The following is a 54,813-nucleotide window of genomic DNA, read 5'->3' as shown; positions in this document are numbered from 1 at the left end:
CTGATCGAGATCGACGAGCTGCGGAAGCGCTCGATCTCGCGGCTGACGGCCTGGCGGTCGGCCTCGGCATCACCATCTGTGTCGCTGTGAAGGGCTGTCGGCGTGCCCGCGGTCACGATCGCCCGGGCCGGTGCGGCGAGGACGAGCGCGCACAGGGCGGTCGCAAGCAATCGCGAGATATGTCGTTTGGCTGTCGTCATGCTCGAAACCCTCGGGCAGCGAGTGTGCCGGATGATCGTAAAGAATTCGCGGCCGGCCTTGGGCGTCGGCCGGCCGCGGAACGTCGTGGGCGGGCTGTACCCGGCACGGCGATCTAGCTGTACGGGCCACCTTTGGGGCTGGTGAAAAAAGCGGTCCGTATCGCTTATAACTAAACCATACCGTATCGTTTTATTTTGGTCAACGGCGCAGGCGGTTTCCCGTGGGGAAAGCGCGCAATCTCACGGAATTGTCAGCGCGTGGGGCGTCGCCGCGACGAGGCTTTGGTGGTGCTTTGGACGCGGTCGGCAGGTCCTAGCGCACCGGCGAGGAACAGCTTGATGGCGGTGCGCATCCGCTTTTCGGCGGCCTTCAATTCGAGCGCGGTCCCGAACGTCGCCATGCGGTGGGTGTGACCGACGACCACGTCGAGAAACACCTCGGCGGCAATTGTGGTGTCCTCGATGTCGAGCGCGCCTTGCGCCACCAGACGGTCGAAGAAACGTGCCGTGGTGGCGACGGCTTTCATCCAGCCTTCCTCCTTGCCGAGCTTGGCAACGTCGGGGAAGTTGATGGCCTGTGACGTCATCATGCGGCTGAAGGCGACAGCGTCGGGTCCGCAGGTGAATGTCAGCATCTCGCGCCCGATCTCGACCAGCCGCTGCTCGACCGAGATGTCGGAGGCGCTAGAGAGCTGCGTCTCGGCGGCGGCCGATAGTGGCGCAAGCCAGCGCGCGATCTCGCGCCTCAGCACGGCGGCAAACAGGCCGCGCTTGTCGCCGTAGCGGGAATAGACGGTGGGCTTGCTGACCCGGGCCGCTTCCGCGACCGCGTCCAGCGAGGTGGCGTCGAAGCCGCGGTCCAGGAACAGGCGGGTGGCGACTTCGATCAGCCGCAGGTCGCGCTCGATGGCGGCGGTTTTCGTCGGCCGGCCGCCGCGGGATTTCGGCACTTCGCGCCGCGGCGCTGCCGGTCTCGTCCTGGTCGCAGTCAATCCCATGCCCAGTGATTCCTGCGCGTTTCTGACAGTCGTCATTCGCTCTATATCGCGCAGGAGCGGAGGCGTCATCGCGAATCTGGCCGGATTGGCCGCATCGTCAACGGTTTCGGCAGGGCCTCGTTCCGTCTCACGGCACCGTCGAGCCCCAGGCCTGACCGGCAGCGGCCTTGTCATAACCGTATTGATAGAGCGCCCGCATATAGCCGGTGTCGAAGCCTTCCGACGGCGGCGCCGGATACTCGCGCGCGATGTAGGAGAGGTGGAAGCCGAGACGGTTGCGTTTGGCGAAATCATAGGTCGAGAAGATGATCGAGCGCGTCTGCGACTGGGTGATCGCCGACAGGCTGCGCGAGGCGACATCGATGGTGCCGTTGGAGACCAGCTCGAAATTGCGTTCGATCTTCTTGTTGACGAGGATGTAGATGTCCATCTTCGCATTGCCGGGCAGGCGGCTGCCCTGGAACAGCAGGGCTTCCGGCAGCGTCAACACCGGGGCGGTCACGCCGCCGTCGACATGCATCTCCTGAAACTTGCGGCCCTGGCCCTCGGCGTCGATCATGATCGGCGGAAACACCAGGGGAATGCTGGCGGAGGCCGCCATCACGTCGCGAAACAGTTTCAGCGCCTCGGGTGTGCCGACCGCGGCGATCTTGCCCATGTCCCAGATCGCAGTGCGCTGGGTGTCGAGATCGGTCGTCACCACCAGGAGCTTCCGACCCTTGGCATTCTCGCGCGCGACTTGCGCCATGATCTCCGGCCCGACATAGCGGGCGACGAGCTCGCGCAGCCTGGTGTTGCCGAACAGGCCGGATCCGAACAGCACGCGCATGATGCTGGGATCGTTCAACAGGCTCTCGGCGATGCCGCTGGTGTAGACCTCCTTCAAAGTGTCGTCATATTGCGAGCCGAGGAAGGCAAAGGGCGCGATCAGGCCGCCGGTGCTGACGCCGGAGACGACGGAGAAGGTGGGGCGGGTTCTGGCCGCGGTCCAGCCGTTGAGAACGCCAACGCCATAGGCGCCATCGGCGCCGCCGCCGGAGAGCGCCAGATAGGACTTCGTCGCGGTGCTGGTGTCCTTCTCGAAGCTGAATTTCGTGACGGGGTCGTCGGCGTAGCGCCTGAGGCCGTCGATATCCAGCACGCGCGATGTGCTGGCTTCTGCGGCTGTATAGGGCGTGCGGGGCAGCGAGGTGCAGGCGCCGAGCATCAGGCTGCAGGCCAGGACCAGAAATGCGGTCAGGCGGCCGCCTGTCTGCCTGATCCAGTCATGCGGGCGGCCGGCGACGTCAGTCGAACACGAAGGGAAGGGCATAGTCGGTGGCTGGCGATCACGCATTTACCGCCGCCGGCAGATTCGCCGCGGCATTCTCGTCCAGTCCCCAGGATAAAACTACACTGTATCGTTTTGTTTAACAAGGGCGGTGGCGCCAAAATCCGCCGTGTCCCAGTCTGAAGCACCCGCCGGCTGCCGCGTGGCGGGTTGATCGGCCTTCTCCGACACGCAATAAGCACGGCCATGAATCCCGACAACGATCTTCCCAATCACTTTGAATTGCTCGGCACTGATGGCGCCGCGCGGACCGGGCGCCTGACCACCCCTCACGGCGTGGTGCGTACGCCCGCCTTCATGCCGGTCGGTACCGCCGGTGCCATGAAGGGCATGCACTGGCGCGAGGTGCGCGATGCCGGCGCCGACATCGTGCTCGGCAACACCTATCACCTGATGCTGCGTCCGAGCGCCGAGCGGATCGCCGGCCTCGGCGGCCTGCAGCGGTTCACCGGCTGGAACGGGCCGATGCTGACGGATTCCGGTGGCTTCCAGGTGATGTCGCTGTCGGACCTGCGGAAGGTTACCGAGAACGCCGTCACCTTCCGCTCGCATATTGACGGCGCCAAGGTCGAGCTGTCGCCGGAGCGCTCGATCGAGGTGCAGCGCTTGCTCGGCTCCGATATCGCCATGCAGATGGACGAGTGCGTGCGGCTGCCGGCCGAGCGCGCCGACATCGAGCGTGCGATGCAATTGTCGCTGCGCTGGGCCGAGCGAAGCAAGCGCGCCTTCGAGAGCGCGCCCGACGGCTACATGCTGTTCGGAATCGTGCAGGGCGGCGACATACCCCAGCTTCGCCATGAGAGCGCGCAAGGTCTCGTTGCGATCGGCTTCCATGGTTATGCAATCGGCGGCCTTGCCGTCGGCGAGCCGCAGGCGGTGATGCTGGCGATGATCGACGAGACCGCGCCGCTGCTGCCGACACAGCGGCCGCGCTATCTGATGGGCGTCGGCACGCCCGACGACATCCTCGAAGCCGTCAAGCGCGGCATCGACATGTTCGATTGCGTGATGCCGACGCGCAACGGCCGTCACGGCGTCGCCTTCACGCGCTTCGGCCAGGTGAATTTGCGCAACGCGCGCCACGCCGACGATCCGCGTCCGCTTGATGAGGAGAGCTCATGGCCGTCGGCACGCAACTGCGCGCGCGCCTATCTGCACCATCTCGTCAAGGCGGGCGAGACGCTGGGGGCGATGCTGCTGTCCGAAATCAATATCGCTTACTACCAGTTCCTGATGCAGGGCATCAGGGACGCGATCGCACAGGGAAGGTTCGACGAATTCTATCAGCGTACGCGCGCGGACTGGGCGAGGGGCGATATCGCCCCGCGCTAGGGGAGCTGCGCTAGTTGCATACGAACCGGTGCTTCACGGCGTGCTTGGTGACGAAGCCGTAGCCGCAATTGTCGCAAGTCCAGAGATAGCTGATGACGTGGTCGGAGACATAGGCGGATGCTTCGGCGGCGACCATGGAGTCGGCGCAAACAGGACAGGTCGGCAACTCGCTGCAACGCGGATCACGCCTTAGCGCTACGGTCGACATCACTTCAGCGACTGCTGACATCGTGGTGACCTCCCTGCTTTGAGACCTAAGTCTAACATAAGCAGAATCAGTTGACGAGGTCGCAACACAAATGCGTTGGTTTTCTGCTAATTAAAGCTCACGCGATTTTGCGATGCAGCGTATTTAACATGTGCCGCATTGTCGCTTGCGTGTCGTCGCAGGCTATCCGTAACTGCGCATGAGCTGCGTAGAAGCGCAAGTTTTCGCCACAGGGAGTTCATCATGGACGCATCGTCCACCACGGGTGCAGCGCACCAACCCGGCCGCGGCCGGATCTACGACTCGATCGTCGACGCCTTCGGCAATACACCGACTGTGCGCTTGCGCCGGCTGCCCGGCATGCACGGCGTGAACGCGACCATTTTGGCAAAACTTGAATATTTCAATCCGGCCGCAAGCGTGAAGGACCGCATCGGCGCGGCGATGATCATCGCGATGGAGAAGGCGGGCATCGTCAAGCCCGACACCGTGCTGATCGAGCCGACCTCCGGCAATACCGGCATCGCGCTCGCCTTCGTGGCGGCTTCGCGCGGCTACCGCCTCAAGCTGGTTATGCCGGAATCGATGTCGATCGAGCGGCGCAAGATGCTGGCCTTTCTCGGTGCCGAACTGGTGCTGACGCCGGCGGCGCAGGGCATGAAAGGCGCGATCGCCGCCGCCGAGGAGCTGTTGAAGACGACGCCGAACTCGGTGATGCCGCAGCAGTTCAAGAACCTCGCCAATCCCGAGGTGCACCGCCGCACCACCGCGGAGGAGATCTGGAACGACACAGGCGGCAACATCGATTTCTTCGTGGCCGGCGTTGGCACCGGCGGCACGATCACCGGCGTCGGCCAGGTGCTCAAGCCGCGCAAGGCCTCACTGCGCGTGGTCGCGGTCGAGCCGGAGGAAAGCCCGGTGCTGTCGGGCGGACAGCATACGCCGCACAAGATCCAGGGCATCGGCGCCGGCTTCGTCCCTGACATCCTCGATCGCGCGGTGATCGACGAGATCGTGAAGATCAACTCGACGACGGCGATCGAGACCTCGCGCGCGCTGGCGCGGCACGAGGGGATTCCGGGCGGCATCTCCTCGGGCGCGGCGATTGCTGCGGCGCTTGAGATCGGCAAGCGGCCGGAAGCGGCGGGAAAGACCATCCTGGCCATCGTGCCGTCCTTCTCCGAGCGGTATCTTTCGACAGCACTGTTTGAGGGAATCTAGGACATGGCGGATCAACCCCCGAGGCGGCCGCGCACACTCGGCGATGCCAGGACCGAGGCCGAGGCGGCGTTCAAGAAGGTGACGGCCAAGGTCGCCGCGGCGCCGCCGAAGCCGAACGTGGCGCCGGGGATCAAGGAGCAGGTCACGCTACGTATCGACCAGGACGTGCTCGAGTTCTTCCAGGAAGGCGGCCCCGGCTGGCAGGACCGCATCAACGAGGCGCTGCGCAAGGCCGCGGGGAAGTAGGCTCCGGCTGGACACGTCGGAGCAGCGGCGTCTCTCCGCGGGCTGTGACATCCGCCTGGCGCACATCTCTATCCTCGTCATTGCGAGGAGCTCTTGCGACGAAGCAATCCAGGCTGCTCCTGCGGAGAGACTCTGGATTGCTTCGCTGCGCTCGCAATGAGGGAGTCCGCGGCGGCATCGTCGCAAAAAAGAAAAAGCCCGGCGTGAGCCGGGCTTTGGTGTTTTCAATCCCGCTCGTCTCAGCGGCGGAACATGCCGCCCATCATGCCGCCGACGACGCCACCCACGAAGGCCGCGCCGGCTGCATCGCCGGGATTGCTGCGCTGGGGAGCCGGAGCCGGTGCCGGTGCGCTGCTGCCGGCGGGCGCGGCGGCACGGCGGGCCGCCTTCTGGCTGTTGTCGCTCGCGGTCGGCGGAGCGGCCTGGACCTCCGAGATCAGGGCCTTGTGCTGGTGCTTGTTGAGGTAACCCGATGAGGGATAACCGCGCGCGGCCTGCCAGCGTTTGAGCACCGTCCGGGTCTCATCGCTGAACACGCCGGTCTGCTTGGTATCGAAGCCGAGCCCGGTGAGGCGACGCTGCACGTCGCGGCGCTGGGTCTTGTCGAGGCCGATCTGATCCTCGGTGACCTGGGTGGCCTCGTCGGTGAAGGTCGCGGGATCGACACCGGCGTTGAGGGTGCGCGTCGCGGTCGAGGGGCCGCTCTTGATGGCCGCAAGGCGTGCCAGCGCCAGCGCCTTGAACTGGCCGTTCGGATAGGCGGCGAGATAGGCGTTGAGCTCTTCCGGCTTGTTGGACTCTTTCACCGAGCGCCAGTATTCGAGCTCGACGCCGTCCGAGTTGCCGCCGGCCGCCATCGGCACGCTGCCAGCCGCCGTCGGTGCCGCGTTGGCGACCTGGGTTGTCGGAGCCTGGTTGAGATAGACCGAGCCGGTGAGGTTGGTGTGGCCCCAGGGCAGCTGACCCTTGCGGGTCTCTTCATTGACCTGCGCGCGCACCGACGTCATCGCCTGCTGGATCTCGATGCCGGGCTTGGTGATGTTGTCGATCAGCGCACGGGTGAACGGGCTGTTGTTGCCCTCCTGACCGTCGAGCGCGGTCTGGCCGGGGCCGGTGGCGAACGCGATGAGAGTGCCTTCACCGGATTTCATCTCGGCGAGACCGCTCTGCACGTTGACGCTGCGCGTCGCGGAGTTCGACTTGATCTTGGCGGCGAACGGATTGTCGCGGCAGGCATCGAGGAAGACGAGCTTGACCTTGGCGTCGCCCATGGTCTGCTCGAGCGTCAGGTCGATGTTGATGGCGGCGCCCAGCTTGACGTCCATCTCGGACTTGATGTCGGCGTCGACGGGCAGCAGGTAATTGGTGCCGCTGACGGCGATGCCGTGGCCGGCATAATAAAACAGCGCGATGTCGGAGCCCTGCGCCTTGCGCCCGAAGTCGAGCAGCTTCTCGGTCATCTGGTCGCGGCTGAGATTGGATCCTTCGATCACCTCGAAGCCGACATTGCGCAGCGTCGCCGCCATCGCCTTGGCGTCGATCGGCGGGTTCGGCAATTGCGCGACGTTCTTGTAGGTACCGTTGCCGACGACGAAGGCGACACGACGGTCGGCCTTCGCGGCACTGACCGACAGCGCCATGCACATCAGCGAAGCGAGGAGGGTGAGATAGCGCATTCTGAAATCCCCAGAATCGAATTGCAGGCAGCAACGAATTGGCAACGAACCTACACGAAGTGCCCGACTTCGCGCCACCAAAACGGCGGTCCGTTGCGTGCAACCCGCTGCTGTGTGGCCGAATGTGCACGATGGGAAAGCTTCCCAACGTGATCCAAATCACACGGCCACTTTGTTTTGTCGCGCGGGGCAGCACGAGGTTCACCGCGCGCGGGCGGGAATCGCTGAGACCGGCTTCAAATTCAGGAGATTGCCGCACAGGATCAGCACAGCGCCGAGCACGGTCCAGGCGTCGAGCCGCTCGGAATACAGCAGCCAGCCGGCCGTCGCAGTCAGTGGAACCCTGAGGAAGTCCATGGGAACCACGATCGTTGCGTCGGCATATCGGAGCGCGCTGGCAAGGCAATAGTGCGAGAAAGTGCCGCAGACACCGATGACGAAGAGCCATCCCCATAGATGGGATGTCGGCCAGGTCCACACATAGAGCGTTGGCAGCAGGCCCACGACCATCTGCACGATGATCATCCAGAACAGGATCGATAATGCGCTCTCGGTTCGGGTCAGCGATTTCGCCAGTATCATGGATACGCTGAAGCCGATTGCGGCTCCGAGCGCGATCAGCTGGCCGGGATTGATCTCCCCGGTGGCGGGCCGCACGATCATGACGACGCCGACGATGCCGAGCACGACGGCGGCGATCTTCCAGACCGTCATGCGTTCAGACAGGAACGTTGCGGCCAGCACCGCAGTCCAGATCGGCATGGTGAACTCGATCGCCACGACCTGGCCGATTCCGATCAGCGTCAATGCGTAGAACCAGCCGAGCTGCGCGAAATAATGGACCCCGTTGCGTGCAAGGTGCTGCGGCAGGCGTTTGGTCGCGACCGCCTTGAAGCCGCCGGCGCTGTAGATGAGCGGCAGGAGCAGCGTGAGACCGATCACCGAACGCACTTCCATGATCTGGAAGACGTTGAGCTCACGCGTGGTCTCGCGCCCGGCAACCGCCATGACCAGCATCAGCGACAGCCAGCCGGCCATCCACAAGGCAGCCATCGTTTTGGACGGTGTCGCGCTCATTGGGCAGTGGGTTTGGGGGCAGGGGGCCGGAGGTTGGAACGTGAAAGGACGGCCGGTATCGACGACATCGCCGCCGTTTGCAACGGCCAAATCTGCGGATGCAGCGATGCAGGGCGACGTGCTAAGGCATCAACGAACAACGACAAAAAATGGGAGAACTCCGCTCATGCAGATCTTGCAGCCGGCCGAATGGAAAAAACCGCGCGGCTTCTCTCACGGCGTTGTGGCGGAAGGCCCTGGCCGCTGGGTGGTTCTGGCCGGCCAGACCGGCGGCGACGAGACGGGTAGCTACGCGCCCGACATGGCGGCGCAGGTCGGAGCCGCACTGAAGCGGATCATCAAGCTTCTGGGCGAGGCGGGCGCCGGCCCCGAGCACATCGTCCGCCTGACCTGGTATCTGACCAGCCGCAGCGAATATGAAGCGGCCGTTGCCGGTATCGGCGCCGCCTGGAAGGAAACGCTGGGACGCAATTTCCCGCCTTCGACGCTGCTCTACATCGGCGGCCTCGTGGACGAGCGGGCCAAGGTCGAGATCGAGGTCACGGCGTTCGTGCCGAACGCATAAAAAAATCGATCCGGCGCGGGCGCCGGATCGATTTTATGTGGCTGTATCGGCTTAGCGCGACATGGAGATGTTGGCGCCGCGGAACTGGCTGTCCGCGCGCATGGTGACGGTCTGCTTGTTGCCGCTCGTCTTCAGCGCGATGTTGGCATTGAAGCCGGCCGCGGAGGCGACCACTTCGAAGTTCCCGCCGCCGCCGCGGCCCTGGAGCGAGCCGGAGATGTTGCGGCTGGCCTCGGACCAGCTGCCGGTGATGGCGCTGCCCTCGGCCCTGACATTGGCTCCGAGGTTGAACTTGTAGGCATCGCTGGCACAGGTCAGCGACATTTCCATGGTCGGGCCGATCGGGGCGTATTTGGCACGGCAGCGGATCCGCTCGGTCGAACCGTCGTCCAGCGTGACGACGCCGCCGCCGCTCCAGCTTCCTGCCATCGGGGCAAACGGACCGGACTGGGCCTTGCTTTCAGAGTTGGCGATCCCTGCCGCAAACAAAACGGCGGCCGCAATCAGCAGCCGCCGGTTCCGGGCGCGAGCCACACTTGGTTTACTGGCGCGATGCTTCCCACCGCCCGCTGCACGGTATGCCTGCAGATGCTCCATTCCACTTCCCCGATCCGGCGTTGCCGTTGAGTTGACCGTTGGCATATGCACCATTGATCGAAACTTTCACAAGTCCCCCGCTGCCGATGGTGCCGGAAACGTTAGCGCCGGGCGCGGTGATCCTGCCGTCGGCAACTGTCAGCATGGAGCTTGCGGTCGGCTCGCAGGTGCCGCTCTTGGTGACGATGATGACCTGCCAGTTGCCGTCATAGGGGCTCTGGGCGAGGGCGGGAGCGGCGAGGGTGCCAGTCAAAACTGAAGCGGCACAGAACGCCGCGATGCGACCAAAACGCATGAATTCCGTCCTTGAATTTGTCTGATATGCTGACGCTTATTCGGACGAAATGTGACGGAAATTTGTTGCAATGCCAAACTGAAAATTGTTCCTGTGGAAACAATGGTTTATTTGCGTTCCCAACTCCAATTTTCGAAGCGGAATCAAGGCCCCTTCACGTTAAGGGTAAACGTCAGGAGAGACTCGGTGCAGAGGTCGCGAACTGCTCGTCCTGAGTCTTGGACGGCAGCGCCTTGTGGACCTTGGCATAATCGATCACGTCGGCCAGTAATTTGAGGCCGAGCGGAGCGAGCGCGCGCTCCCAGAGCTCGCGGGCGGTCTCGCCCTTCTTGACGAAGCACCAGTCCTGGGCGGCGATGGCGCCGGCGTCCATGCGGTCGGCGAGATGATAGATCGTGCCGCCGGCGATCGGATCGCCTTCCTTGATGGTCCATTCCACGGCGGCCTTGCCGCGGTGACGCGGCAGCAGCGAGGGGTGATAGCCGATCCCGCCGAACTTGGCGGCGGCGAGCGCGTCCTTGCCGATCCGGGCGTGGCTGTGCGCCGTGATGATCAGATCGGTATCGGGGGCAATCTCGGAGGCCACCACCAGCTTCGGATTGGCCTGGACCGCGACCTCGATGCCGGCCGCCTTGGCGGTCGTGGCGAGCCGATCCTCGGCATCAGCGACGACGACCCGGACAATCGAGACGCCATGCTCCCGGAGCATGTTCAGGGTGGTCACGCCGAAATGGCGGGAGCCGACGAGGGTAATGCGCATGGGTGTCCGATCCGGTCTCGCAACTGCGTCATCCCCCGATAACACGTCCGGACGCCCTGTCACCCCCCGCAGCGCGTTTGCGCCGGTTATCAACAATGTGCCGGCGCGGGGCGCGATGATTCCGCGATTGCGCGGGCGGCCGTTCCGGTGCTCCATAGGCGCGTTGCACGGCTCGGGAGCGAGTGCATGCGAGACGCCTGGCTTTTCCTTTTCGCGACACTGGTTGTGGCCCCTGCGGCCCATGCCGGCGGGCCATACCCCGCTGTGCCGCCCGAGACCGGGGTCGCGCCGTTCGTGGGGCCGACCTGGGACGCCTATCGCTGCGCCGAAGGGCCGGTCACCAATTTCTATCACGGGGCCTATTACGGTGAGGAGCCGCCGGCGCTCTATCGCGGCTACGCGTACCGGCCCTACTATCGCTACAGCGCCTATCGCAGATATCCGCGCACCTATTTCTGCGTCACCGACTAGCGTTGCCGCGGCCAATATGGGCCGGCAAGCAGGCGATAAAGCCGGTTCCTGTGTTTGGTTTTTAACAGAGGAATGTCCGGCCGGCTGCTAACGTGCGCCCACCGGGGCTGGCGACATTTCAACCCGCATCCGTTTTCGAACCCGGCTTTGGCCGCTGGCGTCATCGCCAGCGGCCTTTTCGTGCCACGCATCACAAAATCATCGCATGGTAACACGATCTCAACCAGCCCAGCGTATCGACGAATCCGTCGCGGATTTGTATTGCGTACCGCGACACCGAAATTGTCCCGCCGGCCCTTGTGCGCCGCGCGGGCCTTTTTCGCCGGGACAAATTTCATGCCGAGCGCAATTGAGCAGATCGTCGACACCTATGTGCGGCTGAAGAACCGGCGCGGGCTCGACGAGCTGATGATGCACAGGCAGCGCCTTGCGGTCGATCTGAAGAGCAGGTCCGGCTATGATTTCAACCTGCCGATCGGCCAGATCGACGAGGAGATCGCGATCATCGAGGCTGGCCTCAGCCGGCTCAAGGCGGAGAATTCCAAAACGGTCTAGCGGGGGAGGCGGGCGCTCGCGAGGATTGGGGACGACGCATCGTCGCAGTCCGAGACCGGTTCATGCATGGTTCAGGCCGGCCATGTCTTAATCCCCGGGTCGTTTCGTGGGACACGAATCCTGCTAGGCTTGTCCCCGTGATTTTGGAGGAGACGTCATGATCGAGCTTGCGCTGGCTGGCCTGCTGGCATTTGCAACCGTGCCTGCGGCATCGCCTGAGCCCATGGTGGAGCAAGTTCAGTTCAGGGCTGCTCCGGGCGGACGATGCCCGGACGGCTATGATTACAACCACTCGAACGGCCGCTGCTACCCCAACGACTATCATGCGCCGGGTGTCTACACGCGGAATCCCGGGCCGCACGAATACTACGGACGCCAACGCGGCGGCGGCCTCTGTCCGCACGGTTACGACTACAATTACTCGAACGGCAGCTGCTATCCGAACGGGGCGCACGGGCCCGGCGCTTACGGGCGTCCCGAAGCCTATGGACGACGCGGCGGGCTCTGTCCGGACGGCTACGATTACAACTATTCGCGCGGGCAGTGCTATCCGAACGGCGCACGCGTGCCCGGCATGTACGGGCGATAATCGATCGTCGTGGTAAGGCGGGCGCGCTCAGTCGCGCCGGCCGCCGTCGATGACCGTGAACAGCGGCCGCGCCGGGGTCGGCTCGACCAGGAGTTCCTCCACCAGCGCGGTGGCTGCATCGACATATTTGCGCGTCGGCTTGTCGAGGGGGCGTTTCGCCTCGTCGTCGAGCGCGATCTTTGCGGCTTCGACCAGCTTGCGCATGCGCGCCGCATGGTCGTCGCCTGCCGTCAGCGTCGCGCGTGCCAGCGAGCGCAGCACGAACAGCTCGCCCTCGAGGCGGAGCAGGCGGTCGTTGAGCCTGGTAAGGACGGCGTTGAGGTCGGCCATGTCTGCTGTTCGGCGCGGAGGATCCGTCCTGATCTAGCGGCGATCGGTGAACGGAGTCCAAACGGCACCGGTGCAATTCGGCCGATCCTCCGGTCCGTCCCGGATGACCGGCGCGGCGCAATCGGGGAGCCGTTGACAGCCTACCACTCGACGCCGGCCCAGCGCTTGCCGAACACGGGCGGCCTCGTCTTGACGGCTTGCCAGCCGAAGAAATGATGCTTGCCGGACCAGGCGTGCACCACGCCGCTACAGATGCTGCATTTGAAGCTGCCGGTGTGGGCTTCGCTGTGCTCCTCCCTGGTCGCGGTGTAGTTCATACCGCAACCCGCACAGGTGAATTCTTCGATCGTCCAGATGCTGTTGGCCATTTGCACGGAATGCTTCTTGTTGACCTCGACCCACGGTAGTCACGGGCGTTTGCAGTGGCGTAAACCGGGGCGGGGAAATCCGGTTAACGGGCGTTAGCCAAGCCCGGCCGCCGCCATCGCGGGCCATGCGAGATCCGCGGCTTCGCAGCCGGATCAGAAGCTGCCGCTTCGCATGTCCCGGTCGATGCGCATCTGCACCCGCCTGACCGCGAGCAGCCACAGCCTGGCTTGCACCCGTCCGGAGCGGACCCTGCCGCCAATCGCATAGGCATATTGCCAATAGCCCGGCGCGGCGTTCGGCCTCAGGGAATAGTGGATACCGCGGTGCATTCCTGCGCGTGCATCGGATTCTCCGGGAGGGTCTGTCATCGTCTTTCGAATGCGGAATGGCCCGATGTGTTCCTAATCGTGGGCCCGGGCAGTTCCAGTCGCCTTGACGCCGGATGCGTTGCTGGCAATAACGGCTAGGCCTCGCAAGCAACGGAAGTTGCGTTCATGCCGCAAGGAAAGCAGTGCCCGTGAAAAGTCTCCGTCAGCTCCTGACGGGAGAGGATGTCATCCAGCTCGTGATCCGGCTCGGCCTGCTCGCCCTGCTGATCATCTGGACCTTCCTGATCATCCGCCCGTTCGTGCCGATCCTGGCCTGGAGCGGTGTGCTCGCGGTCGCGTTCTATCCGGCCTTCAGCTGGGTCGCAAAAATCCTCGGCGGCCGGCCCAAGACCGCAGCAGTGATCCTGACCCTGATCACGCTCGGCATCGTCATTGGCCCGGCAACCTGGCTCGGCATCAGCGCGGTGGACGGCGTGCGCGAGCTGGCGCGTCAGCTCGGCACCGGCGATCTGGCGCTTCAGGCCGCGCCCGAGCAGCTCAAATCATGGCCGCTCGTCGGTCCCTGGCTGTTTGAGCTCTGGGACCAGGCCTACACCAACGTCCGCGCGGTGGTGCGCGAGGTGGCGCCGTATCTGCAGCCGCTGGCGGGCCCGCTGCTCTCGCTCGCAGGCGATGCCGGCGTCGGCACGCTGCAATTTCTGGTCTCGGTGTTCGTGGCCGGCTTTTTGTTTCCGCACGGGCCGAGGCTGGTTGCGGCCGGCCGCGGTTTCCTGTTTCGCATCGTGCCCGAGCAGAGCGAGCATTTCCTGTCGCTCGCGGGCGCGACCATCCGCGCGGTGGCGCAGGGCGTGATCGGCGTCGCGATCGTGCAGGCGCTGCTCGCCGGCATCGGCTTCAAGCTCGCCGCCGTGCCGAGTGCCGGCCTTCTCGCCTTCATCGTGCTGCTGCTCTCGATCGTGCAGATCGGCGCCTTCCTCGTGCTGCTGCCGGTGATCATCTGGATCTGGACCGCCAAAGACGTCACCACGGCGCTGCTGCTCACCGTGTTTCTCGTCGTCGTCGGCTTCCTCGACACCATGTTGAAGCCGCTCGTGATGGGGCGTGGCCTGACCACGCCGACCATCGTGATCTTCGTCGGCGTGATCGGCGGCACGTTGGCCCACGGCATCGTCGGCCTGTTCATCGGCCCGATCATCCTGTCGGTGGCCTGGGAGATGATGATGGCCTGGATCAGGACTGAGGATCGGACGGGGGCGGGGGCGGGCGAAGGCTGATCGCGCCTCGAACCGCGCGATCTTTCCGCCGTGTCGCGCCAGGACCCGAGGGATCGCGCCCTGTGATCAAAACGTGCCGGGAACTTGTCTGTTCGACTAGACAAGTTACGATTGGGACGATTCTGGTTTCAATGACGGCAGCAATGGCGAAGTCTTCCAAACTGGTTGCCGCGCGGCGCGGCAAGGTCTTGTTGGTCAGACGCCGGTCGGACGGCCTGTGGATGTTCCCGGGCGGCCGCAAGCGCGCGCGCGAGTCCGACAAGGACTGCCTGCGACGTGAGATCAGGGAGGAGCTGCCCAAGCTGAAACTCGGCAGGATCAGCCTCTGGAAGGAAGTGACGGCGAGGAACAAGCGCTCCGGCCGCAAGATGAGCGACGCGATCTTCATCGCCAAGACTGCCAAAGGCAGGCTGGCGATCGGCGACAAGAAGGAGATCGACCGCGCCGCCTGGCAGAAGCCGCGCGGCATCCGCCTGACGCCGACCTCGCGCTATATCCGCGACCGCCTGTTTCCGAGGAAGCAGAGGCGGAAGGCGAGCTAGTCCTCGCGTCCCGCCGATCGCGTCCGTCCGGCGAACCTCCTCGACTGCGCCCCCTGCGGTTCGGGCGCAGCAAGCTTCGCGGCCTCGGCCTCGCGCATCTCCTTGCGAACCTTGCGGGCATCGCGCATCGCGCGCTTGACGAAGGGATGTTGGGAATCCTCGGCGAAGAACAGCACCACTTCGCAGCTCGGACATTGCCTGGAATAGCCGTCCTGCAACCGCCCGGCGCGATCGCGAAACACGTTCTTGCACCGCGTGCACTGAATCTGGATTGAACTCATGCGCGCGCAACAATGGCTTTGGGAAATGGATCGTCAGCTCATCCCAAATGTCTGAAGAAAGCCTGAATGACTTCGTGGTCGGATGCTCGCAGACCGCGCGGGCACGCGCCACCGGCCGGCGGTGGAAGAGGCCGGTTGGAACAGCCGGTCAGTCGCTATTGCTTGGCCGCCATCGTGTCCAGGCACTGGTTGAGAAAGGCGGTGCGATCCCTGGGCAGCACCTTCTCGAGATCCGCCTTCAGCGCGCATTCGCGCTGGCGCAACTGCTCGGCCCGGCGCTTCTCGGCCGCCTCGCGGAATTCGGGAGCAACCTTGTTGGGATCGACCAGCGGCTGTGAGCGGGCGGGAGCCGTCGCAAGCAGTGCAATGGCGGCGATGAAAAAGATTGGTTTCAAATGAGCCTCCGTAAAAGAAAGCATCCTAGCGCGCGACGGATGCGCGCTCAAACCGGGGAACGCGGTACCCCGTTCCGGCGTGATGGGCCTCGCGGGCGAACCTCCGCCGGCGGCTTAGGAACGATTGGGCACGGCAAGCGTCGAATCCAGGCTCCCGGCCCATCCCCAAGCCCCAAAGCCCCCGGCCGTGAGAAAACCCTCCCCACGAAGGTTGGCGACCTCGGTGTCACCGAGGTCGTTTGTTTGGCGTGTGAACCAGTTCACAAGCGCGCGGTGAAATCGCTGCTATGAAGACATCATTGCTTGACCAGTTCATTTTGCTCGAAACGCCCCAGCGTGGCTCCAAGCGCTGGGGTTTTTCGTTTCTCCCCGTGCGCAGAATGTTTACAATCGCGCCAAGCGTCGCATCGACAGACGCAGATTCCGCGCCGCGCTAGTTCCGGCCCGAGATCGATCAACAGCCAAATTGTCGGGATCGCGGCGCCGCGCCGAACGTTGCCACCAGGCGTGCGTTCACCGGTCAAATCCCATATGCATGGCGAGAAGTCGCCGAATCGGAATGAGGGCGGCTAGCGTTCAGTTGACGACGGCTTACGACCAGAAACGGATTCAAGTGAGGCTTACCAAAAAGGCGCGGGTGGCCAAGACGCCGCCGAAGAAGACGTCACCGATCAAGACGTCATCGAAGAAGGCGTCGGCGAACAAGTCATCGCCACGCAAGGCGCTGCCAAACAAGACGTCGTCAAGGAAGAGCAAGGAGGCACCGCGCGCCGCGATCTCGTCCTCGTCGCCCCTCGGCGTGCTGGCTCTCCATCTGCTTGCCCAATGGAAGCAGTCCGGACCCAGCGGCATCGTTTTTCTCGCCGAGAGCGAGAACAGGGCGGAACGGCTCGGCAGTGTCATTCACGCGCTCGACCCCTCCTGCGAGGTCCTGGTATTTCCGCGATTGAACACCTTGCCGTTCGATCAGCTCGAGCCGTCGCACGAGCTGGCGGGGCGCAGAGCCTCCGTCCTGAGGCGCATCGCGAAATCCAAGAAACCGCTCTTTCTCGTCTCGACCGCAGAAGCCGTGATGGAGCGACTGCCGCCGCCGGCGAACCTGTCGCGCCTGAGCGTCAGCCTGAAGGTGGGCGGCGCGTTCTCCGAGCGGGAGCTCGAGACGCGCCTTGAAGCCCTTGGATACGATCTCGACGACGAGCCCGACTATCCGGGCGGGGCGCTGTTCCACGGACAGACCTTCGAGATATTTCCAGCGGGCGCGCTGGGCCCGTTCCGGATCGAACATTCGGATCGCACGATCAGGCGGATCGTGGCGTTCGATCCGAACGAGCACAGGATCATCTTCGAGACCAAGGAGCTTGTCGTCGATCCCATGTCGGAGCGGCTTGGCCTTGCCGGCAAACGCAGCAAGCGCGCGAGCCTGTTCGACTATTGCGGGCGCGCCAAATGGATCGCCGATGCGGGCGTGCCCGTGCACGCCGACGGTTGGTTCGACACGATCGAGGAGGCCGCGCCTCGTGCGGAGCGTGAGCGCGAATATCTCGGACGGCGGGACTGGAAGCAGCTCTCCCGCGGCATGAAGGTGTTGCCGCGCGCGTCGTCCTTCCAGACCATCCCGGAGTTTTCGAAGCTGACATCCTCCAGGAAGGCGCTGCGTGCCTTCGTCGAGGAGACGCGCCGGGCCGGATCTCGACTGATCCTCGCCGCAGCGCATGAGGACGATCTGCGCGTGATGGAGCGGATGAGCGGCCTCAAGGCGCAGCGGTGCGAAGACTGGGACGAGGCGGTGCGCGGGCGCAGCGGGGAGGCGGCGCTGCTGGCCGACCTCGATGCCGGTTTCGTCATGCCGGGGAAGAAGCCTCTCGTCGTCGTGACCGCCTCCGACGTGCTCGGCAGCCGCGCGCATCATCCGCAGCCGATGGCGCGTGCCTGGAGCGCGGCCTTCGATCATGCCGATGTGCCCGAGCAGGGCACGGTGGTCATCCATCTCCAGCGCGGCCTCGGCGTGCTCGACGGCCTGCAGACCGTGAACACGGGCGGCGGCGCAATGCGGGAGATGATCCGCCTGAAGTTCGCCGGCGACAATGCGGTTCTGGTGCCGCCGCCTGATCTTGCCTTGATGTGGCCTTACGCAGCCGAGCTCGGCAAGCTCGCGCTCGACAAGGCGGACGGCAGCACCTGGTGGGCGCGCCGCGGTGAGGCCGAGCGCGAGATCCAGATCGCCGGCAAGGCGCTGGCCAAGCATATCAGCCAGCGCCGCAAGCGGCGCGGCGACAAGCTGGTTCCGCCGGGATCGGCCTATGAGAAGTTCGTCGCGCGCTTCCCTTACTTCACGACCATCGACCAGGCCAAGGCGATCGCCGACGTGCTGGACGATCTTGCCTCCGGCCACCCGATGGACCGGGTGATCTGCGGCGACGTCGGCTTTGGCAAGACCGAGGTGGCGCTGCGTGCGGCGGCCGCGGTGGTGCTGTCGGGCAAGCAGGTCGCGATCGCGGTGCCGACGACGGTGCTGGCACGGCAGCATGTCGCAACGTTCCAGAAGCGCTTTGCGCCGTTCGGCATCGAGGTGGGAAACCTGTCGCGGGCCACCTCGGGCGCGGAGCTGCGCGAGACCAAGGAGGGACTGCGCAGCGGCCGGATCAAGGTCGTGATCGGCACGCAGGCGCTCGGTGGCAAGGACGTCAGGTTCGACGATCTCGGTCTCGTCATCATCGACGAGGAGCAGCATTTTGGCGCGGCCGAGAAGGCCAAGCTCTCCGGCCTCGCCAAGAACGTCCATGTGCTGATGATGAGCGCGACGCCGATCCCGCGCACGCTCGCCGCGGGCCTTGCCGGCTTCCGCGACCTCAGCGTGATCGCTTCGCCCCCGGTGCACCGGCTGCCGGTCGCGACCCGGATCGCGCCGTTGTCGGATGCGGCGATCGCCTCCGCGCTGCTGCGCGAGCAGCGCCGCCACGGCCAGAGTTTCCTGATCTGCCCGCGCATCCAGGATCTCGATCCCATGCTGGCACGGGTGCAGGCGGTGGCGCCGGACCTTCGCATCGTCTGCCTGCACGGCCGATTGGCGGCCGACGAGATCGACGATCGCATGATGAGCTTCGTCGAGGGCCGGGCCGACGTCCTGCTCGCGACCAACATCGTCGAGAGCGGCCTCGACATTCCCCGTGCCAACACCATCGTGGTCTGCTGGCCGGAGAAGTTCGGCCTTGCCCAGCTGCATCAGCTGCGGGGGCGGGTCGGGCGCGGCGGCATTCGCGCCTTCGCTCATCTGTTGACCGAGACGCAGTCCGGACAATCCGAGAAGCGGCTGGCCGTGCTCGAGGAGTTCAGCCGGCCCGGCGCCGGCTTTGCCATCAGCGAGCGCGACCTCGATCTGCGAGGCGCGGGCGACCTGTTCTCGGAGCTGCAATCCGGCCACGTCCATGTGTTCGGCCCCGTGCTCTACAGCCATCTTCTGAAGATGGCCTCGGAGAAGCTCGACGAGGGGCAGGCGGTGTGGGTGCCGGACCTGAACCTTCCGGTCGCGGACATGCTGCCCGAGACCTATGTGCAGTCCGAGCCGGTGCGCCTCGAACTCTATGCGCGCGCCGCAAGATGCACGGATGAGGACGACCTCGAAGACCTCGAGGAGGAAACCTCCCGCCGCTTCGGCCCGCTGCCGAAGGTCGCGCGCGACTTCTTCGCAGCAGCAAGGCTCAGGCTCGAATGCAAGCGCCGAGGCATCATCCGCCTCGACGTCGGCCCTGAAGCTGCGGCCGCAACGTTCCTGCCGGGACGCCTTCGGAAATCGAGGGGACGGTCGCTGCAACGCGACGGCGACCGCGTGGTCCATCACGCCAAGATGCAGGACGCGCCGTTCGAGCGGGTGGAGGAGTTGTTCGAGGTGCTGGACGAGGGGTAGGGCTCGCGCGTTCGTCAGCGCGAACAACTGCCAATTCGTAGCGGGATCCCTGTTCCACCCTTATAGTTAATTGGGGCGTGGCGAAGGAGATTGTCCGATGTCACATGCCATTCCTCCGAACATTGTCGCGATTGTCGCAAGCTCCTGTCTGTTGGCCCTGGTGCAAGCAGGCGGCGCGAATGCCGGGTCGGCAGGAGCGGGCATGGGAACGGGGCCGGGGAGCGCTGGCGGCTCGGCGCCTTCTGGAATGGGGACGGGGGCGGGCAATGCAGGTGCTTCCGCACCCGCGGGGATGGGGACAAAGGACAGCGCCGCCGGCGGAGATCTGAGCACCAACAGCCAACCGACCAATCCGAACGTTCAGCCCGCCACGCCCGCGAGGTCGCGGGCGGCAGCTCAGGCCGCGAGAAATGCCGGGGCTGGTCACGCTCAAAATGGCCTGCCGATCGGCGCGATCGGGAGCGGCACGAGCAATGAGGATCAAACGGCCACCGGTTCGGCGTCCTCCCAAAACAGACCCCGGCCGGCAACACAGGCTCAGGGAAACAGCGGCGTTGGTTCGGTTGGTCTGTCAGGGAGAGGCTCGAGCCTTTCGGACCAGCGAGCCGCACGAGTCGGAGACAAGGTGCTGGACGCCAAGGCCCAGGTCGAGCGGCGAACGACCGTGTCGCGCAAACGCGCTACGAGCCCGATAGGACCAGGTTTGTAATCTGCGAGCGAAGGGCGAACAGGTAGACTTGGTGCATCGCGCTCTACCACTGCCCGATGCGGGACGCGCCGTTCGAGCAGGTGGAGGGGTTCGAGCTGCTGGACGAGGGATAGGGCGCCATTGGAAAAATGCGAAAACAACCCCATGCGCAGTAGCTAAGTGCTGCTGGCACAAGGTGTTTTGAATCCGGCGGCAACGCTCGTTTGCTGCGTCGGGCAAAACAGGGGTATTGTGCCATCTTCGGAAAACCCGCTGGTCAGGATGCTGACTTAGGAACGGCTGCCGTAGGGTGAGCAAAGGCGCAAAGTGCAGTGCCCACCATGCATCCAAGCCCGGCGATCGAAGTGGTGGGCAGGCTTTCGCTTTCCCCCCTACGGCAATGTCAGCGTAGCGCCTCTGCTCTTCGCGCGGTCCCCCGTAGTCGGCCGGGGTCGGCGTGCTCGGCCGCTAACGTGGAATTAATCAGAAATGCTCACAATTTGAGGCAGTTGTGTAAGGGTGCTGCGTACAAGGGTTCGTCGCGAGGACGGTCCAGGGGCGGTTTCCTGTTGCTCGCTCACTGGGGTCAATGCAGATGACCACGACCTTCGAAATGCAAAGCTTCGCCGAAGAACTCGACGCTGCAGCCCTTGCAGCCGCCGCAGCGGAGCAGGAAACCCCGGTTCCGATCAAGCAGTCCAGCCGGAAATCGGTCCTGACCCTTGCGGTGTGCGCCCTGGCCATCAACGGCGCGGCGGCCATCTACACCTCGCCGACCGATTTTCGGTCGCTGAGCGTCGACAGCCTGGCGGAACTGCTTCCACGTCTGCAAACGTCCGTGCCGAAACCGGATCCCGTGGTCGCGGCCTTGAAGGACATTCAGGCGGCCCAGCAGCAACACACCGCGTTGCTGCAACAGAACAATCAGGCATCCGATCAGAACTCGGTTTTGCTGCAGCAGGATTCAATGGTGCTGCTGTCGCTGCGGCAGAGCATCACGGAGGAGCGGGTCGACGTGAGGAAGATCTCGTCGCAGTTGTCCACGCTGATGGCGAAGATCGATACGCTGCAAAACACGGTGACGTCGGACGTCACCTCGTCCGTCCGGCGCGCGCATGCGCGCTACGGACTGCCCGCCGCGATGCGCAAGCGGATGGTAAGGGACGTTCGGGAAGTAAAGCCCCTGGGTCCCGTTTCGGTCGGAGGCGCGCCGCTGACGGTGCCGGCTGCGACGGCGGCTCCGGAAAGCTGACGACCGCAACTTCCGGGATGGGCCGAGGCCCCGGATTGGCCGTCAGGTCTGTCAGTCCGTCACTTCGGGGCGTGGTCGATCTTGTGCTGCAGATGCCCGGTGTCGTGATCGCGACGCAACTGGCTCAGCGACGTCTCGTTCAGCTGAAGCAGGACCTCGCTAAGCTGCGTCGTATCGGGATAGCCGGCCGCAAAACCCTTCCCGTAAATCTTGCGCAACGTGCCGACCAGCGTGTTGCCGTGCTTCTTGCCGATCGCGCCATCCTTGTCGCGGTGGCGGCTATCCAGGCCATGTTCCTTCATGTGGCTCTCCCTGTGCGGCGTCTTGAGCGCCTGGACAGAGCGTGCTCCCAAACGAGTTGACTGGCAATGGCATCGCGCGCGGCAGTTGAGGGCCCGCTTGCACCACCGCAATGGCTCGCGCTTCTCTCCTGCTTGTGAAGCCGCAATCGGTTGTGGCGAGCCGATCGGCGCATCAGATGACAACGGGCGATTGCTCGGTTGGAGTTGCTGCGATGCGTGCGCTTGTTGCCATGGGTCTGTTGCTGGTGCTGTGCACCTCTGCAAACGCCGCAAATGTGCATCACGCCCGCGCACGCCAGCCTGCGGTGGACCGGCCCGGCGCGAATGCTGGTCCACCGGCGGCCGCGGCGGATAGCCGGGGAAAGGGGGCGATGGTCTTGTTCAGTTGAGCCCGCAGCACTTCTTGTATTTCTTGCCGGAGCCGCACGGGCATGGGTCGTTGCGGCCGACCTTTTTGCCGGGAGCTGCGTCGGCCCTTGGGTCGATGCCTTGAACCGGCTGGTAGTTGGCAAGACGCCATTCGTTGAGGATGACGACGAAGTCGCCGATCATGTCAGGTGCAGCGGTCAGGATGGGATCGTCGAGCTTGGCGTCCTTGTCGCCCCGGGCGATCTCGGCGAGCAGTAGCATACCGCTCATCGCCGCCGCCGTATCGGCATCGGCGTCGAGCAGCTCTTTCCAGGCCGCCGGGCGCAGCGCGACGGCCTTCTCGAAGCCCGACATCCAGATTTCCCAGATCACGTCGTCATTGCCGGTGTCGACCGTGAACAGCGGACCGTAGCGCTCCGGGCGTTCCATCAGGGTGCGCGCGACGTCGTTGTAGTGCGCCATGACGAGACCGAGAACTCGATTGGCATGATCGAGATTCTCGAAGACGGGAGTCTGGTCCGCGCTGTTCTCGTGCCAGACGACGGGAAGCCAGTCGTTGGGCCTGATCAGCTCCGGGCAGGTCAGCAACCCCGCGATGAAGCCATCAAGCTCGTCGAGCAGCATGGCGTCCTCGCCGAGGGCGAGCAGTTCTTTCTCAAGCTGCTTGCCGCGGCGCGATGGTCCGGACATGGCGTCTTTAAGATCGTGCCGAAGGCAGGGAAGCTAAGCTGCTTGCTCCTCGAACGAGGTGTACACCCGGCCGGCGGGATCAACGACCTGAACGTCCCAGCACCCGTCCTCGATAAGCTCTTTGGCTTTCTTGAGGGCGGCGGCGAGTGACAGCCGCTTGAGACTGACGACGCCTGCCGTGTCGAAACCGTTGATTTCAAACATGCCGTTCCTCCGGTTTTGATGAATCCTACACGTTTCCGGCGGGTTGTCAGCGGGTTTTTGGGGGGCTGGGGCGAAGGACAAGCTCAGAACACCTCGCCGTATCGGCAGGCCGCGGCCTCCCGCGGGTGCGTTGCCAATGGAGCTAACCGGCCGCCGCGCGTCGCAGGTGTGGAGGGACGGGGATGGGACGATGCTCTTCCTCGGCGGCCTCGATCCAACACGCGATTGCATCCTGTACGTTCCGCACGGCCTCGAATTCGGTAGCGCCGTCGGACATGCAGCCGGGAAGGTCGGGCACGGTCGCAACAAATCCGCCGCCGTCTTCCTCCGTCAGCGGCTCGATAATGATCTTGTAGTGCGGACGCTCGCCCATGTGGTCTCAATCTCGCAGGAAGGCTACCAGCTTCTTGATATATATTGGTTTAATCGGCCGTTTGAAAGGCACGGTCAGGATTTCAACCTTTCCGGGCTTGGAAATCTTGTAGTGCGAGCCCCCGCCCCGTGGCGGGACGCACCTTGCGCCGTGAAGAGCGCAAATTGTCTCCACATTCTGGATGCGCCACCCAGACGGATTGCGCTCCATGTCGTCCAAGGTCGTGCGGGCCATCACTGCTCACCTCAAATCTCGAAGCGAGGCGGGCGTGATTGCCCCTCCACGGGTGGAGGATGATTGTTCAAGTTTCTCGGGATGGCAAGAGGAATACCAGCCTTCTCAACCCATCTAACGAGCTAGCGTGCGGCAGTTCGGTGCACAATCATCGCAATCGTAGAATGCGCTATCACGGCAAGTCTGGCCTCACTCCAACGGGATGGTGTCCACCCGCAGACAGGGACGGCACTGGTAGGCGTGCACTGCGGGAAGCGTGAAGATTGCCGGCAGCGTGGCCAAAAACGTCATCGGCCGTCCGCACTTGGTGCAGATCAGAACGGGCGGGCTGTCTTTCGCTGTAGAGATCATCGCCAAGATGCCCAGAGAGGTAGGGCACAGTAGGCGCATGCTGCGAGCGGTTCATCTCGGGGCGACTACTGGACTCTATCGGAATCTGGCGCGCTCTGGGGACGAAGGGGCTGGTGCGAGCCGCGTCATCTGCGCTTGTTTAGTGCACTGTCACCGCAATTTTAAGTGACGACGCGTGCCATGTCGAAATCGTTGATTTCAAACATGCCGCTCCCCCAGCTTTGGTAAGGCGCACACGTTTCCGGCGGGTTGTCAGCGGGTTTTTGGGAAGAGTTCCTGAAGCATTGGACACTTAAGAGCAATTGCGGAAAGTGTGACTGAGTTGAATGCACCGTCCCCGCAGTCCCGTATAGGATAAGAGAATCCTAAAGACCGCGAGGCGTGCTGCAAGTCAGAGGGGGGGCTATGGCCGAGCCGATCAAGGTAACGAAGACCGAGCATTACGTGGGAAACGATTTTTTCGAAATGATGAAGCGACGTTTCAAGGAAGAGTTGGAAGATCGAAGCGAAATGCACCTTCAGGTCGGGCGAACGATCGTTGCCCTTTCCGATATCGAGCAACGTCTAGAGATGGTTTTCGCGCTATTCAGTCTACCTATCTCCGAAGAGCGCTCGGTTCGAACATTTCACGGTACGCAGAATTTCAATCGCAAACTGGAGTTGGTCGATTATGCTGTATTGCGATCTGGTGAAAGAGAGCTGCACGCCCCTTGGAACGAGTTAAGCGAGAGGATTAAGCAGCAAAAGGTGGTGCGAAATTTAGCGGCTCACGCGAGTATCTATTTTCGACAGGAGAAGGGAGCGAGGCGCTCGCGTGCGGTAATTAGTGCATCGTCTTACGGTGAGCGGGGAAAGTCGAAAGAGTTGGGAATTCCCGACGTTAAGCGCGCTGCCGATGAGCTTGAGGCCATCGCACGAGACATTATCAGGTTCTTCAGCCCTACGCTGCGAGCGATCACAAAAGCCAGAAACATTACTGTCGATCCTTGGTAAGCCAGTGTTTGGGCGGCTCCTCACGATTAGAACACGGCGCAGAAGATGGCTTTTAAGTCGAAAGATCAGTTAACCAGCGCCGCAGATGTATTCCATTGATTAGTTCAAGACGATAGGGCAGCACATCCTTCATCCCGGGCGCTTCTTCGATACGCGGCGCAAAATCCGACGTGGTCGCAATGATCCCTTTGCTCACGTTCGCCTCAGTTGCGAGCACACCAAGCATCTCGTGCACGTGTGCGCGATCAACAAGTCGATTTGGCGCGTACGCCTTCATCGAGCCCAGTATGCGAATACAACCCACTCCATGTTTAACTGCGATTACATCTCTGCCATGATCGCCTGACCTTGGCGTTAGTATAACCTCATATCCGTCCGCACTCATTGCGCCCGCCAGCATTTCTTCCCACTGTCGGTCATTGAGCTGAAATGCGAGATTCCAGTCCTCTCCCAACCGCTGGGCAATCTCGACCCAAACACCGGCATAGGACTTAATCAAAAGCCCTTCCGATGTTTGCCTTTCCGGCACGATCAGGCCGCCTACCGTTATCGATGCAATGTTTGTGGCGTTGCTGAGCAGTTCGGCTGCGCGCTTTCGAGGACTGCTTGCTCCAAGACGGCCGAGGCCAGCTCCCATGCGCCCAAACCCGCCGATCATTGGCCAGCTATCCTATTTGAGCTCGTATGCTGTTTGCGTACCTAGGAGCATTTTGCGCCTATTGGATTTGCGGAACAAGCCATTGATCTGACTGTGGTGAGCGCGCTGGGGCTCGAACCCAGGACCCCGTGATTAAAAGTCACGTGCTCTACCGGCTGAGCTACGCGCTCCCATGGCCGCTGATGGCTTCAAGAAGATTGCCATCGTGTTCGGACATTCGAGAAGCATGTCTTGCCGCTGCGCTAAGCTCGCGTCGCGGGGAAAAACCGGCTGTTTCCGGATCATGCTTTCGGCCCCGCTGTGTAGGGGGATGGAGCGCTGAGGTCAATAGCGGGGGTGGCTGCCGAAACTCGCGGCAGGAGCGGGGATTCGCTCGCGGTTTCCGCCGCTTAAGGCGGAAAGCTCAACCCGATTGGCGGGCCGTCACCCACGCCGAAGACCACGTGGCTTTTAATCACGAGGTCCAAAGGCTAGCGCGGAGCCTCAATCACTGGGTTTCCCGCCGCACCTCGTTCGGCACCGGCTGCGGCGTGCCGGGAGCCGGCAGCGCGACCGGGCGCAGGCCGATCAGCTCGGCGGTGCGGATCGCGCTGTCGCGCCAGAACTGGAACGAGTTGATGCGGCTGAGCTCGAGGATGGCGATCGCCACCGCCGCCAGGAACGGCAGGCTCTGCAGCACCAGCACGCCGGCGAAGATGTAGATCTCGGTGATCTGGCGGTAGCTGTTGGAGGCGATCAGCACGCCGGCGCCGACGATGAGCAGGGTGCCGATCACGGCCTCCCAGAACGCCTGGAACTCGATCGACATCCTGGACAGGCCGCCCTTGGAGGTGCGGGCGAAGGCGATGTGCTCGGTGATGAGGCCCTGCGCCACCGCGCGCGACACCGTCCATTGCACGCTCATCGCCGCGATCATGGCGCCCAGCATCTGGCCGGGCTTGATGGCGACGCGGGCGCGGTACATCGACAGGAAGTGCGCCAGCGAGACGATGAAGGCGCCGATGATCGGCAGCGTCAGGATCTTGTCGGGGATGGCGATGTCGGCGAAGGCGACGATCGGCACCCAGATGAGGTTGAGCAGCGCCACGACCACGCCGAGGCTTTCCGCGCCCAGCCAGTTCAGCCAGCCCAGGCCATATTCGCGCTTCTGGTCGGGCGTCAGCCGGCTCTTGCCGGGCAGGAAGTAGCGCCAGTGCTTCTTGACGATCTGCAGGCCGCCATAGGCCCAGCGGTGACGCTGCTTCTTGAAGGCCTCGTAGGTGTCGGGCAGGAGGCCCTGGCCGTAGCGGTGGTTGGTGTAGTGGGTGGTCCAGCCGAGCTCCTGGATCGCAAGGCCGAGATCTGAATCCTCGCAGATCGTGTCGCTCGACCAGCCGCCGGCCATGTCCATCGCCGCGCGGCGGATCAGGCACATCGTGCCGTGCACGATGATGGCATTGGCCTCGTTGCGCTGGACCATGCCGATGTCGAAGAAGCCGGCATATTCGCCGTTCATGATGTAGTGCATGATCGACAGATCGCCGTCGCGATGCTCCTGCGGCGCCTGCACGAGGCCGACACGCGCGTCGGCGAAAGCAGGCACGAGGTCCTTCAGCCAGTCGGGATCGACGGCATAGTCGGCGTCGAGAATGCCGATGATCTCGGCATCCGCCGCGGTGCGGTCCATCGCAATCCGAAGAGCGCCGGCCTTGAAACCCTGCACCTTCTCGGCGTTGATGAACTTGAAGCGTTCACCGAGCGCGCGGCAATGGTCCTGGATCGGCTGCCAGAACGCGGGATCCGGCGTGTTGTTGATGATGACCACGCATTCGTAGTTCGGATAGTTCAGCCGCGACAGCGCATCCAGCGTCTGCTTGAGCATCTCGACCGGCTCGAAGTAAGCGGGGATGTGGATCGAGACCTTCGGGCAGTAATTCTCGGGAACGTTCTCGACCGGCTTGCTCTTGCTGAGCAGCCGCTGCGGCGGCCGGCCGAAGGCGACCGCTGCGATCTCGTCGATGCGCGCCATCGCAATGAGAACGAGCGGCACAAGCAGGATCATGCCGAGCGTCAGCGCGAAGGCCGAGCCGAACAGGAAGTAGTGGCTGTTCCAGAAGGCGAACACTGTGGCGACCCAGGCGCCGACGCCGTTGGCCGTCGCCGACAGCAGGAAGGCCTGCTTCGCGGTTGGCTTTTCGATCCGCAGGATCGGCAGCGAGAGCAGGATGCCGACCAAGAGGGCGATCGCCATCAGCTTCCAATAATCGGGATTCTCGACCGGACCGGTCCAGGCGAATTTCGGCTCGCGGCTGGCGTTGAGGATGCCCCAGTACGGACCGACGCCGCCCTCGTTGAACTTCCAAGGCTGATCGATGGCTTCGACGATGTTGTAGTCCATGCCCATCGCTTCGGCGCGGCTGACGAAGCTGCGCAAGGTCAGGGCTTGCTTGAATGGACCGGGGTCGGCGCTACGCAGGTTGTAGCCCGCGCTCGGCCAGCCGAACTCGGCGATCACGATGCGCTTGCCGGGAAACAACTTGCGCAAGAGTTCGTAACGATCAACCGCTTGATCCACCGCCTGGTCGGAGCGGAAGTTTTCCCAATAAGGCAGCACGTGCGCGGCGATGAAATCGACGCTGGAGGCAAGGTCCGGAAAATCGCGCCAGATGTTCCAGATCTCGCCCGTCGTGACGGGAACGCGGACCGCGCCCTTGACCTTCTTGATCTTGTCGATGAGGTCCTCGACCTTCTGCTCGCCGCGGAAGATCACCTCATTGCCGACCACGATGCCGATCACGTTGCTGTTCTTGCGGGCGAGCTCGATGGCGGCCTTGATCTCCCGCCCGTTGCGATCCTCGTCCTTGTCGATCCAGGCGCCGACCGTGACCTTGAGGCCGAACTCGGCGGCGATCGGCGGCACTAGTTCGTTGCCTTCCGTCGCGGAGTAGGACCGGATCGCTCGCGTGAGAGTCGAGAGCTTCTTCATGTCCGCGCGAATCTTGTCGGGGTCGACGTTGATGTCGACGACATGCCCCGGTTCGAACGGCGTATAGGACAGGCTCGGGATCAGCCCCTTGAAATCCGGCGCGGGTTCCTTGTCGCGTAGGACTCCCCAGATGCCGGCGTGAAGCACGGACACGAGCAACAGAACGGCGGCGACAACGCGCATCGCGGCTAAACCAAAAGGGGCTGAGGGGGCAGGGAAGCGGATCCGACCCCGAGATCCGACCAAGTCCGCGGCAAAGGGAGCATACCTCTGCCGCGCGGTTTCTCAACTGTCATGGCCTCATGTCCTTATCAGGGCATGGCCTTCTTCGAAAAATGCGTGGCAGTGCCAACCGCTTCTGTGGCCGATCGTTCCTGAACGGCGGCTGAAGCGACCCGCTGCTATTTCGGGGGCGCCGGGGACGGGCTTGCCGCAGGCGAGGGGCTCGCGGCCGGCTGCGGGGCCGGCGCATTGCCGGCTGCCGGTGCCGCCGGCTGGGAGGCGCTCGCCGCCGCCTGCTGCGGCTGGGCGGCCGGGTTGATCCAGCAGGCGTGCACACGGCTGTCCAGGGTCTCCGCGACCTTGGGATCGATCTGGCCGCCGAACCGGGTCAGGCAGCGGAAGGCGGCCTGGATGTGGCCGCCGGGGCAGCCGAAGCGGTCGTAGAGGTCGAGATGGCGGAACGCGGTATCGAGGTCATCCCGCCACATCAGCCGCACCACGCGCCGGCCGAGCCAGACGCATTCGGGATTGCCGGCCGGGCCGCTGATGACCTGGGCCGCTTCGGCGAATTCGTCGGTGCGGCGCTGGTTCTGGGCCGCATCCTTGGCGGCGTCGGCGGGCTGGGCGGCGGCCTTGCCCTGGTCCGGCGCGGGCGTGCCGCTCTGGGCGGAAGCGCCACCGAGACCGGCGAGAACGAGAAGGCAGGAGACGGCCAGGATGGCGGCGAACTGCCGCAGGACCGCATTTCGTGACTCGAACACCCGTTGCCGCATGAATTCCCCAATGTATCCGCTGGCCGTCCGCGTCAGGATCCCGCGGACGCGCCGGTGATGGCGTCCAAATGGGTCTCCAATGCGGCGGAAAAGTCTTTCGGAGTCCATGACCTGTATTTGGAATTTTGTCCAGCAAAGTCACGATGCTAGGCCCCGGTCGAACGGCCGCAGCCGGGACAGCAGCGGATCCGCAGAGTGGATCGGCATTTGGGCACCCGCTTGGACACCCCCTTGAACACCCCCTTGGCAGATGGCGTGCAAGCAGGTAATCGACGGACCCTTCGCGGAGGACGGAACCGATTTCACTTCGTACGCCACTGGCGCTTTTGCTCGTTTCACTGGGTGCGATTGCTGCCGTGTGGTGGTGGTTGGCGACGCCGATCACGCTCGCGCGCGCCCCGATCGATCCCGCCGAGAAGGTCCAATGCGTCTCCTACGCGCCGTTCCGCGGCGAGCAGACGCCGCTGAACGCGTGGACCCATATCGAGGCCGAGCAGATCGAGCAGGATTTGCGCCAGCTCAAGGAGATCACCGACTGCGTCCGCACCTATTCGTTGGAGAACGGGCTCGACCAGGTGCCGGCGATCGCCGCCAAGGTCGGCGGGCTGAAAGTGCTGCAGGGCATCTGGCTCTCCAGCAACCGAGCCAAGAATTTTGAGCAGGCCGCGCTCGCCATTCGTCTCACCAAGGAATTCCCCGCGATCATCACCGCCGTCATCGTCGGCAACGAGGTGCTGCTGCGCGGCGAGATGACGACGGCGGACCTCGTCTCGATCATCCGCCTGGTGAAGACGCAGGTCAGCGTGCCCGTCACCTATGCCGACGTCTGGGAGTTCTGGCTGAAGAACCGCGAGGTCTATGACGCCGTCGACTTCGTCACCATCCACATCCTGCCCTATTGGGAGGATATGCCGGTGAAGGCGAAGTTCGCCTCCGCCCATGTCGAGGCGATCCGCGAGCGCATGGCGGTGGCGTTTCCCGGCAAGGAAATCCTGATCGGCGAGACCGGCTGGCCGAGCGAGGGGCGCATGCGCGACGGCGCGCTGCCGTCCCGTACCAACCAGGCGCGGGTGGTCTCGGAAATCCTGGCTCTGGCGAAGGCGAACAAGTTTCGCGTCAATTTGATCGAGTCCTACGACCAGCCCTGGAAGCGCAAGCTCGAGGGCACCGTCGGCGGCTATTGGGGCCTGTACGACTCGGTGCGCCGGAGCCTGAAATATCCGCCGGGCCAGCCGATCAGCAATTTCCCGTACTGGAAATGGTACATGGGTGCGGGCATGGGTCTGTGCGTTCTGGTGTTCGCGGTGGCGATGATCACGCTGCGCCGGCGGCCGTGGACGCCGCGCTTCTCGGCCTGGCTCGGCGTCGCCATCTCGGCGACGACGGCGGGGAGCCTGCTCGGGATCGGCGCCGACAAGCTCTATTATGAGAGCTACGGCATCGGCGGCTGGCTGCTCTGGGGCGCGCTGCTCGCGGCCGGCATCCTGTCGCCGATCTTCTGCGCGCAGGCGATGGTGATCGGCCGCAGCCTTCCGACCTTCCTCGATCTGCTCGGTCCGCGCGAGGGCCGCAAATGGTCGAAGCTCACGGCCGTGCTCGGCCTGACGCTGGCGGTGACGGCGGTGATCGCGGCCGCGACCGCGCTCGGTTTCGTGTTCGACCCGCGCTACAAGGATTTCCCCTACGCCGCGCTGACGATGGCCGTGGTGCCGTTTGCGCTGTTGATGCTGAACCGGCCGCAGATCGGCCAGCGTCCGATCGCGGAATCGGTGTTCGCGGGCGTGCTGGCGCTGTCGGCCGTGTTCGTGCTGTTCAACGAAGGCCGCGACAATTGGCAGTCGCTGTGGACCTGCACGATCTATCTGTTGTTCGCGCTCACGCTGTGGCGGGCGCGGGCCGAGCAAACCCAAGAATGAACAGGCCGATCGCCAGGCCCGACAGCACGACGTTGTAGAGCACGATGCCGAGGCCGGCGGCGATGATGCCGACGGTGAGCAGCACGATCGACGGCCGCATCAGGTTCAGCGTCGCAACCACCAGCGCGACGATGCCGAACACCGAATTCTTGAACAGCACCGTCGAGACCGACCGCGCCTTGCAGATCATGGTCTGCAGCCCGGCGTCGCAGGCGAGAGCGACCTGCGACAGCTCGATCGCAAGATAGCGCAGATAGAGCGCATAGCCGACGGAAGCGAAGCCGACGACGATCAGGAACTGCACCTGGTAGGGCGAGAGGCGGAAGGGCTTTTTTGTCATGGCGGCAATATGGTCGGGATGGCGCGGGCAGGCAACAGGGCAGGCGATGTTTCTGTTGATCCGGCTCGCCCAGGGCGAGCGCGAAGCATCAAAATTGACCTGGCGTCTTCCGGCTGTGTTCCGCCAGCCGGCGCTCATATCGTTCAGCCAATGCGAGGAGCCGTTTCCTGATGTAGGGATCCGCCTGCTCGGCCAGCTCGCGGATCAACGCGAGTTGCTCCTGCAGAAACTTCGCGTCCGTCATCTCCGCTCCGAATCAAATCCGTCGCGGATACTGCCGTCTTACGCGGACCTCTTCCGTATCTTTTGGTACGTCCGCTATTTCAATCCCAACCGGCGCTCGACCCAGCCGAGAACGAACAGCACGAGCAGCGTGACGGCGATCGCTGCGGCGACCAGCAGCCAGGCTCCGAGCGCGCAGGCAATTCCAAGGCCGGCCGCAATCCAGACGGTCGCCGCGGTCGTGAGGCCGTGAACGGTCTTCGCCTTGGCGTCGTGCAGGATGACGCCCGCGCCGATGAAGCCGACGCCGGTCAGCACACCGGCAACGACGCCCTGAATGACCCGGGAGATCGCATCGGGGTGGTCGCGTAGATTCTGGAACTCGATCACGGAGATCGAGACCAGCGCGGAGCCGAGAGCGACCAGCGCCAGGGTGCGCATTCCCACCGGCTTGTCGTTCATGTCGCGGTCGATGCCGATCAGCAGCCCTGTTCCCGCCGCGACGAGAAGCCTCAGCACATCATCCAGTTCGTTCATCGAAGCTCGTGCGTTTCAGGAGTCGGACGGCGCCTGGCGTGCGCCTGCAGATCGGGACTAAACGTCAGCCTGGTGCGAAAGAGCCGCTGAGATCCAAGCGTCCGATGGTCGCATGCCCGCGCAACTCCGAATGATCATCGGCGATCAGGCAGCGCGAGCCGCCGTTCGACAAGGCGATGGCGCCGACCAGTCCGGCCGGCGCCATCTGCCAGAGTCGAACGCGACCGCGCACCATCACTTCTTGCGGGTGTTCGAGCCCGTGGTGTTCTGCATCTTCTGTCCCGGCGCGCTTTCCGAGTGGCCCGGTCCCTTGGTGGTGTTGGTCTGGTGACCAGGGGCGTATTCGGACGCGCCGGGTCCCGTCGAAGGCTTCTTTGTGTTGTGCATTTGCTGACCCGGCGCGTTGCTCGAAGCGCCCGGTGATTTCGTCGTTTGCGCAAGCGCCGGAGATGCCGCCAGAAGCGCGGCCGTTGCGATGATCAATGTCTTCACGTGGGTTTCTCCCGAGGTCATGGAGGCGGGCGCGCGTGATTTTTTACATCGGCCGCTCCGGTTCATGACCGGGATAACTTGGCAATCGGTGGGTGGTTTCTCTTCTCGGACCGAAATTTAGGTTCATCGCCGCGGGCGAAAACACGCGGCATTCACCGCGCGTTCAGGCGCGATGCTTATCGCCGGAAGAACGACGACAGCGTCGATCCCGCGGACGCAGACGCGGTCTCCGGCTTCGCGGGCGCCGGCTGTGCCGCAGGCGCCGGCGCGGGCTCCTCGCGCTTCGACGAGCGCTTGGAGGAGTAGCTGCGGCGGCGCTGCGGCTTCTCGGGCTTTGCGCTGGGCGCGGGCGCGGTTTCGGCTTGCGGGACCGCGTCCTGGTTCTTCTCGGAGTTCTTCTCCAAAACCCTGTCCTGGGACTTCTCTTGTCCCTTCTCCGAACCGCCGCGCATCGACAGGCGCTGGCCGTCGAACACGGCGGTCTCGCAGTGACGATCGTTCTCGGCGAGGCTTGCGCAGAATTTTGCGGCGGCGGCGGCATTGACCAGAGGACCGGCACCGAGGCGAAGCTGCATGCCGAGCCCGGTGGTGCCTTCCTTGATCATGATGATGGGTCGCAGCGCTGCGATCTCCGGATTGGATTTGCTCAGACTGCGCCAGAGCGCGCGCAGGCCATCGATCGAATTGGCGCCGCCGAGGTCGATCGCGAAACGGGTCTGCTGGACCGCGATGGCGGGGGATTCATTCTCGGCTGCCTCAGGCGCCTTCGCGGCTGTCGCGACGGCTTCGGTCGGGGCGGGCGCCGGCTCGATTTTCTTCTCGGCGGCCTTCTCGTTTGTTTCGGGCTGAATCAATTTCGACGCGGCCGGATCGGGCGGCGCCATGATCGATTTGGACGGCACCAGCGGGATGGTCGGCAGCGCCGAAGTCGATGCCAGCGGCTGCTGCACCAGCGAGGCGGCGGCCGCGGTCTGCGGCGGCAGGCTCAACGGCTCCTTTGCAGTTTCTTTGAGCGTATCCTTGGCTGTTTCCTTGGTCGTTTCCTTGGGCGTGTCCTTGGCGGCCTCGGTGCGGGGCTTGTCGCCGGCGGGGGTCGAGGCGACCGGCGCGACGCTCGGGGCCGCGGCATCCTGCGGCTTGCCGGCTTGCGGCGGTGTGGTGGGCTGCTTGGCGATGGCGCCGGTGACGGACTCGAGCCCTTGCTCGACCACGGTGACACGCGAATAGAGCCGGTCACGATCCGTATTCAGCGTCTCGATGGCGGACGCGAGCCGGCGGGCCTCGTTCTGGCTCTCCTTGGTCAGCGCCTGGAGCCGCTCAGCCTGGCGCGCGAGATCGGCGGACGCAACCTGGTCGCGCCGCCAGCCGAGCTGGGCCTGGTTGGCTATCACCGCGATGACGACGGCGCCTACGGCCGCCACACCCCAAGAGCCCAGCCGCCACATCATGCGGCGGTCGAACGCGCCTTCCTCGGCCACAAGTCCGGAGAACAGCCCGCCGGTCTCCTTGGTGCCGAAGGCATCCGCCAGTGGGTCGGAATCCTTTGCCATGAACGTTAAGTGCCCAGCCCTGTCCGGCTTCCCCGAATCAATCAGGAAACATTAACAGGAAAAGCGTGTCGCACTTGAATTCCGGGCGTTTGCGGGGGTAGCAAGGCAGGAGCTTTTGAGGGTGGCTGCCCGCCCGTCGCGCCAATTGATTCGGCCGTATCTGACAGGATTTCGATGACCGCCCGTTCCAGCCTCACGATCGTGCTCGCCGCCGGCGAAGGCACGCGCATGCGATCGAGCTTGCCGAAAGTGCTGCATCCGGTCGCCCACCAGAGCTTGCTCGCCCACGTGCTCGCCGCGGCACCCCAGGGAACCGGCACCTCGCTCGCAGTCGTGATCGGCCCCGATCACCAGGTGGTCGCGGACGAGGCAAAGCGCATCCGGCCCGACGCGCTCACCTTCGTGCAGGACGAGCGGCTCGGCACCGCGCATGCGGTGCTGGCGGCGCGCGAGGCCATCGCGCGCGGCGTCGACGATCTCCTGATTGCCTTCGGCGATACGCCGCTGATCTCGGCCGAGACCTTTGCGCGGCTGCGCGCGCCGCTCGCCAGGGGCGCCGCGATTGCCGCGCTCGGCTTTCGCGCCGCCGATCCCACCGGCTATGGCCGCTTCATCGTCGAGGGCGAACGGCTTGTCGCGATCCGCGAGCAGGCCGATGCCAGCGCAGAGGAGCGCAGGATCGATCTGTGCAATGCCGGCGTGATGGCGATCGACGGGCGCCGGGCGCTCGAAATCCTCGGGCAAATCGGCAACGCGAACTCAAAGGGCGAATATTATCTGACCGACGCGGTCGAAATCGTCCGCAAGCAGGGATGGGAGTCCGTGGTGATCGAGACCAGCGAGGACGAGGTGCGCGGCATCAACACCAAGGCACAACTCGCCGAGGCCGAAGCCGTGATGCAGGCGCGCTTGCGCAAGGCGGCGATGGAGGCCGGCGTCACGCTGATCGCGCCCGAGACCGTTTATCTGTCCGCCGACACATTGTTCGGCAAGGACGTGACGATCGAGCCGTTCGTGGTGATCGGCCCCGGCGTGTCGATCGCCGACGGCACCGTGATCCACTCCTTCTCGCACATCGTGCAGACCACGCTCGGCAAGAACGTCTCGATCGGCCCCTATGCGCGCCTTCGGCCCGGCACCTCGCTCGGCGACGGCGCGCGCATCGGCAATTTCGTGGAGACCAAGGCGGCGACGCTGGAGGCCGGCGTCAAGGTCAACCATCTCTCCTACATCGGTGACGCCACCGTCGGCGCCAATTCCAACATCGGCGCCGGCACCATCACCTGCAACTACGACGGCTTCAAGAAGCACAAGACTGTCATCGGGCAGGGCGCCTTCGTCGGCACCAATTCCTCGCTGGTCGCGCCGGTGAAGATCGGCAACGGCGCCTATATCGGCTCCGGCTCGGTGATCACGAAGGACGTGCCCGACGATGCCATGGCGCTGGAGCGCAACCAGCAGACCATCCGCGAAGGCGGCGCTGCGCGCTATCGCGAGCTGAAGACGGGCGGGAAGAAAACTGAGAAGAAGCCGGAGAAGTGAGCCGCCAAGTGGTGGTTCTCTTGCTGGGGCTGCGCTCGCGTGGATGAGGACAAAGAGGCCGCCTTTTTATTCGATTTCATCATCGATAACGTCATCAAGCCGCCGGGACGATGGGTGCTGGACCAATTTGGCGTGCGCGGCCCGCATGAGCATGAGACCGCGGCACTTTTCACCGGACTGGCGTTCTGGGCGTTCGTCGTCTTCCTCGTGTTCGCCCTGGTTCTGGGATGGTGAGGCGCCCGCTATTCGTCGTCGGCGAATTCGGAGAAGATCGCGCGGGTCAGGCGCCAGCCGCGCGGCTTGGCGCGCTTGACCGGCTCGCCTTCCGGATGCTTGGTGAAGACGGGCTTGCTTTCCTTACCGCGCTGGGGCGGCGGCCAATGCGCCAAATGCGTGCCCGTGGTCTCGCTGGCGCGCACGGACATCGATGACAGACCTTTGCGGTCGGACGAGCCTTTCATGGCCTTGTTCTCCTGGACCGGAATCGTTGGCCAAACATGTTGACAATGAGTTAACGTGCGCGGTCTAAGGCCGGCCAATTCGACGCAGGCGAAGCTCAGGTTGCGGTCCATGCTGTCTCAATCCGCAATAATTATTGAGTATATGGTTCCCTCCGAATTTCGCTAAAAACCGGGCGCGTCGTTTAGGCGATTTTTCGACGATTTGGGGGATAGTGATCCGCATGTGCGGGATTGTTGGCATTCTCGGGCGCGAGCCGGTTGCAGAGCAGCTGGTGGATTCGCTCAAACGTCTCGAATATCGCGGCTATGACTCGGCGGGCGTCGCCACGCTCGAAGGCAAGCACCTCGAGCGCCGTCGCGCCGAGGGCAAGCTGAAGAACCTGGAGAAGCGGCTGGAAGCCGAGCCGCTCAAGGGCACCACCGGCATCGGCCACACCCGCTGGGCCACCCACGGCAAGCCCACCGTCAACAACGCCCATCCGCACGCGACCGAACGCGTCGCCGTGGTCCACAACGGCATCATCGAGAATTTCCGCGAGCTGCGCGAGGAGCTCGAGAAGAAGGGCACGGTGTTCCACACCGAGACCGACACCGAGATCGTGCTGCATCTCGTCGACGATTTGCTCACGCGCGGCAACAAGCCGGTCGAAGCCGTCAAGCTGGCACTGGCGCGGCTGCGCGGCGCGTTTGCGCTCGGCTTCATCTTCGCCGGCGACAACGACCTGATGATCGGTGCCCGCAACGGGCCGCCGCTCGCGATCGGCTATGGCGACGGCGAGATGTATCTCGGCTCCGACGCCATCGCGCTCGGCCCGTTCACCGACACGGTCAGCTATCTCGAGGATGGCGACTGGGTCGTGCTGACCCGCAAGAGCGCGACGATTTTCGACAAGGACGGCAACGCCGTCCAGCGCGACAAGATCAAGCACGCCGCCTCGACCTCGCTGGTCGACAAGGCCAACTATCGCCACTTCATGGCGAAGGAGATCCACGAGCAGCCGGAAGTGGTCGGCCATACGCTGGCGCGCTACGTCGACATGGCAACCGAACGCGTCTCGCTGCCGGTCAAGCTTCCGTTCGACTTCAAGAACATCCAGCGCATCAACATCACCGCGTGCGGCACCGCGAGCTATGCCGGCTACGTCGCAAAATACTGGTTCGAGCGCTTTGCGCGCGTGCCGGTCGAGGTCGATGTCGCCTCCGAATTCCGCTACCGCGAAGCGCCCTTGCGCAAGGGCGATCTCGCCATCTTCATCTCGCAGTCGGGCGAGACCGCCGACACCCTGGCGGCGCTGCGCTATGCCAAGGCCGAGGGCGTGCACACGGTCGCCGTCGTCAACGTGCCGACCTCGACGATCGCGCGCGAGAGCGAGACCGTGCTGCAGACGCTCGCGGGCCCCGAGATCGGCGTCGCCTCGACCAAGGCTTTCACCTGTCAGCTGATGGTGCTGGCAAACCTGGCGATCGCGGCCGGCAAGGCCAGAGGCGAATTGTCCGATGAGGACGAGACCAAGCTGGTTCACGGCCTGGTCGAGGTCCCGCGCCTGATGGCGGATGCGCTCACCACCGAGTTGCAGATCGAAAAGCTCGCGCACAGGATCGCCAAGTCTCGCGACGTGCTCTATCTCGGCCGCGGCACCAGCTTCCCGCTTGCGCTCGAAGGCGCGCTGAAGCTGAAGGAGATCTCCTACATCCACGCCGAGGGCTATGCCGCCGGTGAGCTCAAGCACGGGCCGATCGCGCTGATCGACGAGACCATGCCTGTCGTCGTCATCGCGCCTTACGACCGGGTGTTCGAAAAGACGGTGTCCAACATGCAGGAGGTCGCCGCCCGCGGCGGCAACATCATCCTGATGACAGACGCGAAGGGCGCGGAAGAGGCGACCGTCGAGTCCCTCGTCACCATCGTCATGCCCGACATGGCGGCGGCCTTCACGCCGATGGTCTATGCCGTTCCCGTGCAGCTGCTTGCCTATCACACGGCTGTCGTGATGGGGACCGACGTCGACCAGCCTCGCAACCTCGCGAAATCGGTGACCGTGGAATAGGCAGAAGGGATCGGTCGCGGTCTTCCAAAACCTGCTAGAAGACCCTAGCTTGTGTGCTGCGACCGACCTGGAACCCGAATGAACCCCCGCGACGACGCGCCTGCGCCTCTTGATCCCCTCCCGGAACCGCATACCGGCCTGATGGGCCGCTTCCGTAATTATTTCCTGACCGGCCTCGTTGTCACGGGGCCGATCGCCATCACGCTGTATCTGGTCTGGTGGTTCGTGACCTGGGTCGACGGTGTTGTGCGGCCGTTCGTGCCGTTGGCCTACCGGCCGGAAACCTATCTGCCGTATGTCGTTCCCGGCTGGGGACTGGTTGTCGCATTCTTCACGCTGACGCTGGTCGGATTCCTCGCCGCCAACCTGATCGGCCGGACGCTGGTCGATGTCGGCGAGACTTTCCTCGGCCGGATCCCGGCCGTGCGCGCCATCTATCGCGGCCTGAAGCAGGTGTTCGAGACGCTGTTCTCGGGCAAGGGCTCGAGCTTCCGCAAAGTGGGCCTGGTCGAGTTTCCCTCGCCGGGCATGTGGTCGATCGTGCTGATCTCGCAATCGCCGAATGAAGAGGTCGCGCGCAGCCTGCCGGGGCAGGAGGAGCATGTCTCCGTGTTCCTGCCGTGCTCGCCGAACCCGACCACCGGATTCTTCTTCTATGTGCCCAAGAGCAAGATCGTCGAAGTCGACATGAGCACCGAAGACGCCGCGACCTTGATCATGTCGGCCGGCGTGGTGCAGCCGGGCTCGGCACCCGATCCGAAAAAGGCCGCCGCGCTCGCGGGCATGGCGAATGCCGCGCGCATCGCCAACGCCTCGGCGCTTCGGCCCGAGCCTGCGAAGGTGGAGTAGGGCCATTCCCTTGCGGGATGGCCGCGGTCACGCGCGCGTTCGCATCCTCTGATATCCTCCGGTTCACCTGAGCGCCTCGCTCGGAATTCGATCTGGAGTCCATGATGTCCAAGACCATTGCGATCCTCGCGCCCGGCGCTATGGGCAGCGCCGTCGCCCGCCGGCTCAGTGAGCATGGCGCGCGCGTGCTGACGTCTTTGGGAGGGCGGAGCGAGGCGACGCGGAAACGCGCGGCGGATGTCGGCATGGTCGATGCCGATGACAATGAAATTGCGGGCGCCGATATCATCCTCTCGATCGTGCCGCCGGGCGAAGCCGTCGCGCTGGCTGAGCGGCTGGCCGCGCTGATCGTCAGGCGCGAGAAGAAGCCGGTCGTTGTCGATTGCAATGCGGTCAACGTCGACACGGTGCAAAGGATCGAGGAGATCATCGGCTCGGCGCAGGCGCCGTTCGTCGATGGCGGCATCATCGGTTTTCCGCCGCAGCCCGGCGGCAAGAGCCCGGCCTTCTACATGTCCGGCGAGTACGCCAGGGACGTCGCGGTGCTGAAGGATTTTGGGCTCGACGTGCGGATCGTCGAAGGTCCGGTCGGCGCGGCGTCGGCTTTGAAAATGTCCTACGCCGGCATCGTCAAGGGCCTCGCCGGCATCGGATCGGCCATGGTGATCGCGGCAACGAAAGCGGGCGCGGCCGATGCGCTGCGCGACGAACTGGCGCTGAGCCAGCCCGCGATCCTGACGCGGCTCGAGGTCGCGCTGCCGGACATGATCCCGAAGGCCTATCGCTGGGTCGCCGAGATGCGGGAGATTTCCGGCTTCTTGGGTCCGGATCATCCGGCCAGCCAGATCTATGAAGGTTTTGCGCGCTGGTTCGAGCATCTCGCGGAGGATGCGAAGGGCGAGGCGGCAGATGCGGAGCTGATGAAGGCATTCGCTGCGAGGATCACACAGAAAAAAGCCTAGTCGCTCCCGCGAGCCGGTTTGCTTCAGATGTAAAGGTCTCTCTCCACACGAGGGGAGTCTCCGCGAGTCCCTTTGCGACCATCTTTGCGGAAGCCCTCAGCCCGCGCCGATCAGCGGGATCGCCTCGTCCCGCTCGTACAGATACAGCAGGCACCGCAGCGCCTCGCCGCGCTCGCCCTTCAACTTCGGATCATCCTTGAGGATGCGCAGCGCCTCGTCTCTCGCCTGGGTAATGAGCTGGCCGTGGACTTCGGAGCGCGCGATGCGGTAGCCGGGCAGGCCGCTCTGGCGCACGCCAAGCACGTCGCCTTCGCCGCGAAGCTTCAGATCTTCCTCGGCGATGCGAAAACCGTCGGTGGTCTCCCGGATCACCTTCAGCCGCGCCTTCGACATCTCGCCGAGCGGCTCGGAGTAGAGCAGCAGGCAGGTCGAAGCTTCCGAGCCGCGGCCGATGCGGCCGCGCAGCTGGTGCAGCTGGGCCAGGCCGAACCGTTCGGCGTTCTCGATCACCATGATGGTCGCGGCCGGCACGTCGACGCCGACCTCGACCACGGTGGTCGCGACCAGAAGGCCGATCTCGTGGGCGGCGAACTGGCCCATCACGCGGTCCTTCTCGGCGCCCTTCATCTGGCCGTGGACGAGGCCGACGCGCTCGCCGAACCGCTTCTGCAGGCTCTCGAAACGCTTCGTCGCGTTGGTGAGGTGCTCGGTGCCCTCCGCCTCGGATTCCTCGACGAGGGGGCAGATCCAGTAGACCAGCTTGCCCGCCTGCAGCGCGCGGCCGATGCTGTCCGTGACCTCGGCGAGGCGGCTGATCGAGATGGTGCGGGTCTCGATCGGCTGGCGGCCGGCGGGCTTTTCGCGGAGCTCCGAAATGTCCATGTCGCCGAAATAGGTCAGCACCAGCGTGCGCGGGATCGGCGTCGCGCTCAGCACCAGCACGTCGACGGCCTCGCCCTTGGACGTCAGCGCGAGCCGTTCGCGCACGCCAAAACGGTGCTGCTCGTCGACGATGGCGAGGGCAAGATCGTGGAAGATCACGTCGTCCTGGATCAGCGCGTGGGTGCCGACCAGGAGGTCGATCTCGCCGGCTTCGAGCTGCGCCAGCAATTCACGCCGCTCCTTGCCCTTTTCGCGGCCGGTGAGGATCGCAACCCGCATGCCGGCGCGCTCCGCGAGGGGGGCGATGGTCTTGATGTGCTGGCGCGCCAGGATTTCGGTCGGTGCCATCAGCGCGGCCTGCTTGCCGACCTCCGTGACGGCTGCGGCCGCGAGCAGCGCCACCACGGTCTTGCCCGAGCCGACGTCGCCCTGGAGCAGGCGCAACATGCGCACGGGCTGCTGTAGGTCGCTCGCGATCGCCGCGGTGGCGTCGCGCTGGGAGGACGTCAACGCATAGGGCAGGGCGTCGATGATCTTGCTGCGCAAATGCCCATCACCGGCATTGCGCACGCCGGCTGGGCGGCGCAGTTGCGCGCGGATCAGGGCGAGCGCGAGCTGGCCGGCCAGGAGCTCGTCAAAGGCGAGTCGCGACCAGAACGGCTGATCGGGCAGGATGTCCGTCAGCTCGACCGGCTGGTGCACGCGGTTGAGCGCTTCCGCGATCGGCGGGAAACTGCAGCGCCGCATCACCTCCGGGCTGATCCATTCCGGCAACGAGGGCAGCTTCTGCAGCGCCTGCGCGATCGCGCGGCGGAGCGAGCCGAGCGCCAGACCCTCCGTCAACGGATAGACCGGATCGATGCCGGAGAGTTTCGAGATGGCCTCCTCGTCCAGCACGCGGTCGGGATGCACCATCTGCGGGATGCCGTCGTACATCTGCAGCGTGCCGGAGACGAACCGCTTCTCGCCCACCGGCAGCAGCTTTTCGACGTAGCCCGGCTTGGCGCGGAAGAACGTCAGCACGACGTCGCCGGTGTCGTCGCTGGCATAGACCAGATAGGGCGCGCGCGCGTTGCGCGGCGGAGGTGGGCGGTGGCGGTCGACGGTGACCTCCAGCGTCACCATGGTTCCGACCGCAGCGTCGCGGATCTTCGGCCGGGCGCGGCGGTCGATGACCTGGCTCGGCAGATGCAGCAGCAAATCGACCAGCCGCGGCGTCTCGCTGCGGCTGAGCAGGTACTGCAGCAGCTTGTCCTGCTTCGGACCGACGCCGGGCAGGCTGGTCACGGGAGCAAACAGCGGATTGAGCAGGCTGGGGCGCATCAGGCGAATCTAGGATCGTTTCGGCCCGTCATGCCCGGCTTTATGGCGGGCATCCACGGCTTTTTTCGCGGCCGCGCGCGGGCGGCAGGCTTGCCAAATCGAGGGCTGACACGGCCGGTTCGAATGGCTATATCACCCCGGCCCGGCACGTCCGGGCTTTCTGCGTTTGACTGGATTTGAGACATGACGGGAACGACACGATCGAGCAGCGGGCTGGACGACCGCCGGAAGCGGCTTTTGTTCCGCTGCTGGCACCGCGGCACGCGCGAGATGGACCTGATCCTTGGCCGCTTTGCCGATGCCGAGATCGGCAATCTGTCGGACGCCGAGCTGACCGAGCTCGAGACTTTGCTCGAGGTCAACGATCCCGATCTCTATGCCGCCATCACCGGCGACAAGGTGCTGCCAGCTGCTGTCACCGGCGCGCTGTTTGCCCGCATCAAGGCCTATCCGATCGCGGACCGCGACATATGAAGCAGGGAATGAAATCTCCGGCCGAGCTGCTTGCTCCCGGCCGGGTGCTGACGCTTGCCAATGTCGCGGAAGGCGCCGAAGGCCTCGTCGTCTCCGATCTCGCCCGCGCCATCGCGGCGCGGCCGAAGAAGCCGGCCGTCAGCCTTGCCGTGGTCTGCCGCGACGGCCCGCGCATGCAGCAGCTCGAACGCGCGCTGCAGTTCTTCGCCCCCGATCTGCCGGTGCTCCAGTTCCCGGCCTGGGACTGCCAGCCCTATGACCGCGTCTCGCCGCATGGCGGGATCCTGGCGCAACGCCTGACCACGCTGGCGCGGCTCGCCTCGCTCACCGGCAGCGACAAGCCGCTGATCGTGCTGACCACGGTGAATGCGGTGGTGCAGCGCGTGCCCGCGCGCGAGCTCGTCGCGGCGCAGGCGCTGTCGGTCGCGCCCGGCAACGTGGTGCCGATGGACACCATCGTCGCCTGGCTGGAACACAACGGTTACAATCGGTCCTCGACCGTGCGTGAGCCCGGTGAATACGCCGTGCGCGGCGGCATCCTCGATCTGTTTCCGGCCGGCCTCGAGCAGCCGGTGCGCTTCGACTTCTTCGGCGACAGCCTGGAATCGATCCGCTCCTTCGACGCCGAGACCCAGCGCACGCTGCTCGATATGCGCTCGCTCGACCTGGTGCCGATCTCGGAATTCCAGCTCGTCACCGACACCATCCGCCGTTTCCGCATGGGCTATGTCGCCGAGTTCGGCGCGCCCGAGCGCGACGATGCGCTGTACGAGGCCGTCAGCGAAGGCCGCCGCCATCCCGGCATGGAGCACTGGCTGCCGCTGTTCCAGGACCGGATGGACACGCTGTTCGACTATCTGCAAGGCGCGGCCGTCGCCATCGAGCCGCAGGCCGAGGACGCCATCCGCGAGCGCTTCAAGCAGATCCAGGACTATTACGAGGCGCGCCGCGATGCGATGGAGCATCCCGGTGGCGGCGCCATCTACAAGCCGCTGCCGCCGGACCGGCTCTATCTGACCGGCGAGGAATGGACCAGGCGCGAGAGCGACATGCCGCTGCTGCGGTTGACGCAGTTCTCGGTTCCTGCCGACGGGACCAGCGTCATCGACGCCGGTGCCCGTAAGGGCCGCGACTTCGCGCCGGAACGCAACGACACCACGGTCAACGTGTTCGAGTCCGTCGTCAGCCATGTCATGGCGCTGCACGCCCAGCGCAAGAAGGTCGTGATCGCGCTCTGGAGCGAGGGCTCACGCGACCGCATGACTTCGATGCTGCGTGACCACAAGCTCGCCCACACCATCAGCGTCAACAGCTGGCGGACGGTGCAGGCGACCCCGCGCAACGAGACCATGCTGGCCGTGCTCGGCTTAGAGGCCGGTTTCGAGACCGACGAGATCGCGCTCATCAGCGAGCAGGACATCCTTGGCGATCGCCTGGTGCGGCCGCGCAAGGCCAGCCGGAAGCTCGACAATTTCATCTCGGAGATCACGAGCCTTGCCGCGGGCGACATCGTCGTCCACGTCGACCATGGCATCGGCCGCTTCGTCGGCCTCCAGACCCTCGACGTCGCCGGCGCGCCGCACGACTGTCTCGAGCTGCATTATGCCGCCGAGACAAAGCTGTTCCTGCCCGTCGAGAACATCGAGCTGCTGTCGCGCTACGGCTCCGACCAGACCACGGTCGAACTCGATCGTCTCGGCGGCGGCGGCTGGCAGACCCGAAAAGCAAAACTCAAGAACCGCATCCGCGAGATCGCGGGCGAGCTGATCAAGATTGCCGCCGCGCGCCATTTGCACGAGGCGCCCAAGCTGCCGGTGCAGCCGGGCCTGTACGACGAGTTCTGCGCGCGCTTCCCCTATGACGAGACCGAGGACCAGTTAGGGGCGATCGAATCCACCCTGAAGGATCTCGAGCTCGGCCGTCCCATGGACCGGCTGATCTGCGGCGACGTCGGCTTCGGCAAGACCGAGGTGGCGTTGCGCGCTGCCTTTGCCGTCGCGCTCGAAGGCAAGCAGGTTGCGGTCGTGGTGCCGACCACGCTGCTCGCGCGCCAGCACGCAAGGACCTTCACCGAGCGCTTCAAGGGCTTTCCGGTGAACGTGGCGCAGGCTTCGCGCCTGGTCGCGACCAAGGAGCTCAATTTGGTCAAGAAGGGCATCGCCGACGGTTCGGTCGACATCGTCGTCGGCACCCACGCGTTGCTCGGCAAGGCGATCAAGTTCCGCGATCTCGGCCTCGTCATCGTCGACGAGGAGCAGCACTTTGGCGTCACGCACAAGGAGCGGTTGAAGGCGCTGCGCGCCGAGGTGCACGTGCTGACGCTGTCGGCGACGCCGATCCCGCGCACGCTGCAGCTGGCGCTGACCGGCGTGCGCGAGCTTTCGATCATCGCATCGCCTCCGGTGGACCGCCTCGCGGTCCGCACCTTCGTCGCCCCGCACGATCCCTTGATGATCCGCGAGGCGCTGCTGCGCGAGCGTTACCGCGGCGGCCAGGCGTTCTACGTGGTGCCGCGCATCGACGACCTCGCCGAGGTCAAGGATTTCCTCGACAAGAACGTGCCGGAGATGAAGGTCGCGGTCGCGCACGGGCAGATGCCGCCCGCGGTGATCGAGGACATCATGACCGCGTTCTACGACGGCAAGTTCGACATCCTGCTGTCCACCACGATCGTCGAGTCCGGCCTCGACATTCCCAATGCCAACACGCTGATCGTGCATCGCGCCGACATGTTCGGCCTGGCCCAGCTCTATCAGCTGCGCGGCCGCGTCGGCCGCTCCAAGCTGCGGGCCTATGCGCTGTTCACGCTGCCGGCGCAGCAGAAGATCACCGCGCAGGCCGAGCGCCGTCTCACCGTGCTGCAATCGCTGGAGACCTTGGGCGCGGGCTTCCAGCTCGCCTCGCACGATCTCGACATCCGCGGCGCCGGCAATCTGCTCGGCGAAGAGCAGTCCGGCCACATCAAGGAGGTCGGCTTCGAACTCTACCAGTCGATGCTGGAGGAGGCGATCGTCAACCTCAAGGCCGGCGTCTCCGAACCCGCCGCCGACCGCTGGTCGCCCTCGATCACGATCGGCATGCCCGTGCTCATTCCGGAGGACTATGTCGGCGATCTCTCGGTGCGGCTGTCGCTGTACCGGCGCCTTGCCGATCTCGACACCGAGGAGGAGATCGAGAATTTTGGCGCCGAGATGCGCGATCGCTTCGGCGTGCTGCCGGACGAGGTGCGCTACCTGTTCAAGGTCGCCGCGATCAAGGCGTTCTGCCGCCGGGCCAATGTCGGGAAGATCGATGCCGGCCCGAAGGGCGCCGTCATCGCCTTCCGCGACAATTCCTTCGCCCATCCCGACCGCCTGGTGTCATTCATCCGCAGCTATGGACAAGCCGCCAAGGTGCGGCCGGATATGAAGGTGGTGTTCCTGCAGGATTGGGAGACGCCCGAAGAGCGTCTCGCTGGCACTACCGAGATCATGCGGCAGCTCGCTCAGCTCGCGCAGAGCAAGAAGGCGGCGTGAGCAGTCATTAAGGAGCCAGAAGGGACGCTGCGAGAGCGATACGGAGGGGCGTCGAATCCGATAACGAAATGATCCCTTGCGGAATGGCCGAACAGTCCCCATGTTGTGTTCATCGAGTTTCGGCCGAACGACTTGGCCTCGCCGCTTTCAAGCGCGCCTGACTGACGACCCTCCCTCCAGATCTCGACGACACCGAACGCGCTTTTCAGCGCGGTCAAACGCTTATCTATCTTAAAGGACGTCCCCCATGACGACGGGAACTGTGAAGTGGTTTAATAGCCAAAAGGGTTTCGGATTCATTCAGCCCGACCAGGGCAGCCAGGATGTGTTCGTTCATATCAGCGCCGTTGAACGCGCCGGCATGAATACCCTCAACGAAGGGCAGAAGGTTTCATTCGAAATCGTTGCAGACCGCCGGACCGGCAAGTCTGCTGCTGAAGATCTGCGCGCCGCATAGGCTGTCGCAATCGACATGACGTTGCTTTGACCACGGATGTACTGGCAGAGCTTCGGATCTCTTGACCCGCGACCGTTCACCGGCCGCGGGTTTTTTGCACCGGTTACCGCCTGATTGCGAACGGTGGCGTTTCGCGCGAAGATACCCATATAGACTTCATGACCAATTGGCAGAAGTCGACCACGCGACAAGCACCCAAGACCAAGGCAGAGCTCCGCCTGATGCTGACCGAAGCGGTCCGCAATACGCAACCGAGCCTCGAGTCAGAGCGAAGATCGAAAGCCAGGAAGATCGCGGCTGGGACGGCTCGCGCCGATCCAGCGTCCGGGGTCGCCTTACCGGTTCGCTGAGCCGCGAGAAGGAGCAGCATGCGCAAGCTTCCCCAGCCCACCGAGCAAGAGCTTCGGGAGGGCCCTCAGGCGGTGTCCTTCCAGATCGCGAACGGGAACACGCGGCAGAGCTGTATTCTTCAAACAAATTTCCCGACCAAGGCGCAGGCGCAGAGATACCTTCTGGCGAACTGGCCGGCCGTCGAGAAGATGGCGCGCGACGCTCTCGCGATGGGGACCGTCGAGGACGGCCAGATCAAGCTCATGATGGTTTGAGCGATCGAGCCGTGCCGGCGGATGCTACGATGCCGCCCGCGACGCATCCGCCGACAGCCGCCCCAGCAACGATCTTGCCGTATCCGACGGCGACAGCGAATCCACGCTGACGACGGGCTCGCTGCGCATCTCGTGCTTGCCGTTGGAGGTGTGCCGCATCACCGCCGAGAGGCGGCGGGCGATCATGTGGGCGGTGCGGAAGTCGGTTTCCGCGAACACGACGATGACCGAGCCGTCCTTCTGCGCCGCGCCAAAATCCATCTGCCGCATCAGCCGGCTGAGGATCCGCGCAGCATCGAGCTGGGCGCGGGAATTGCCGGGGTCGAAGGCGAACCGCGCGACCGACAAACCGCCGCCGCGGGCCAGCGTCTGCTCGACCGCCTTGGCAAAATCGCGGGCGAAGGCTTCGACCGTGAGCAGGCCGCTGCGCGGATCGAGCCAGCCGCCGGCATCGATCGAGCGCAGCGTACGGCTCAATTGTGCTTCCATCGCATGCTGGCGGATCAGGGGCAGCGCATTGGCCGCGACCTTCGCCGGCTCGCCCGGGATCAGCTCGAGATTGGGCAGGTCGTAGGTCTGTGTCAGCTGGTGCGCGGTGACGACGACGGGCAGGCTGCGGAAGCGGGTGTCCTCGGCGAGCACCGTGAGAAAGGCGTCGGTGACGCGCGCGGTAAAACCTTCGGCGAGCACGACGCCGTCGAGGTCGCGGGTGTTGAGGTGTTTCGCGGCGGCTTCGATCGAGAGCGCGCCGACCACGCCGGCGCGTTCGCCGAGCGCGACGGAGAGCGCGGGATAGGCCGAGCCCCGGCCGATCAGGAGCACGGTGGCATCGCGGGCGGGATCGCCTTCCGGCAGCGCGACCTTCACTTCCGGCAGCCGGCGCAGCACCGTGGCATGCAGGGTGCGCACGCGCAAAGCGGCGCGAAGGCGCGCGATCAGGCGGTCGGAATTACCGCCGCGCGAGGAGAAGGGCAGGGCGTTGGGGGGCAGCGTGCCTGAAGCATCGAGGGCCACGAAAGGAAGGTAGAGCGACTGGTCGGCGATCTTCTTGGCGAGCGGCGCGATATGCGGCTCGTGACCGCCGGACATCTGGGCGAGAACCACGGCCGGCTGGACCTGCTCGACCGCGCGGGCTGCGCTGGCCCAGTCGGTGTCGACGACGGGAAAGAGCCGGGCCTCGTCCAGCGCCGCAATGAAGGGCGGCCGCTCGGCATTGGACACAAACAGGATCGGGCCCGCCTGGGACATTCGACAAACTCTGATCACGCGACAGATGCCGCGCAATCTAGTTTGGCCGCCTTAATGCAGCGTCAACGGAGGCGGCGAAACTGTGCCTAGCCGGGGCCGGAACGGTCGCGAAAAGCTTCGACCATCAGGGGGTTAAGCCCGAGCTCGCTGAGCGCCTCGCGGGCCCGGGTATTGTCCTGGGCGCGTCCGGCCAGGCGGTGGCCGGAAAGCCGGTCGGGCAGCGCGGTGAGCAGGGCGCCCTGGCCGAGCCGGCGAGCCCATTCCTGAAGGTCGTTGGAGAGGAAGCGGTAGCCGCCGACGGCCATGATGCCGGAGGGGGGCGCGGTGATGCAGATCGCGCCGCTCGGACGGTCGAGCCGGGCGGCATAGCCGGTGTCGACATAATCGCGCGGGGGGTGCGCGATCAGCGTGTCGCCGACCGGCTGCGGCGGGGCATAGGCGGCGATCGGCACCATCGCGCCGCGCAGGCCGAGCGTGCCCTTCGGCGTCAGCAGGATCTCGCCGGCAATAGAGGAGCCGGATTGCTCGCGCGGGGCGCCATGCGGCCCGGGCATCACCGCAACGGGCATGCCGTCCTCGCCGCGGCGGGCGCCGAACAGCCCGGCCTCGCCGAACAGGTAGACGTCGGTCAGCGGCGCATGCGGCGCGATCCAGGCATCGCTCGCCGCCACCTGCTCGGGCGCGCGCCACAGGCCGATGACGTTGCGCAAGGTCGGCATCCGCGCCGCCAGATCGGCATCGCCGAGCCGCAAGGCAAGCTGCGCCGGCGCGATCAGCACCTCGCATTCATGCTCGTTGATCTGCTGCTCCAGCACCTCGTTCTCGAACGGATGATGCAGCGCCAGCGCGCCGCCGGAGAGCAGCCACACCGCGAGCGAGGAGGCGAGCCCTGCGAACGACATCGGCGCGAACGCCGCCATCACGGTCGCGCCCTGCCTGATGTCGGCTTCCAGCGACATCGCAAGCCCGCCGGCGATCAGGCTGAAATGCGGCCGCGGCACCGGGCGAAAGCCTTCGGCCGTGACGTCGAAGGAGATCATCGCCGCCTTGCGGCCGTCCTGGATCACGGCGCGCGTGGTGCCGGGCGGGCGGGCCAGCACATCGTCGAGCGAAGCCATTCCTTCGGGCAGATCGGTGCCGAAGCCGCAGACGTGACGGATCGAGAAGGCTTCGGCGGCCGCATGCATCGCCAGATCGGCATAGCTGACGCCGTCGACCGTGCTCATGGTGACGATGGCGCGCGCCGCGGTGCGGTTCAGCGCCGCGGTCAGTTCCGCGTGCCGCCAGAGCAGCGGCAGCACCGCGACGACGAGGCCGGCGCGATGGGCCGCGAGCACGGTGAGCACGAACTCGACCGTGGCAGGCAATTGGATCGCGATGACGGAATTGGCCGGCAGGCCTGATTCGACGAAATAGGCCGACAGCGCCTCGATAGCCGTGTCGGCTTCGGCATAGGTCATCCGCCGCGGCTGGTGCCCGGTCACGCGGGCCTTGTTGAGGGGATCGAGCAGGGCGGGCGCGTGCGGCTGCCGGATCAGCGTGCGCTGAAACAACGTGTCGAGCGTCGGCGATACGGCTGGCTGGTTCACGGCGTCACTTTGCTTGATGAGCTTGCGGCTGCCCCTTCGACCACCAGGTCTCCGGCAAATAGCCTGAGAGCGAGGTGGCCTTGGGCCGTTCTATCCGATTCCAGCGCGCGATCCATTGCTCGGATACGTTAAACAGGGGGATAGTGTAGAAGCCCGCGATCAGAGCGCGGTCGAGCGCCCGCACCGACGAGACGAAATCCGTATGTTCACGGGCCTCGAGCAGGGCGGCGATCATGGCATCGACGGCGCCATCCCTGGCGCCCATGTAGTTGCGGGTACCCGGATTGTCCGCGGCCGCGCTGCCCCAGTAGAAATATTGCTCGTTGCCGGGCGACAGCGACTGGTCCCAGCGGTTCTGGATCATGTCGAATTCGTAAGCGAGCCGGCGCTGATCGAACTGCACGGGATCGACCGTTCGCACGCTCGGCTCGATGCCGGCGCGCTTGAGGTCGCGCTGGAAGGCGAGCGCGATGCGTTCCTGGTCGCGGGTCGTGACCAGGATCTCGAAGGCGAAGGGCGCCTTGGTCTTGCGATTGCGCAGCACGGTGCCGTCGAGCTCGTAGCCGGCGTCCGACAACAGCTTCAGCGCCGCGCGCAGCGTGGTCCGGTCGCGTCCCGATCCGTCGGTCACCGGCAGGCGGTAGCTGCCGTCCATGACATCGGGCCGAATTTGCGCGGCGAAGGGTTTGAGCAGCTCGCGCTCGCGCGCGTCCGCGGGCCGGCCATAGGCCGACAGGTCGGAGCCGGCGAAATAGCCGGCAACGCGCGAATAAAGCCCGAAAAAGTAATTGCGGTTGACCAGCTCGAAATCGAACAGAAGCGTCAGCGCCTGGCGGACGCGGATGTCGGCGAAGATCGGACGGCGGGTGTTGAACACCAGGAATTCGGAAGGCTGCGGCAGGCCCGGCTTGACGCTGTCGCGGATCACTTCGCCGCTTTTGGCGGCTGGAAAATCGTAGCCGTCGTGCCAGCGCAGCGGCTCGTGCTCGACGCGGAAATCATAGAGGCCGCGCTTGAAGGCTTCGAACTGGCCGTTGGCCTCGCGAAAATAGTCGAGCCGGATCTCGTCGAAATTGTAGAGCCCGCGGTTGATGGGCAGGTCGCGGCCCCAATAATCGGGATTGCGGGTGAGCGTCACGCTGGCCCCGGGCTTCACCGCCGTGACGCGATAGGGGCCGGAGCCGATCGGACTCGTCAGCGTCGTCTCCTCGAAGGTCGCGACGTCGACGGCTTGCTTCGACAGGATCGGCATCAGGCCGAGGATGAGCGGCAGCTCGCGGTCGTTCGCGCCCGCGAGGTCGAAGCGGACGGTGAGGGGATCGGGCGCCTCGGCCTTGGCAACCTTGGCATAGTATTGCCGAAGGTTCGGACGACCGCGGTCGCGCAGGAGCTGCCAGGAGAACAGCACGTCTTCGGCCGTGACCTGCTTGCCGTCGGAAAAACGGGCGCGCGGATCGAGACGGAACGTGACGAAGCTCCGCTCGTCGTCGGTTTCGACGCTCCTGGCGAGCAGGCCATAGAGCGTGAATGCCTCGTCATTGCCGCGCGCGAGCAGGCTCTCGACCACGTAGCCCCGCATCTGCTGCACGGCTAATCCCCTCACGATGAAGGGATTGAGGCTGTCGAAGGTGCCCAGAATGCCCCAGATCAAGCGGCCGCCCTTGGGGGCATCGGGATTGACATAGGGCATGCGGGTGAACTCGGCCGGCATGGCCGGCTTGCCGTGCATGGCGATGGCGTGGGCTTCCTCGGCCTGCGCGCTGCCAGCGGACAGCCCACCCGCGAGCACAGAGGCCAGGACGCAAAGGCGGAGACCGGGGCCCTCGAAAAGGCGCAGGAACTTGAACATCGGCACACGTTGATTCGAGGACCGGCTAGCCTTGAATCCTATCACAGGGAATTTCACCGGGCGCAGCTGCGGATGTGGCCAAAGACGGTTGTCGGCATTGATCTTTTCGTCGGCCACGTTAAGAAGGCGGGCAATCGCGCAAGAGCGCCGAGCCCGTCACTTATCTGCCTCATTTGACGGGAAGAGAGCCGCGCCCAAGGCGGCCTGGTTCGGCGCTTCGGAGCGGTTCGGGCACTTCCCGTTCAGAAAGGGTTTTCCGCAATGAATTTCCGTTACTTGGCCGCGTCCGTCCGGCCGCGTGGGCGACTTCTCGCCCTGTTGACGGCGACGGCGTTGGCCGTTCCGTTTGCCGCCGAGGCCCAGACCCCGGCGCCGGCCCCGGCCCCGGGTGCGCCTAAGGCGGCTCCGGCCCCGAAAGCGGCTCCCAAGGCCGCCCCGAAGGCTCCGGCACCGGCCGCTCAGGCCCCCGCGCAGCAGGCTCCCGCCCAGGGCGCTCCGGCGCAGCAGGGCGCGGCTCAGCCGGCCGACCAGCAGATCCAGCTGATCTACGCCCCCTGGACCAAGTTCTGCCTGAAGGGCCAGGATGCCAACGCCAAGCAGGTCTGCTTCACCGGCAAGGACGGCCGCATCGAATCGGGCCAGCCGGTCATCGCCGCCGTCATCATCGAGCCGGAAGGCGAGCCCAAGAAGATCCTGCGCGTGACGCTGCCGCTCGGCATGCAGCTCGTGCACGGCACCCGCATCATCGTGGACAGCAACGCGCCGCTGCAGCAGCCCTATGTGATCTGCTTCCAGAACGGCTGCATGTCCGACTACGAGGCGACGCCCGAGCTCATCAACAGCATGAAGAAGGGCCAGAATCTCGTTGTCCAGGCGATCAACGCCAACGGCGCGCCGCTGACCCTGCCGCTGCCGCTCGCTGGCGAATTCCAGAAGGCCTATGACGGTCCGCCGACCGATCCGAAGGTGTTCGAGGAAAACCAGAAGAAGCTCCAGGAAGAGCTTCAGAAGAAGGCTGACGAGCAGCGCAAGAAGCTCGAGCAGAGCGGTGCTGCCCCTGGCGCCGCTCCGGCCGGCCAGAAGTAATCGGGCGTCAGACGTCCAGACATGAAGAAGGCGCTCATCTCGAGCGCCTTTTTTGTTGGCTGGTTGCTGGTGAAGAAGACCTAGTTCAGCGACGGATTGCGCGGACGATAGCCGCCGGCCTTGTCCTTGATGAAGATCTCGGCAACCTGGGAATGCCGGACCGGCTCGCCGGAATCGTCGGGCAGAAGGTTCTGCTCGGAGACATAGGCGACGTATTCCGATTCCGCGTTCTCAGCGAGCAGGTGGTAGAACGGCTGGTCCTTGTGGGGCCGCACCTCCTCGGGGATCGACAGCCACCACTCTTCGGTGTTGTTGAATTCCGGATCGATGTCGAAGATCACGCCCCGGAACGAGAAGATCCGGTGGCGCACGACCTGTCCGATCTGGAATTTGGCGGTCCGCGCTTTAATCATTCCCCGTCGATAGACCAGGATTGTGGCCGATGCTAGTGGCCTCATCTGGAATTAACGTTCACTTCAGGGGCAGATAGCCCCCAAGTCTTCAGAAAACACTTCATCAATGGTCGATATCCTCAATCTGGCGCTACCTTATTTTGGCTTGATCTTCGTCGGTTTTGCCTGCGGCAAGGTCAAGTCCCTGCCGGAATCGGGCCTCGCCTGGATGAACTTCTTCCTGCTCTACGTGTCGCTGCCGGCGCTGCTGTTTGCGATCATGTCGAAGACGCCGTTTGCGGAATTGAACAACCCGCCGTTCCTGGTGGCGACCACGCTCTCCACCGTCGCCGCGTTCACACTGGCACTGGTCGTGGGCAAGGTTTTCGGCCGGCTGACATTGCGTGAGGCGACGCTCGCAGGCCTCTCCGGCGGCTACGGCAATATCGGCTATATGGGGCCCGGGCTGGCGCTCGCCGTGCTCGGGACCAAGGCGGCGGCGCCGACCGCGCTGATCTTCTGCTGCGACAGCATCTTCCTGTTCACGATCGTGCCGCTCCTGATCGAGCTGTCCGACCGCGACCATCCCTCGATCATGCACGCCTTCGGCGTCGTGCTGAAGCAGATCGTGCTCAACCCGCTGATCATGTCGGCCTGCTTTGGCGCCGCGGTCGCGGCGCTGCATATCGAGATGCCGGTCGCGCTCGACCGCACCATCACCTTCCTCCAGAACGCAGCCGCGCCGACCGCGCTGTTCGTGCTCGGCGTGACCGTGGCGCTCCGTCCGTTCGACCGGGTGCCGTGGGAAGTGCCGGGCGTGATCGCGATCAAGCTCCTGATCCACCCGCTGGCGGCG

56 protein-coding genes and 1 tRNA gene (2 of these 57 only partly in view) are annotated in these 54,813 nt (G+C 64.7%); 24 read left to right on the top strand and 33 right to left on the bottom strand.

The features are described from left to right. The 3 genes from AABA84_RS16415 to AABA84_RS16405 all read right to left on the bottom strand — a co-directional run. Positions 1–200: the start of a PepSY domain-containing protein gene (locus AABA84_RS16415; RefSeq protein ID WP_338312510.1), read on the bottom strand. It extends 403 nt beyond the left edge of the window; the window shows 200 of its 603 coding nt (coding positions 1–200); the start codon lies at positions 198–200; its stop codon lies beyond the left edge, outside the window. 251 nt (positions 201–451) lie between these two features. Next, positions 452–1,198 (bottom strand): TetR/AcrR family transcriptional regulator, encoded by a 747-nt coding sequence (locus tag AABA84_RS16410; RefSeq protein ID WP_212249724.1) that lies wholly within the window; start codon positions 1,196–1,198, stop codon positions 452–454. A 127-nt stretch (positions 1,199–1,325) separates the two neighbouring features. Continuing rightward, entirely contained in the window at positions 1,326–2,510 is a 1,185-nt protein-coding gene (locus tag AABA84_RS16405; RefSeq protein ID WP_338312509.1) for a patatin-like phospholipase family protein, read from the bottom strand. Positions 2,511–2,714: 204 nt separating this feature from the next. Between AABA84_RS16405 and tgt the strand changes: the two genes are divergently transcribed. Next, the gene (tgt, locus tag AABA84_RS16400; RefSeq protein ID WP_212249579.1) at positions 2,715–3,860 is read left to right on the top strand and encodes a tRNA guanosine(34) transglycosylase Tgt; all 1,146 of its coding nucleotides are present in this window, start codon (positions 2,715–2,717) and stop codon (positions 3,858–3,860) included. A 10-nt stretch (positions 3,861–3,870) separates the two neighbouring features. Here the strand turns inward: tgt and AABA84_RS16395 are convergent, their stop codons facing one another. After that, entirely contained in the window at positions 3,871–4,089 is a 219-nt protein-coding gene (locus AABA84_RS16395) for a hypothetical protein (RefSeq protein WP_212249577.1), read from the bottom strand. Between the two features lie 222 nt (positions 4,090–4,311). Between AABA84_RS16395 and cysK the strand changes: the two genes are divergently transcribed. Then, entirely contained in the window at positions 4,312–5,289 is a 978-nt protein-coding gene (gene cysK / locus AABA84_RS16390) for a cysteine synthase A (protein ID WP_212249575.1), read from the top strand. 3 nt (positions 5,290–5,292) lie between these two features. Beyond that, positions 5,293–5,535, top strand: a complete 243-nt coding sequence (locus AABA84_RS16385) for a BrnA antitoxin family protein (protein ID WP_028144522.1) — start codon at positions 5,293–5,295, stop codon at positions 5,533–5,535. A gap of 239 nt (positions 5,536–5,774) precedes the next feature. Here the strand turns inward: AABA84_RS16385 and AABA84_RS16380 are convergent, their stop codons facing one another. Both AABA84_RS16380 and AABA84_RS16375 read right to left on the bottom strand, forming a co-directional pair. Beyond that, a complete protein-coding gene (locus AABA84_RS16380) occupies positions 5,775–7,211 on the bottom strand; it encodes a caspase family protein (RefSeq protein WP_338312508.1) in 1,437 nt (478 codons plus the stop codon). 201 nt (positions 7,212–7,412) lie between these two features. Beyond that, positions 7,413–8,288 carry a DMT family transporter gene (locus tag AABA84_RS16375; protein ID WP_212249572.1) on the bottom strand — a complete coding sequence of 292 codons (876 nt, stop codon included), beginning with the start codon at positions 8,286–8,288 and terminating at the stop codon, positions 7,413–7,415. A gap of 166 nt (positions 8,289–8,454) precedes the next feature. Between AABA84_RS16375 and AABA84_RS16370 the strand changes: the two genes are divergently transcribed. Further along, entirely contained in the window at positions 8,455–8,853 is a 399-nt protein-coding gene (locus AABA84_RS16370) for a RidA family protein (RefSeq protein WP_212249570.1), read from the top strand. A gap of 51 nt (positions 8,854–8,904) precedes the next feature. On the opposite strand, the gene AABA84_RS16365 is transcribed toward AABA84_RS16370, so the two are convergent. From AABA84_RS16365 to AABA84_RS16355, 3 genes are all read right to left on the bottom strand, one after another. Next, a complete protein-coding gene (locus tag AABA84_RS16365) occupies positions 8,905–9,450 on the bottom strand; it encodes a hypothetical protein (protein ID WP_212249568.1) in 546 nt (181 codons plus the stop codon). Further along, a complete protein-coding gene (locus tag AABA84_RS16360) occupies positions 9,395–9,745 on the bottom strand; it encodes a hypothetical protein (RefSeq protein ID WP_212249566.1) in 351 nt (116 codons plus the stop codon). Before AABA84_RS16360 ends, AABA84_RS16365 begins: the two co-directional genes overlap by 56 nt. A gap of 172 nt (positions 9,746–9,917) precedes the next feature. Beyond that, complete coding sequence (locus AABA84_RS16355; RefSeq protein ID WP_338312507.1) at positions 9,918–10,505, bottom strand: formyltransferase family protein; 588 nt, start codon at positions 10,503–10,505, stop codon at positions 9,918–9,920. A 186-nt stretch (positions 10,506–10,691) separates the two neighbouring features. On the opposite strand from AABA84_RS16355, the gene AABA84_RS16350 reads away from it, so the two are divergent. The 3 genes from AABA84_RS16350 to AABA84_RS16340 all read left to right on the top strand — a co-directional run bounded on the left by AABA84_RS16350 (position 10,692) and on the right by AABA84_RS16340 (position 12,120). Then, complete coding sequence (locus AABA84_RS16350) at positions 10,692–10,976, top strand: hypothetical protein (RefSeq protein WP_212249563.1); 285 nt, start codon at positions 10,692–10,694, stop codon at positions 10,974–10,976. 336 nt (positions 10,977–11,312) lie between these two features. Next, complete coding sequence (locus AABA84_RS16345; protein ID WP_338312506.1) at positions 11,313–11,531, top strand: hypothetical protein; 219 nt, start codon at positions 11,313–11,315, stop codon at positions 11,529–11,531. 157 nt (positions 11,532–11,688) lie between these two features. Further along, on the top strand, positions 11,689–12,120 hold the full coding sequence (locus AABA84_RS16340) for a hypothetical protein (RefSeq protein WP_212249561.1): 432 nt from the start codon (positions 11,689–11,691) through the stop codon (positions 12,118–12,120). A 27-nt stretch (positions 12,121–12,147) separates the two neighbouring features. On the opposite strand, the gene AABA84_RS16335 is transcribed toward AABA84_RS16340, so the two are convergent. The 3 genes from AABA84_RS16335 to AABA84_RS16325 all read right to left on the bottom strand — a co-directional run bounded on the left by AABA84_RS16335 (position 12,148) and on the right by AABA84_RS16325 (position 13,148). Beyond that, positions 12,148–12,450: a hypothetical protein gene (locus tag AABA84_RS16335; RefSeq protein ID WP_018317940.1), complete on the bottom strand. Its 303-nt coding sequence runs from the start codon at positions 12,448–12,450 to the stop codon at positions 12,148–12,150. 140 nt (positions 12,451–12,590) lie between these two features. Then, positions 12,591–12,818, bottom strand: coding sequence for a hypothetical protein (locus AABA84_RS16330; protein ID WP_212249560.1), 228 nt, complete (start codon positions 12,816–12,818; stop codon positions 12,591–12,593). A gap of 153 nt (positions 12,819–12,971) precedes the next feature. After that, a complete protein-coding gene (locus tag AABA84_RS16325) occupies positions 12,972–13,148 on the bottom strand; it encodes a hypothetical protein (protein WP_338312505.1) in 177 nt (58 codons plus the stop codon). A gap of 182 nt (positions 13,149–13,330) precedes the next feature. On the opposite strand from AABA84_RS16325, the gene AABA84_RS16320 reads away from it, so the two are divergent. Both AABA84_RS16320 and AABA84_RS16315 read left to right on the top strand, forming a co-directional pair. Then, positions 13,331–14,422, top strand: a complete 1,092-nt coding sequence (locus AABA84_RS16320) for an AI-2E family transporter (RefSeq protein ID WP_212249558.1) — start codon at positions 13,331–13,333, stop codon at positions 14,420–14,422. Positions 14,423–14,565: 143 nt separating this feature from the next. After that, positions 14,566–14,964 (top strand): NUDIX hydrolase, encoded by a 399-nt coding sequence (locus AABA84_RS16315; RefSeq protein WP_338308099.1) that lies wholly within the window; start codon positions 14,566–14,568, stop codon positions 14,962–14,964. On the opposite strand, the gene AABA84_RS16310 is transcribed toward AABA84_RS16315, so the two are convergent. After that, positions 14,961–15,245 carry a hypothetical protein gene (locus tag AABA84_RS16310; protein WP_212249556.1) on the bottom strand — a complete coding sequence of 95 codons (285 nt, stop codon included), beginning with the start codon at positions 15,243–15,245 and terminating at the stop codon, positions 14,961–14,963. The genes AABA84_RS16315 and AABA84_RS16310 overlap by 4 nt on opposite strands. A gap of 155 nt (positions 15,246–15,400) precedes the next feature. Then, the gene (locus AABA84_RS16305) at positions 15,401–15,640 is read right to left on the bottom strand and encodes a hypothetical protein (RefSeq protein ID WP_028144534.1); all 240 of its coding nucleotides are present in this window, start codon (positions 15,638–15,640) and stop codon (positions 15,401–15,403) included. A 799-nt stretch (positions 15,641–16,439) separates the two neighbouring features. On the opposite strand from AABA84_RS16305, the gene AABA84_RS16300 reads away from it, so the two are divergent. Together AABA84_RS16300 and AABA84_RS16295 are read left to right on the top strand one after the other, a co-directional pair. Then, positions 16,440–19,544, top strand: coding sequence for a DEAD/DEAH box helicase (locus tag AABA84_RS16300; RefSeq protein ID WP_338312548.1), 3,105 nt, complete (start codon positions 16,440–16,442; stop codon positions 19,542–19,544). A gap of 1,277 nt (positions 19,545–20,821) precedes the next feature. Continuing rightward, positions 20,822–21,484, top strand: a complete 663-nt coding sequence (locus AABA84_RS16295; protein WP_338312504.1) for a hypothetical protein — start codon at positions 20,822–20,824, stop codon at positions 21,482–21,484. 59 nt (positions 21,485–21,543) lie between these two features. Here AABA84_RS16295 and AABA84_RS16290 read toward each other — a convergent pair whose 3' ends face one another. The 4 genes from AABA84_RS16290 to AABA84_RS16275 all read right to left on the bottom strand — a co-directional run bounded on the left by AABA84_RS16290 (position 21,544) and on the right by AABA84_RS16275 (position 23,422). Continuing rightward, positions 21,544–21,786 carry a hypothetical protein gene (locus AABA84_RS16290; protein WP_338308103.1) on the bottom strand — a complete coding sequence of 81 codons (243 nt, stop codon included), beginning with the start codon at positions 21,784–21,786 and terminating at the stop codon, positions 21,544–21,546. Between the two features lie 381 nt (positions 21,787–22,167). Continuing rightward, positions 22,168–22,845 carry a UPF0149 family protein gene (locus AABA84_RS16285; RefSeq protein ID WP_338312503.1) on the bottom strand — a complete coding sequence of 226 codons (678 nt, stop codon included), beginning with the start codon at positions 22,843–22,845 and terminating at the stop codon, positions 22,168–22,170. A gap of 33 nt (positions 22,846–22,878) precedes the next feature. Continuing rightward, entirely contained in the window at positions 22,879–23,049 is a 171-nt protein-coding gene (locus tag AABA84_RS16280; protein ID WP_212249548.1) for a hypothetical protein, read from the bottom strand. 142 nt (positions 23,050–23,191) lie between these two features. Then, positions 23,192–23,422: a type II toxin-antitoxin system HicB family antitoxin gene (locus AABA84_RS16275; protein ID WP_212249547.1), complete on the bottom strand. Its 231-nt coding sequence runs from the start codon at positions 23,420–23,422 to the stop codon at positions 23,192–23,194. Positions 23,423–24,412: 990 nt separating this feature from the next. Between AABA84_RS16275 and AABA84_RS16270 the strand changes: the two genes are divergently transcribed. After that, positions 24,413–25,000, top strand: a complete 588-nt coding sequence (locus AABA84_RS16270) for a hypothetical protein (protein WP_338312502.1) — start codon at positions 24,413–24,415, stop codon at positions 24,998–25,000. A gap of 52 nt (positions 25,001–25,052) precedes the next feature. On the opposite strand, the gene AABA84_RS16265 is transcribed toward AABA84_RS16270, so the two are convergent. From AABA84_RS16265 to AABA84_RS16250, 4 genes are all read right to left on the bottom strand, one after another. Next, a complete protein-coding gene (locus AABA84_RS16265; RefSeq protein WP_338312501.1) occupies positions 25,053–25,658 on the bottom strand; it encodes a restriction endonuclease in 606 nt (201 codons plus the stop codon). Positions 25,659–25,752: 94 nt separating this feature from the next. Next, a tRNA-Lys gene (locus tag AABA84_RS16260) sits at positions 25,753–25,828 on the bottom strand. 317 nt (positions 25,829–26,145) lie between these two features. Next, complete coding sequence (locus tag AABA84_RS16255) at positions 26,146–28,806, bottom strand: glycosyltransferase (RefSeq protein ID WP_338312500.1); 2,661 nt, start codon at positions 28,804–28,806, stop codon at positions 26,146–26,148. Between the two features lie 218 nt (positions 28,807–29,024). After that, positions 29,025–29,618, bottom strand: a complete 594-nt coding sequence (locus AABA84_RS16250) for a beta-1-3, beta-1-6-glucan biosynthesis protein (protein ID WP_338308109.1) — start codon at positions 29,616–29,618, stop codon at positions 29,025–29,027. A 356-nt stretch (positions 29,619–29,974) separates the two neighbouring features. Here AABA84_RS16250 and AABA84_RS16245 point away from each other — a divergent pair, with 356 nt between their 5' ends. Next, complete coding sequence (locus AABA84_RS16245; protein WP_338312499.1) at positions 29,975–31,534, top strand: glycoside hydrolase family 17 protein; 1,560 nt, start codon at positions 29,975–29,977, stop codon at positions 31,532–31,534. On the opposite strand, the gene AABA84_RS16240 is transcribed toward AABA84_RS16245, so the two are convergent. The 5 genes from AABA84_RS16240 to AABA84_RS16220 form a co-directional block, all read right to left on the bottom strand. After that, positions 31,494–31,874, bottom strand: coding sequence for a hypothetical protein (locus AABA84_RS16240; RefSeq protein ID WP_018317956.1), 381 nt, complete (start codon positions 31,872–31,874; stop codon positions 31,494–31,496). The genes AABA84_RS16245 and AABA84_RS16240 overlap by 41 nt on opposite strands. Positions 31,875–31,962: 88 nt before the next feature. Further along, positions 31,963–32,118, bottom strand: coding sequence for a hypothetical protein (locus AABA84_RS16235; protein WP_212249541.1), 156 nt, complete (start codon positions 32,116–32,118; stop codon positions 31,963–31,965). A gap of 74 nt (positions 32,119–32,192) precedes the next feature. Next, a complete protein-coding gene (locus AABA84_RS16230; RefSeq protein WP_018317958.1) occupies positions 32,193–32,633 on the bottom strand; it encodes an MgtC/SapB family protein in 441 nt (146 codons plus the stop codon). Between the two features lie 234 nt (positions 32,634–32,867). Continuing rightward, on the bottom strand, positions 32,868–33,125 hold the full coding sequence (locus AABA84_RS16225; protein ID WP_212249539.1) for a hypothetical protein: 258 nt from the start codon (positions 33,123–33,125) through the stop codon (positions 32,868–32,870). Positions 33,126–33,301: 176 nt separating this feature from the next. Then, entirely contained in the window at positions 33,302–34,675 is a 1,374-nt protein-coding gene (locus AABA84_RS16220; RefSeq protein ID WP_338312498.1) for a hypothetical protein, read from the bottom strand. A gap of 174 nt (positions 34,676–34,849) precedes the next feature. Here AABA84_RS16220 and glmU point away from each other — a divergent pair, with 174 nt between their 5' ends. Both glmU and AABA84_RS16210 read left to right on the top strand, forming a co-directional pair. Next, on the top strand, positions 34,850–36,217 hold the full coding sequence (glmU, locus tag AABA84_RS16215) for a bifunctional UDP-N-acetylglucosamine diphosphorylase/glucosamine-1-phosphate N-acetyltransferase GlmU (protein ID WP_338312497.1): 1,368 nt from the start codon (positions 34,850–34,852) through the stop codon (positions 36,215–36,217). A 39-nt stretch (positions 36,218–36,256) separates the two neighbouring features. After that, complete coding sequence (locus AABA84_RS16210; protein WP_212249533.1) at positions 36,257–36,451, top strand: hypothetical protein; 195 nt, start codon at positions 36,257–36,259, stop codon at positions 36,449–36,451. Between the two features lie 8 nt (positions 36,452–36,459). Here the strand turns inward: AABA84_RS16210 and AABA84_RS16205 are convergent, their stop codons facing one another. Further along, positions 36,460–36,678, bottom strand: a complete 219-nt coding sequence (locus AABA84_RS16205) for a hypothetical protein (RefSeq protein ID WP_212249720.1) — start codon at positions 36,676–36,678, stop codon at positions 36,460–36,462. A 221-nt stretch (positions 36,679–36,899) separates the two neighbouring features. Between AABA84_RS16205 and glmS the strand changes: the two genes are divergently transcribed. The 3 genes from glmS to AABA84_RS16190 all read left to right on the top strand — a co-directional run bounded on the left by glmS (position 36,900) and on the right by AABA84_RS16190 (position 40,537). Continuing rightward, the gene (gene glmS, locus AABA84_RS16200; RefSeq protein ID WP_212249510.1) at positions 36,900–38,726 is read left to right on the top strand and encodes a glutamine--fructose-6-phosphate transaminase (isomerizing); all 1,827 of its coding nucleotides are present in this window, start codon (positions 36,900–36,902) and stop codon (positions 38,724–38,726) included. A 78-nt stretch (positions 38,727–38,804) separates the two neighbouring features. Beyond that, a complete protein-coding gene (locus AABA84_RS16195) occupies positions 38,805–39,575 on the top strand; it encodes a DUF502 domain-containing protein (protein ID WP_212249508.1) in 771 nt (256 codons plus the stop codon). Positions 39,576–39,679: 104 nt separating this feature from the next. Then, positions 39,680–40,537: an NAD(P)-dependent oxidoreductase gene (locus AABA84_RS16190; protein ID WP_338312496.1), complete on the top strand. Its 858-nt coding sequence runs from the start codon at positions 39,680–39,682 to the stop codon at positions 40,535–40,537. Positions 40,538–40,633: 96 nt separating this feature from the next. Here AABA84_RS16190 and recG read toward each other — a convergent pair whose 3' ends face one another. Then, on the bottom strand, positions 40,634–42,742 hold the full coding sequence (gene recG, locus AABA84_RS16185) for an ATP-dependent DNA helicase RecG (RefSeq protein ID WP_338308122.1): 2,109 nt from the start codon (positions 42,740–42,742) through the stop codon (positions 40,634–40,636). Between the two features lie 183 nt (positions 42,743–42,925). Between recG and AABA84_RS16180 the strand changes: the two genes are divergently transcribed. The 4 genes from AABA84_RS16180 (at position 42,926) to AABA84_RS16165 (ending at position 47,793) form a co-directional block, all read left to right on the top strand. Next, positions 42,926–43,216, top strand: a complete 291-nt coding sequence (locus tag AABA84_RS16180) for an FAD assembly factor SdhE (RefSeq protein ID WP_338308124.1) — start codon at positions 42,926–42,928, stop codon at positions 43,214–43,216. Continuing rightward, positions 43,213–46,731, top strand: a complete 3,519-nt coding sequence (gene mfd / locus AABA84_RS16175; RefSeq protein WP_338312495.1) for a transcription-repair coupling factor — start codon at positions 43,213–43,215, stop codon at positions 46,729–46,731. Before AABA84_RS16180 ends, mfd begins: the two co-directional genes overlap by 4 nt. A 247-nt stretch (positions 46,732–46,978) precedes the next feature. Next, positions 46,979–47,188 carry a cold-shock protein gene (locus AABA84_RS16170; protein WP_028144554.1) on the top strand — a complete coding sequence of 70 codons (210 nt, stop codon included), beginning with the start codon at positions 46,979–46,981 and terminating at the stop codon, positions 47,186–47,188. 368 nt (positions 47,189–47,556) lie between these two features. Then, positions 47,557–47,793 (top strand): hypothetical protein, encoded by a 237-nt coding sequence (locus tag AABA84_RS16165; RefSeq protein WP_038949101.1) that lies wholly within the window; start codon positions 47,557–47,559, stop codon positions 47,791–47,793. 24 nt (positions 47,794–47,817) lie between these two features. On the opposite strand, the gene AABA84_RS16160 is transcribed toward AABA84_RS16165, so the two are convergent. The 3 genes from AABA84_RS16160 to AABA84_RS16150 form a co-directional block, all read right to left on the bottom strand. Continuing rightward, complete coding sequence (locus AABA84_RS16160) at positions 47,818–49,041, bottom strand: GGDEF domain-containing protein (protein WP_338308130.1); 1,224 nt, start codon at positions 49,039–49,041, stop codon at positions 47,818–47,820. An 86-nt stretch (positions 49,042–49,127) separates the two neighbouring features. Continuing rightward, on the bottom strand, positions 49,128–50,630 hold the full coding sequence (locus tag AABA84_RS16155; protein ID WP_338312494.1) for an AMP-binding protein: 1,503 nt from the start codon (positions 50,628–50,630) through the stop codon (positions 49,128–49,130). Between the two features lie 4 nt (positions 50,631–50,634). Then, a complete protein-coding gene (locus AABA84_RS16150) occupies positions 50,635–52,479 on the bottom strand; it encodes an extracellular solute-binding protein (protein ID WP_338312493.1) in 1,845 nt (614 codons plus the stop codon). 261 nt (positions 52,480–52,740) lie between these two features. On the opposite strand from AABA84_RS16150, the gene AABA84_RS16145 reads away from it, so the two are divergent. Continuing rightward, the gene (locus AABA84_RS16145; protein WP_338312492.1) at positions 52,741–53,565 is read left to right on the top strand and encodes an invasion associated locus B family protein; all 825 of its coding nucleotides are present in this window, start codon (positions 52,741–52,743) and stop codon (positions 53,563–53,565) included. Between the two features lie 80 nt (positions 53,566–53,645). On the opposite strand, the gene hspQ is transcribed toward AABA84_RS16145, so the two are convergent. After that, positions 53,646–53,978 (bottom strand): heat shock protein HspQ, encoded by a 333-nt coding sequence (gene hspQ, locus AABA84_RS16140; protein WP_008564941.1) that lies wholly within the window; start codon positions 53,976–53,978, stop codon positions 53,646–53,648. A 106-nt stretch (positions 53,979–54,084) separates the two neighbouring features. Between hspQ and AABA84_RS16135 the strand changes: the two genes are divergently transcribed. Continuing rightward, a protein-coding gene (locus AABA84_RS16135; protein WP_338312491.1) for an AEC family transporter crosses the window boundary here: on the top strand, positions 54,085–54,813 show its 5' portion. 225 nt of this gene lie beyond the right edge of the window; the window shows 729 of its 954 coding nt (coding positions 1–729); the start codon lies at positions 54,085–54,087; the stop codon falls past the right edge of the window.

It is taken from the genome of Bradyrhizobium sp. TM239 (assembly GCF_036247985.1).
GTDB classification, from domain to species: Bacteria; Pseudomonadota; Alphaproteobacteria; order Rhizobiales; family Xanthobacteraceae; genus Bradyrhizobium; species Bradyrhizobium ottawaense.
This window is presented reverse-complemented; position numbering and strand designations above follow the sequence as displayed.

Excerpts from the sequence above, each read along its gene's own strand:
- AABA84_RS16410 (WP_212249724.1), bottom strand. The coding sequence starts at position 1,198 with ATGGGATTGACTGCGACCAGGACGAGACCGGCAGCGCCGCGGCGCGAA.
- AABA84_RS16405 (WP_338312509.1), bottom strand. The coding sequence starts at position 2,510 with ATGCCCTTCCCTTCGTGTTCGACTGACGTCGCCGGCCGCCCGCATGAC.
- tgt (WP_212249579.1), top strand. The coding sequence starts at position 2,715 with ATGAATCCCGACAACGATCTTCCCAATCACTTTGAATTGCTCGGCACT.
- AABA84_RS16395 (WP_212249577.1), bottom strand. The coding sequence starts at position 4,089 with ATGTCAGCAGTCGCTGAAGTGATGTCGACCGTAGCGCTAAGGCGTGAT.
- cysK (WP_212249575.1), top strand. The coding sequence starts at position 4,312 with ATGGACGCATCGTCCACCACGGGTGCAGCGCACCAACCCGGCCGCGGC.
- AABA84_RS16385 (WP_028144522.1), top strand. The coding sequence starts at position 5,293 with ATGGCGGATCAACCCCCGAGGCGGCCGCGCACACTCGGCGATGCCAGG.
- AABA84_RS16380 (WP_338312508.1), bottom strand. The coding sequence starts at position 7,211 with ATGCGCTATCTCACCCTCCTCGCTTCGCTGATGTGCATGGCGCTGTCG.
- AABA84_RS16375 (WP_212249572.1), bottom strand. The coding sequence starts at position 8,288 with ATGAGCGCGACACCGTCCAAAACGATGGCTGCCTTGTGGATGGCCGGC.
- AABA84_RS16370 (WP_212249570.1), top strand. The coding sequence starts at position 8,455 with ATGCAGATCTTGCAGCCGGCCGAATGGAAAAAACCGCGCGGCTTCTCT.
- AABA84_RS16365 (WP_212249568.1), bottom strand. The coding sequence starts at position 9,450 with ATGGAGCATCTGCAGGCATACCGTGCAGCGGGCGGTGGGAAGCATCGC.
- AABA84_RS16360 (WP_212249566.1), bottom strand. The coding sequence starts at position 9,745 with ATGCGTTTTGGTCGCATCGCGGCGTTCTGTGCCGCTTCAGTTTTGACT.
- AABA84_RS16355 (WP_338312507.1), bottom strand. The coding sequence starts at position 10,505 with ATGCGCATTACCCTCGTCGGCTCCCGCCATTTCGGCGTGACCACCCTG.
- AABA84_RS16350 (WP_212249563.1), top strand. The coding sequence starts at position 10,692 with ATGCGAGACGCCTGGCTTTTCCTTTTCGCGACACTGGTTGTGGCCCCT.
- AABA84_RS16345 (WP_338312506.1), top strand. The coding sequence starts at position 11,313 with ATGCCGAGCGCAATTGAGCAGATCGTCGACACCTATGTGCGGCTGAAG.
- AABA84_RS16340 (WP_212249561.1), top strand. The coding sequence starts at position 11,689 with ATGATCGAGCTTGCGCTGGCTGGCCTGCTGGCATTTGCAACCGTGCCT.
- AABA84_RS16335 (WP_018317940.1), bottom strand. The coding sequence starts at position 12,450 with ATGGCCGACCTCAACGCCGTCCTTACCAGGCTCAACGACCGCCTGCTC.
- AABA84_RS16330 (WP_212249560.1), bottom strand. The coding sequence starts at position 12,818 with ATGGCCAACAGCATCTGGACGATCGAAGAATTCACCTGTGCGGGTTGC.
- AABA84_RS16325 (WP_338312505.1), bottom strand. The coding sequence starts at position 13,148 with ATGCACCGCGGTATCCACTATTCCCTGAGGCCGAACGCCGCGCCGGGC.
- AABA84_RS16315 (WP_338308099.1), top strand. The coding sequence starts at position 14,566 with ATGGCGAAGTCTTCCAAACTGGTTGCCGCGCGGCGCGGCAAGGTCTTG.
- AABA84_RS16310 (WP_212249556.1), bottom strand. The coding sequence starts at position 15,245 with ATGAGTTCAATCCAGATTCAGTGCACGCGGTGCAAGAACGTGTTTCGC.
- AABA84_RS16295 (WP_338312504.1), top strand. The coding sequence starts at position 20,822 with ATGCAGATGACCACGACCTTCGAAATGCAAAGCTTCGCCGAAGAACTC.
- AABA84_RS16290 (WP_338308103.1), bottom strand. The coding sequence starts at position 21,786 with ATGAAGGAACATGGCCTGGATAGCCGCCACCGCGACAAGGATGGCGCG.
- AABA84_RS16285 (WP_338312503.1), bottom strand. The coding sequence starts at position 22,845 with ATGTCCGGACCATCGCGCCGCGGCAAGCAGCTTGAGAAAGAACTGCTC.
- AABA84_RS16280 (WP_212249548.1), bottom strand. The coding sequence starts at position 23,049 with ATGTTTGAAATCAACGGTTTCGACACGGCAGGCGTCGTCAGTCTCAAG.
- AABA84_RS16275 (WP_212249547.1), bottom strand. The coding sequence starts at position 23,422 with ATGGGCGAGCGTCCGCACTACAAGATCATTATCGAGCCGCTGACGGAG.
- AABA84_RS16270 (WP_338312502.1), top strand. The coding sequence starts at position 24,413 with ATGGCCGAGCCGATCAAGGTAACGAAGACCGAGCATTACGTGGGAAAC.
- AABA84_RS16265 (WP_338312501.1), bottom strand. The coding sequence starts at position 25,658 with ATGATCGGCGGGTTTGGGCGCATGGGAGCTGGCCTCGGCCGTCTTGGA.
- AABA84_RS16255 (WP_338312500.1), bottom strand. The coding sequence starts at position 28,806 with ATGCGCGTTGTCGCCGCCGTTCTGTTGCTCGTGTCCGTGCTTCACGCC.
- AABA84_RS16250 (WP_338308109.1), bottom strand. The coding sequence starts at position 29,618 with ATGCGGCAACGGGTGTTCGAGTCACGAAATGCGGTCCTGCGGCAGTTC.
- AABA84_RS16240 (WP_018317956.1), bottom strand. The coding sequence starts at position 31,874 with ATGACAAAAAAGCCCTTCCGCCTCTCGCCCTACCAGGTGCAGTTCCTG.
- AABA84_RS16235 (WP_212249541.1), bottom strand. The coding sequence starts at position 32,118 with ATGACGGACGCGAAGTTTCTGCAGGAGCAACTCGCGTTGATCCGCGAG.
- AABA84_RS16230 (WP_018317958.1), bottom strand. The coding sequence starts at position 32,633 with ATGAACGAACTGGATGATGTGCTGAGGCTTCTCGTCGCGGCGGGAACA.
- AABA84_RS16220 (WP_338312498.1), bottom strand. The coding sequence starts at position 34,675 with ATGGCAAAGGATTCCGACCCACTGGCGGATGCCTTCGGCACCAAGGAG.
- glmU (WP_338312497.1), top strand. The coding sequence starts at position 34,850 with ATGACCGCCCGTTCCAGCCTCACGATCGTGCTCGCCGCCGGCGAAGGC.
- AABA84_RS16205 (WP_212249720.1), bottom strand. The coding sequence starts at position 36,678 with ATGAAAGGCTCGTCCGACCGCAAAGGTCTGTCATCGATGTCCGTGCGC.
- glmS (WP_212249510.1), top strand. The coding sequence starts at position 36,900 with ATGTGCGGGATTGTTGGCATTCTCGGGCGCGAGCCGGTTGCAGAGCAG.
- AABA84_RS16195 (WP_212249508.1), top strand. The coding sequence starts at position 38,805 with ATGAACCCCCGCGACGACGCGCCTGCGCCTCTTGATCCCCTCCCGGAA.
- AABA84_RS16190 (WP_338312496.1), top strand. The coding sequence starts at position 39,680 with ATGTCCAAGACCATTGCGATCCTCGCGCCCGGCGCTATGGGCAGCGCC.
- recG (WP_338308122.1), bottom strand. The coding sequence starts at position 42,742 with ATGCGCCCCAGCCTGCTCAATCCGCTGTTTGCTCCCGTGACCAGCCTG.
- AABA84_RS16180 (WP_338308124.1), top strand. The coding sequence starts at position 42,926 with ATGACGGGAACGACACGATCGAGCAGCGGGCTGGACGACCGCCGGAAG.
- mfd (WP_338312495.1), top strand. The coding sequence starts at position 43,213 with ATGAAGCAGGGAATGAAATCTCCGGCCGAGCTGCTTGCTCCCGGCCGG.
- AABA84_RS16170 (WP_028144554.1), top strand. The coding sequence starts at position 46,979 with ATGACGACGGGAACTGTGAAGTGGTTTAATAGCCAAAAGGGTTTCGGA.
- AABA84_RS16165 (WP_038949101.1), top strand. The coding sequence starts at position 47,557 with ATGCGCAAGCTTCCCCAGCCCACCGAGCAAGAGCTTCGGGAGGGCCCT.
- AABA84_RS16160 (WP_338308130.1), bottom strand. The coding sequence starts at position 49,041 with ATGTCCCAGGCGGGCCCGATCCTGTTTGTGTCCAATGCCGAGCGGCCG.
- AABA84_RS16150 (WP_338312493.1), bottom strand. The coding sequence starts at position 52,479 with ATGTTCAAGTTCCTGCGCCTTTTCGAGGGCCCCGGTCTCCGCCTTTGC.
- AABA84_RS16145 (WP_338312492.1), top strand. The coding sequence starts at position 52,741 with ATGAATTTCCGTTACTTGGCCGCGTCCGTCCGGCCGCGTGGGCGACTT.
- hspQ (WP_008564941.1), bottom strand. The coding sequence starts at position 53,978 with ATGATTAAAGCGCGGACCGCCAAATTCCAGATCGGACAGGTCGTGCGC.